This is a genomic window from Fodinibius saliphilus (assembly GCF_005869845.1).
GTDB classification, from domain to species: Bacteria; Bacteroidota; Rhodothermia; order Balneolales; family Balneolaceae; genus Fodinibius; species Fodinibius saliphilus.
In genome coordinates this window covers 115,344-173,014 of sequence record NZ_VAWF01000001.1, presented here as the reverse complement: position 1 = coordinate 173,014, position 57,671 = coordinate 115,344, and the positions used below count along the sequence as shown (strand labels likewise).

Sequence of the window (57,671 nt, the reverse complement as noted above, 5' to 3'; positions counted from 1 at the left end):
ATTTACAGACTTTGCCATTCCGAACTACTCAACTGAACGAATAAGCAAAATAATTCCCAACAAATTAAAAGAAACTCCTGAAAGAACAGGTCCCGAAACAACAAATGGGAAACTGCCTCAGATCCCACCTTTATTTCATTGTCAAAATGGAAGAATAGGTTTCAATGCCATACCAAATATTTCCGATTCTAATATTTTCATCCGGTGCATGCTGATTATTGTCATGATTCGCAATAGGCACAATAACTAGCGGCTGATTTAGAATTTCTGTGAAATGATACAATGGTAATGTACCGCCGTAAGTCGGATATAGAATCACCTCATCATCAGAAGCATCTGCTACAGCTCCAACGATCTGTTTTGCCATGGGATTGTCAACAGATGTACGGGTAGCACGGTAGCCTTTCTCTCGTGTTACTTTAGCAATCTTTTTATTGTTTAAGCGGGTTGCCATACTAGGATCCTCCCGAACAATATGATATCCCTGCTCACGGATATGGGCTTCAACAAGCTCCTGCATCGCTTCCGGGTTATTACCTTTAGCCAACCGTATTCCTAAACTGGCAGTCGCTTTCTTTGGTATCACATTGCGTGCTTTTTTACCCACATTCCCTGTCTTTATTCCCTTGATAGTCAGTGTCGGATACATATATCGTTCAATTAACGGTTGTCCATCAAATTCACTCCAGGTAATCCCCAGATCTTTGCGGATCTGATCATTATAGTCGGGAAGCGTTGCAAAAGCTTCGCGATCAGCTTCTGTAATAGGTGCCGTACTCTCGTAAAAACCGTCAATTAACACCTGTCCTGATTCTTTTTTCATACTGGATAAGAGTTCAGCCATCATCTGTCCTGCTACGGGAGCCCATCCACCATAATGCCCACTGTGCAGCGGCCTCCTGGGACCATAGACCGTTACTTCCAGCCCCGTTATTCCCCGCACTCCAAAAACCACCTGCGGGCGCCCGCTTTGATGCTTGGGCCCATCCAAAAATACCCAAAGATCTCCATCCTTAAATTTACTTTTGTATCGTTCAAGATACTGTCGAATATGCGGGGATCCTGCTTCTTCCTCCCCGTCAAAGAAAAATTTTATATTCGATGTGAGTGCAATATCCGAGGCTTCTAACGCATCCAGGGTCGCCAGTAGCGTGGGAACTGGGGCTTTATCATCAGATGCTGAACGCGCATAAATTCTCCACTCTGGATCTACCTGTTGGTTTAGCTGTGGGAATGCTATCGGCTTCCCCCCATCTTCCATTGACTTTGAATATAGCTTGGGCGACCATGGATTATGAGACCAGTTTGTCGGATCTACGGGCTGCCCGTCATAATGCACATATAAAACAAGCGTTCGCTCTGCATTGGGCACTGTTATCTCTCCATAAACCACCGGTGGTACATCCTTGCGGTCCGGCAGTTCCAATAACTCCATTTTAGCCCCGCGCTTCTCAAACTCGTCAACCAGATATTGAGCGTTACGTCGTATATTGGAAATGTCGGAGGCTACATTCGGTATCTTTAGATACTCCTTATAGTGATTAATGATATCAGCCCCATTACCTTGGTAATAATATCTTGCTGCTTCAACAGCCTCTGATTGGGCCATAACTGATTGAGTAGAAATAACGGAAAACAGTATTGCTCCCCCTATTGCAATAACTCTATATATTTTCTCCATAATCCTGATCTTAAAAATTAAAAGCCTATAACCCTATGTTTAGATGATCCATCTTACTATTTTCTGAAAACTATTTTAACAGTTTTTACTTTAAAAAATAAATGTTTCTTGCTAAGAAGAATAAGGTGTTGAATCTTTAGTTTAACTGGAACATAAAATTTCACGTTGACGCAAATACTATGGCTGTAAGAGAAATATTGCAATTGGGTAATCCTAAACTGTGGGAAACATGTGAAAAGGTAACTAAAGATGAACTTGAATCTCTGGTGCCGGTTGTCGAAGACCTACACGATACTATGATGGGTTTTCGAGAAAAGTATAACGCCGGTCGCGCTATTGCCGCTCCACAGATTGGAGTGATGAAGCGTCTGGTATATATGCATATCGATGAGCCTACGGTATTTATAAATCCAGTACTGGTTAACAAAAGTGAAAAGATGATGGAGTTGTGGGACGATTGCATGAGTTTTCCCAACCTGCTGGTCAAAGTAAAACGGCACTTCTCTTGTCGTATCAACTACCGTGACATGGATTGGAATAAGCACAGTCAAAAATTACAGGGAGATCTTTCTGAACTGCTCCAACATGAATGTGACCACCTTGATGGAGTACTTGCCGTACAGCGGGCTATTGATGATACTTCCTTTTCGCTTCGAAGTCAGGTGCAGGAATAGGAATGATAACTATATCTCCTCATCCCATAGTGTACTTTTTATTTATTTCATAAACGCTGATTTACAACTTATAGCAGGCAACTAAGATCATCTATCCCCCTTTTCCCGATTATCCCCGATACATCCATCTAATAAGAAAAGCCTGGAGCTAAGCCCGGGCTTTATATCAAGTGGCTATAATTACAAACTAATCGTCATCGAAATTACCGTCATCTACTTCAACCTCTTCTACACCGTTTTCAAACTCTGCTTCGAACTCCAGCAATTGCTGGTTTTCATCCCAATCGTACTGGCTGGAGCCATCGGATTGTTCAACCCATTTTGTCGGGTTAATCCGTACGGAAACCACTTGTTGTATATTATCCTCGGTAACTTCAAGCGGTAGATTAAACTCTCGCTCGATCTCAATCTCCGCTTTAGCAAAGACCTTAAAAGATTGTGTATCGCCGTCGGTAGCAGTAAAAGTTCCTACTATCACCATACTGGCTTCATTTGGCCAATCCGTAAATTCTGAGCGGATGGAGTCGACCAATGCCAGATATTCTTCATTTTCCCCCTCTTTCTCACCAAAGTCTAAATCCTCGACTTCAAACTCCAGCTCTTCATACAAGCCGGATTGAATCTGGTTGTTGGTCAACCCCAGGTTTTCTTCCCCGAGCGGGAGATCAACGAAAAAAGGTTCAGATTCGAATTCTTCAAGCTCAGTAGAATCATCGTCGGCATCGGATGGATCCAGCTCAAATTCTGCAACTATAAATCGAATGTCCTGAACCTGCAGCTTGCCACTCGTTCCCTCTATAAGCAACAAATCATGAGAAGAGGAAGTAGTATTACCCGAAGAAACAGCCTTGCCAGTGGTACTCCCAGAAACGGTTTTAAATTGTATTGCGACCTCTCCTTCTCCGGAAACAGAATTGGCATTCGTGGTATCACAGCCGGCAAGTACACTTATTAGAAATAACAGCGCTATAAAAGGGGAAAGAACCTTATGAAACTTCAAAACAGTAGATGATTGTCGAATATTAGAAATTAACCTGTATTGATTTCGCCGTATGACAACTCAATTCAGTGCTAGTTACAGGATTACTACCCACAGAGGGAGTTAGATGTTCCCCACTTAGTTTCTTACCTCCATTATCCATATTGTTAATACAAGACGGGCCGTATTATTACCGTATTTATTACCACAATATGGAATGGAACAAACAGGCAGGATTATGAAAGATGTCCTATCAGTGCGCCTGTAAATGTATCTCTCTGCTCTCTTTAGCTTTGATTTATACTGTAATTATAGATCGCCTAAAAATAACCCTGGACCTTTAAAAGTCCAGGGGGAAGAAGTGCCGCGATAGCTATTTGATTGTAAACTCCTTGACCATGTCTCGGTTACCATACATCTCTGATATCCATGCATACGTTCCGGGAGTCAACTCTACTGTCATATATCCGGTTTTTCCGGCCGCCATGTGTTCTACGCCCCCCAATGAGTAGGCGGGACCTGGGGCAGTGAACTGGTCTAACTCCATCCAATTCATCCACTTCACAATATCATCTACCGAAGTAGTATCATTCATTCGGAACAAGTTAATGTCATGCATCATAAAACCTTCAGGAGTATCCTCTGCACTCACAGCAATAGTGTTTGTTCCTTTTTTCAGCTCTCCACTCGTAGAAATATCGTAGTTTGTAAGTGTCATCTCATAGTTCGGTTTTGGAGGTTCCATGCCAGTGGAATCTTCGGAAGCAATCATCATCTTATACATGCCCATGGACGTGTGCCAGGTTCCATCAGGCATTTTCACATAGCATTCCATAATGTACTTTCCGGGATCCAGTTTCACAGTCGACTGAGCTGTTTCGCCAGGCTCTGTAAGTGCTACTCCTCCAGATGGAACAACTTCTGTAAAAAACCAAGGCGCTACTTCCTCACCCAGCATCTCCACAGTTTCCTGCTGGTTGATTTCGCCTGCAACATATTGATCCCACACCCTTTCAAAAGCAAGGGGAACCCCTTCCTCATACTCTGCTAAGGTTATTTCAGAGGGGATTTTATATAGGTACATGAAGTGTTCCTGCTTACCTTCGTTACTCAACTCAAATGTATTCCAACCAGACTTAATGGTATCGGGTGCCTCGAAACGAAAGTCAAGAGCTGTAACTTCCACAATCTCCGGCTTTTCTTTAGGCTCCTCTTCTGAACTACAGGCCAACAGCCCCACGGTAAGTACTGCACATAAACCTATTGCAAATATACGTTTCATAGTATTTGGTTTTTGATATTAATATTTTCAGTAAGTATGCATGGTTTTAAGGGTTTGTAGGAAAGGAGATGTATAGCACCCATTTTCTTTTTGATTGGGATATTATCTTGGATCTATATTTTACCATACCCTCCTAATACTCTCCTTTTAGTTTTTATTGTTTCCCGGTATCAGCTAAAAGTTTTTTGATAGTCCTGATCAAATATAACCTACATCTCTCAGTTTTATACCAAACTCTTAATGCTTCCTCTGATCCGATTTTTTTCAATCCCTTATAGAAATTATTATAACCATGAATAATTTGAGTTACAAATTAAACACCCCAATAGTCACATGAAATCTTAAAAATAGATATGGTAAACCCAAGTTAAGGTTCGATCTTCAGGAGCATATCTTTTTTATTGAATTGGTCTATACAAGCTATATCTCACCAAAACAAAAGAGACTGATGGGTTCCTGTAATAAAACACCTAGTGGCCAACTTGCCCGGCATGATCTCCCGCCAAACCTCCCTGGACGGTTTTGAAATCGAGGCTCTCATACTAAATAATAATTGTAGTTTATTTATTTTCAGTATATAACATATACATTCATGTCCCACAATATTCCATCACCAACTGAGTGATATCATCGCCCTGATGTGCCTTATTGATAAACTTGAATACATCCACTATAAGACATCGCAACAGCATTTCATCAGAAAGCGTGTGATTCGAGGTAACATAATGCATCAACCGGTCTTCCCCATAGAACTCCTCCCGCTCGTTCATCGCCTCTGTAAGTCCGTCGGTATAAAGCAAAAGTTTATCACCGGCCTCAAGTTGTATTTCTTTTGACTGAAAATTAACATAATCAATCTTGCCAAGCAGAAGCCCGTCAGTATTTTCAAGGTTTACCACCGTACCGTTTTTCTTTATCCAAAGCGGTAGATTGTGCCCACCGTTGCAGTAGGAAACTACGCCAGTTCGAACATTCAGAATACCATAAAATACCGTTACAAAAGTCGTGAGATCACTTTCGGGAATCAGCATACGATTCACAATTGACAGGCACTCCGCTGGATCCCCGGCTTGTGTTGCAATCGCTTTCAACATAGTCCGCGAAACGGCCATATAAATCGCAGCCGGCATTCCTTTTCCTGAAACGTCACCAATTAAAAAAGCCAGATGGTTATCGTCAAGCAGGAAATAGTCATAAAAATCTCCCCCTACTTCTTTGGCGCTGTGCATTTCAGCATACACACTAAATTCGTTTCTTTCCGGATAAGCCGGGAAATTATTAGGAAGAATATTCTGCTGTATGCGCGATGCCATATCCAGATCCTGCCGCATAGTGTGCAGGTACTGCTTCTGTTTTCTTGTTTCCATTTCGTGACCTATCTCTTCCAAGCAGCGCCTGATCGTACGATCAAGATCTTTAAAATCGATAGGTTTCGTTATAAAATCGAAAGCCCCGAGATTCATCGCCTTGCGGATATTTTTCATATCACCGTAAGCAGAAACGATAATGGTTTTAAGTGCATCGCTTTTGTTTTCCTGAAGCTTTTGCAGTAGCGTCAACCCATCCATTTCTGGCATATTAATATCAGAAAGAACGAGAGAAATACCCTTTTCTTTATTTAATAATTGTAAAGCTTCCACACCATTACCTGCAAAATGAAATTCGTAGTCATTGTTATAGATGTGGCTCCTAAATTTTTGGAGGATGAGCATCTGCAGATCAGGCTCATCATCCACAACCATTATTTTATGCGTTCTCATAACTGAACCTTTTTTTGAATATGTTGAAATAACTCCTTCTGGTCCCTGTATTATTTTTATCTTGTTTGAAAAGTTGTTTTTTGGCATATGTCATAGCTATATCTCCTCCGAATGCTGGCCCGGCAATGTTATGATAACTCGAGTGTAGATATTCAATTCACTCTCTATTTCTACATTTCCGCCATGAGCTTTTACAATATCATTTGTAATATACAGACCCAATCCTGTACCTTTGGTTCCCTTCTTAGTGGTGAAAAAAGGTTGCATTATTTTGTTTATTACCTTTGTATCAACGCCCGAACCGTTATCCTCAAACGTAATAATCACCTGACCGTCATTGTGCCGCGAAGTCACCTTCAATTCCGGCCTGAAACCAAAACTTTTTTCTGAAACATATTTCTCTTTCATGGCGTCAAAAGCATTCTTACAGAGATTTGTGATAACCCTACTGAAATCTTGGCTCCTCAATGGTATTGTCCCAATACTTTCATCTAGATCCATTGTGATGGATACATATATTGCATCCTCATTAGATCGCATACCGTGGTAGGCAAAATTCACAAATTCACGGATAATATTATTCAAATCAGTCGGTTGTATTTTGCCGTTTCCACCGCTCTGCTGAAGCATGGACCTGATAATGCCGTCTGCGCGCCTTCCGTGCTGGTTAATAATACTCAGGTTTTTACGAATGTTATTCAGCAAATCCCGCGTAGGCAGTACGTATCCATCCTCTTTTTTTTCGTCGGTTTCAAGTACTTTTCCCACTTGTGAATCTTCACTTTCCAATCGCTCCTGAATCTCATCAACCATCTCGATACTCAAATCGGAAAAATTGGTCACAAAATTCAGTGGGTTCTTTATTTCGTGGGCTATACCTGCAGTCAACTGTCCTAGTGATGCGAGCTTTTCCTGTTGCACGAGCTGCTCTTGCACGGCCTTAAGTTTCATCAGTGCTGTCTCCACATTACCCTTGGCATGTTCAAGCTTGTTAAAGTCATCATAGCGGGCATAAGCGATAGAAAAGGTTTCTGCCAGTGATTTGGATAAATCGATCTCTCCGGGAGTAAGGGACTCATGATTTCCTATATACAACATACCCTGCTTAAATGGAATTAGGTGTAAAAAGAGCGATTCTGGTATTGATTTTGCTCCCGGATACTCCTTTTCGTTTTGAATCTGCCCTTGTTGTGTCATCGATTTTGTCCACCTGATAAAGTCTTTACGATCCCAATGTTCCTTATACACCTTATCCTTTCGCCAGTGCTCAACCACATTGGCTGTAAAGGGATTTGCTCGATAGGATAAATTATATACGGCTAGCAGACGACCGTCAGAAGCTGACAAATAAATTACGATAGATGAATTTTCCTCATCTAATATCAATATCCCACATCTGAAAAATGGGATGTTCAGCACCGTTAATTCCCGCCAGATTACCGGTATAATTTGTTTTAAATCCTCTTTAGAACGCATGCTGGCAATTTCTCCGCGGACACGGTCGAGAGATGCCTGCCTTCTTTCTTCTCTGCCCTGCTTTTCGGCAATCTGTAAATCCATAAAACGGATATACGACTGCTCAAAAACCCGACCAAAGCGTCTAAGGATATCGTTCTCCTCTTTAGAAAAGGATGTACCCGTATTATTTATGATAAATATACTCGTATGTGAAGATACGGTCAGGGATCTTACATAACCTCCCGGCAGAGAAAGCATCTCCTTTTTCTTCGCTTCAGGCTCAGATAACCAAGGTTCATGCTTATACAAATGCTCAAAAAAGGTATCCTTTTCCTCTTTTGAATAATATTCGATGAGGAACTCCTTCCTCTCTTTGATAGCGCTTCTCAAGATTTTAAAGATAGGCTTGTCGAGGAAAGGTACTACTGCCTTCTTTACATAATCAGTAGCTCCACCCGCCCCCCAGATGGGCACATCTCGGTCAACTTCTTTATTGACCACGATGAAAACCCCTCCATTGATATTCATATTTATCTTCTGCATCTGCCGTGCTACGGTGTTAACCACCTTTTGCAATTCCGAGGTCCTACGCATTGCCACACTTGTGGAACGAACCTTTTCCAAGGCAGCTTCCACCTCCAGCTTTCGATATGCTTTTTTGATTTTCTTTGCCTGCTCTAGTTCTCGTTCACGGATTTTTTCACGCTCGTTTCTAATGGTTCGGGCTTTTTGAAAACGATGCACAGTGTATACCCCCCCACTAAAAACAAATATGTAAAAAAGCAGGGCCACCGTGGACCTGTACCATGGCGGTAGAATTTCAAAATGGTACATCAGGGGTTCACTCCACAAACCGTGAGGACCTTTCGCCTGGACCATAAAGGTATAAGCTCCCTCATAAATATTTCCAAAACTTGCGGTTCGCTTCTCTGACACTGGCGACCAGCTTTCATCCTCACCCTTCAATTTGTAGCGATAACGCACCATTTTCGGGCGCGCCGTTTCTATACCAATAAAATCGAAGCTGATATTGTTTCTGCTATACGGCAGCACTAGGTGTTGAGGGATAGAATAAAACGAACTTATACTGTCAAACGACACCCCCCTGAAGTATTGACCCATGCTATCACGTTCACTACTGGAGAGCAACCTACCAAACTTTAATAGTTCTTCGGCAACTATGGCATCTGAAATTTCAAAAACTCTGTTCAGGCTTTTTTCTCGCTTCTGCTCACCAGCCAGGGTATGCCAGCTCACCTGCTGATTATTAATTTCAATATCTTGCAGAATTAGTTTCGGTGCTTTCACCGGTTTTATCACCTTGCTGTAATCGAAGCGAACGAGCTTGTCTCCCGTACCCGTCCACAAGCCCCCCCGGCTGTCTTCATGCATACTGTAGATGTGGCTTACATCCTTTATAGGATAACCAGTTTTTTCATTGTAATTTTCTACACCTTCAGCAGCGAAAATTCCTGGATTATCACCGACACCGCCCTTGAGAATGGTAAAGCCATAACTGCTACCGATAATTAGATTTCCATCTCTATCCTCCACGATATTATAGACGACATCATTAGCAAGGCCATCAGCCGTTGAAAAATGTTCTATAATATTTGTGTCAATTTTTCCGGCATTTTCAGCAGAAAGCAGCGCTGCATATTCCTTTCTAATTATAGATACCCCGCCACCCCATCCGGCCGTTAGTATATTTCCTTTTCTGTCCTTTGTAATGGTAGACAGTTTATTATCCGGTAGCCCCTGCATGGTGGTAATATTTACGAAATGAGTCCCGTCAAACCGGCTTAATCCGCCCCGGGTTGCAATCCAGATAATACCTTCCTCATCCTCAAAGAAATTCCAAACTGTTTTATGAACAAGCCCCTGCGCGGTAGAAAAGTTGACAAAAGAATGTCCGTCAAATTTGCTGACCCCATTGTTGTATGTTCCGATCCAGAGTGTTCCAGCACTGTCAATAAACAAAGCCGTTATATAATTATCGGGTAGCCCCTGCTCAATGGTGTATTTATAAAACACCTCCCCGTCAAACATAGAAAGCCCCATTGCGGTACCAAACCACAAATTGCCATCTTTGTCCTCAACTGCATTATAGGCGGTATTATTCGACAAGCCGTGCTTTTCTGTGTAGTTTACAAAGGTTCCACTCAAAGGGTTGCTGGTGCTCCTGCGAAATTCCACGATTCCCCCATTAAGGGGTGCAAACCACAAGTTGCCCTTCCTGTCCTCAGTAATGGCGTATACCGCTTTACCGGGCAAGCCTTGATCTGCAGAAAATTCATACAGGCTTTCGCCATCGTACTTACTGATGCCTCCACCATACGTCCCAAACCAGAGGCTACCCGAATTGTCTTCGGTTATGCTTTCAACATGATTGTCGGCGAGCCCATGATCTGTCGTAAAATTCTGAAAGGTGTCACTTTCGTATCGGTATTTTGAAACCCCTCCTTTTGTTCCAAACCAGAGATTACCACGGCTGTCTTTAGCACTGATAAGGATATAATTGTTTTCTAATCCATTTTCGGTTGTATATTTGGTATAGGTTTCACTGGCAGCATCATACCTCGACAGTAGTTCCCGGCTGCCTAACCAGATCATGCCGCTGTCATCCTCAATTATGGTATTTACTATCTGACCCTGTACACCCATTCTTTCAGAATAATCCTCAAAATGCACACGGCCTGATGAACTGCCAGTATATCTGCTAACACCACCGGTGCCGGCAAACCAAAGGGTCCCTTTTCGGTCTTCAAGTATATACATTATACTGCCGCTGATTAAGCCGTCCGCTTCTCCATAATTGCTAAAGCGAGAATCCTCTGCCTCTACAGGTCTGGGATTATAGATACTTACCCCGCCAGCTGACGCTATCCATATTGTACCGTTCCTGTCCTCATGTATGTAACGGATGGTATTGTCGGGAAGTCCGTCTTCAAGCGTATAATTTTCAAAACTGTAGCCGTCATATTTACTAATACCTCCGTAGGTACCGAACCAGAAATTGCCCTTGGAATCCTGCGTTATAGACGTGATAAAATTGTGTATTAAACCGTGGGCAGAAGAATAATTGGTAAATGTGTCGCCATTGTATACACTTAGTCCGTTGCCCGAGGTTCCAAACCAGATATTTCCCTCTTTATCTTTATAAGAACAGATAAGACTGCTCAAGGCTAGCCCATGCTCGGTATTATAATTCTGCATAGTTGCGTAAAATCCCACTTTGGTCTCCGATGGTTGCGACCGCTCCGAAAGCACGGTCGATTCAGGGGGCTTCTGATTCCGCAAATAAAGTGTATCAAAACTGCCTGCTTTTATCACATTGGGTGGGGTAATTACCGGCGCTTCAACAATTGCAATATCCTCAGAATCCAAGTCTTTCTGGCAAGCCAACATCAACGCTGATCCTAAAACAATCAGCATAATTATAGCACTACGTAAATAGAGAATCATATTATTGGCATAGTTCATATTTACCCCCTCCTTATAAGTCGAATACAAACAATTGCTGGTAGTTACACAGACAGCAATTTTATAGTAAAAGTGCTTCCCTTTCCCAGCGTGGAATCGAATGTCAGTTTTCCATCAAGCGACTGCACAATATCATTTGCAATAGGAAGACCCAGGCCGGCCGATTCTCCACCCTCCCACCCTGAATAAAATGGTTTCATTACAGTTCCGACAGTTTCAGGAGATATTCCGGATCCATTATCAGATATCGAAATAGAAATATATTCCGGTGATCTATCGGTGGTTACCACTAGCTCTGGATGATATGCTGACCCTAATCTAACCTTAGCAATCTTCGCCCTCATAGCATTAAATGCGTTGTCACAGATATTCAAAATTACACGGCCCATACCAGCTGGAGCGATGGAAAACTCCTCAATAGAAGTATCAATATTTATTCTGATAGTAACGGGAATGGAACCTGTTCCAGCACGCATGGCGTGATATGATAAATGTACAAAATGCTGAACAAGTGAATTCAAATGTACTGACCTCTGGGTACTATCTTCACCACTACTCATCATTAGTACTTGCCTCATCGTATCCTCAATCTGGTGGCCGCATTCATTTATATTCACCAGCGCATCTTCAAGGTCGTCCAAGAGTTCATTGATGGAGGGATGAGCTGATAATGTACGGTACAGATCTTTTCTGAACTCTATAAGTCGTTCCAAACCAATTTCAGAAAAGGTATTCACATAATTCAGTGGAAGCTCAATTTCATGCATGGCTCCAGCAGACATCTTACCAGCTTCAGCTAGCCTGCTCATGCTGATCAGCTTCTGGCACATCTCTTCAAGGCTGCATAGAGCATGGGACGACGCTCCTTCGTTGTACTTCAAATTTGAAGTATATTCCCTTTTTGATTTCATTTCTCGATCGGATGCCTTCATCACAACTGAGATAAGTTGTTTCGAGTTTACAATGGGACTAACTAGTAATCCTGGCAAGCATCACAATAACCTACGTATGCCTTATACAAAGCCTTTAATTGGCTTTTTGTCTCTCCTGCAATACCCTACTCAATGAAAGTACTAATTAACAAATATTTAGGTCATATTAATATAACCTATTATAAATACATTCAAATTATTTTAACCAATACGGGATGATTATATAATAGTTTCACCCTTTAATACTAAATAACTTAAGTTTTTTTATACTATTTGGATCAGATCCTACTGCACCATTTTCACATAAATAATACACTGCCAAAACGATCAACTTGCCCATTATTGAGTAGATCAGCATCATCTCGACATCGTAGGCCTGACAATATTCCCACAGCCAGTAACATGAGCTTATACATTTGACAACTGCTTGGCTAGGTGCTTATATAAAACTAAAAAACTTGTGATCGCGTGGCTCTCAGAATAACAGCCGATTGCTACGGCAGAGCAATTTTACAAATTTAAAAAGGACTAATCGGCTTGCTGCCAATCAGTCTTTCCAATTTTGAGCTCCCCTCAAGTTACCACCTTTTTTATGACAAAATACCTCTCAGATCTGTTAATAAAGGTCCCAATAGAATTAAGTATCAAATCCACTATCAAAAATATCAGTTGTACTCATTCTTTTGAGTTCAATTAAAGTCTCTTATTCCTTTAGTTTCCACTTCCGAAACCAAGACTATGATGAAGGCAGTCACCGCATATTTTAGAATAAGGAATTTCATAGTCTGTTTCTTTAACTTACAATTTTTGCTTTGCTGCTCTCAAACTGTGCCAGCAGAGCCGGAATCACAATCATGTTAAGCAAGGTGGAGCTAATGAGTCCACCCAGAATAACTTGTGCCATCGGCGACTGTATTTCATTTCCCGGCTCACCGGCGGCCAATGCCAGCGGAATTAAAGCTAGCCCAGCAGTAAGCGCAGTCATTAAAATGGGATTGAGACGCTCCATCGCACCTTGTCGGATCGCGTCCATAAAGGAATTGCCCTCTTCCCAACGCAGATACTGGTAGTGGGAAACGATCAATATTCCGTTCCGGGTGGCAATTCCAAAAAGCGTAATAAATCCAACCAGGGAAGCAATAGATACAATACCGCTGGTAAACCATACGATAACAATCCCACCAATAAGGGCAAAGGGCAGATTTACCATCACCAGCAGCGCTGTTTTCAGGGAGCTGAACTCCAGATATAAAAGCAGATAAATAAGCAGGATAGCAACGATGCTTAATAGTGAAATAGTGCGGGTCGCCTGCGCCTGGCTCTCAAACTGACCGCCGTATTCCACAAAATAACCCTGCGGAAAGTTGACATTCTCGGAGACACTGGCACTTATGGCATTCACCGTACTGCGCAGATCGCGCCCGGCCACGTTGGCCGAGACGACAATTTTGCGTTGTACGTTTTCCCGACTAATAGTATTCGGTCCGCTGCGCGATTTGATGCTTGCCAGCTCCGAAAGCGGTACCACCGTCCCATTTTCAAGTGTTAATTCGGCATTTTTTACGGCCTGGATATTCCCCCTGTGCTCCTCATCATATCGGACCATCAAGTCAAATAACCGGTCACCTTCGATAATCTGTGAAACCGTTTCCCCCGCAAAAGCCACATCGACCTTCTCCGACAGGTCACCAATGTTCATCCCATAACGAGCCAGAGCTCGTCGGTCGGGCCGAATCTGTATTTGTGGTACGTTCTGCTGTTGTTCTACTGAAAGATCCACGACGCCTTCGACCCCTTCCATCTGTCCACGAACCTCTTCGGCCAGCGTTCGCAGACGATATAGGTCTGGGCCAAATATCTTCACGGCAATGTTGGCCCGAGTACCCGAGAGCATATGGTCAATGCGGTGGCCGAGGGGCTGACCAATCGTAATATTGGTTCCTGAAACCATACTCAAGTCGGACCGCAGCTCTTCCAATACCTGCTCCTTGCTCGTCCCTTTGTGGATGTCTAAATCGGCATTAATCTCCGAGGCGTTAACCCCTTGGGCGTGCTCGGACATTTCTGCCCGTCCTGTACGTCGTGCCGTACTTGTAACCGCCGGATGGTCCAGCAGGATGTTCTCAATCCGTTGGCCTATCTCATTGGATTTATCCAGTCCGGTACCGGGAATAGTAACGGCACTGATCACCAGCGTGCCTTCATTGAATTCCGGCAGAAAAGAGCTTCCCAGGAATGGTACCACAGCTAATGTACCTAAGAAAAGAACTAACGTACCGATCAGCACACTTTTCCTGTAGCGCAGGACGTTGTCCAGTACATGCTGGTAGCCCGACTTGAGTTTTTTGGTAAACCAGCTTTCTTGCAGCTTACCTTTGGCTGCTTGTCCCGGCAACAGGTAGTAACACAGTACAGGTGTTACGGTCATCGCTATAACCAAGGAGGCCCCAATGGATACGATATAGGAGAGTCCCAGCGGTTTCAGCATGCGTCCCTGCAGTCCACTCAAAAAGAAGAGCGGAATAAAGACAATCATGATGATCAGTGTGGCATTAATGATGGAAGTCCGTATTTCTTTGGACCCTTCAAACACCACCTGCATGGCTGACTTTTGCTCTGATTCCGGAAGTTTGGCATTCTCACGAAGCCGCCTGAACACGTTCTCGACATCGATAATGGCATCATCCACAATCACCCCGATGGCAATAGCCATCCCACCCAGAGTCATGGTGTTGATAGTGATATCAAAGAATTCGAGTACAAACACCGATGTAATGAGCGCCAGGGGTATGGCCGTGAGGGAAATCATCGTGGTACGGATATTTGCCAGGAAAAGCAGCAATATAATGACGACCAGTATAGCTCCATCCCGAAGGGCTTCAATCACGTTGTCAATGGCAAGGTCGATAAAATCGGCCTGTCGAAAAATATGGCTGTTGATCGTAAATCCTTCGGGCAGGTTTTGCTCAATCTGCGCCAGCGTTTCATCAACCCGTTCAGTTAGCTCAAGGGTATTGGTATCCGGCTGTTTCTTGATGGAGATAATCACCGCCTGATCTCCGTTGACGGAGGCATCCCCAATCTTTTGAGCAGCAGCTATTTCAACATTGGCAACATCGCCAATGGTGATCGGCTGGTTGTTGCGTTCAGCCACCACCGACCGTTTGATATCTTCCAGCGAATTAGCCCGACCAATACCGCGAATAGTGTACTGCTGGCTGTATTCCTGAAAGAACCCGCCAGAAAAGTTCTCGTTGGAGGATTCGGTCGCCTCCATTACTTGATCCAAAGTCACTTCGTAGGCTTTCAGCTTGTCGGTATCCACGCGGACCTGGTATTGTTTTACTCCCCCGCCAATAGGTACGACCTGGGCCACTCCGGGGATGGCCAGCAAACGTCGCCGAATCTCCCAGTCGGCAGCCGTGCGTATCTCTAGCTCCGAGTGCCGGTCACTTTCTACGCTCACCAGCATAATTTCACCCATGATGGAGGTAATGGGCGCCATCACCGGCGGGGGCACTTCTTCCGGCAGTTGACTGCTCACCATTGAAAGTTTTTCGTTGACGATCTGTCGGGCCTGGTAGATATCGGTGCCCCATTCAAACTCCACCCAGACGATGGAAAATCCTTTTGAAGTGGCCGAGCGCACCCGTCGCACGCCGCTTGCACCGTTGGTAGCTGTTTCAATGGGCAGGGTGACCAATTGCTCCACTTCCTCGGGGGCCATGCCGTGCGCTTCGGTCATCACTGTGACGGTGGGAGCTGTAAGATCAGGAAACACATCCACAGGCATTTTGATGACCACATACGCCCCGGCAAAGAATAACACAAGGGAAGTCACCACAACAACGAGTCGCTGCCTCAGTGATCCTTTAATAATTGCATCTAACATATCAGTACGATTTAACTAATTTTTTAAATTCAGAGCGTATTTAATGCGTGTGCCCATGGGATGGCGCCTCGGACGAAAGCGAAGCCAATTTCACCTGGTAGGCATTTTCGGTCACTACATGCTCTCCACCTTGCAGTCCTGAGGTAATCTCTACCCAACCGCGATGTTCAATACCCGTTGTAACGCGCTGCTTTCGGAAGGACTCTCCAGCGACATGGACATACACGTTGTAGTTACCTTCTTCCTCAATTAAAGCCGATTGCGGAATCGCCATTACATTTTCTTTGGTGTCAGTATTGATGTGCACGGTAGAGAACATCCCGAGAGGAAGCCCATTTTTCGTATTATCGAGCTCATAAATTAACGGAAGGGTTCGGCTCTGTGGATCAATACTGTTGGCACGGCTGATCAATCGTCCATCCAACTCACTCATTTCATACAAGCGGTCATCTCCCTGCACCCGAAAGGCGGCCTGTCCCGCGTTGGCAATGCGGCTTTGATGAGCAGCTGGAACGTTGGCTTTTAGCCATACCTTGGAGGCATCCGCTATGCGATACAATGGCTGACCGGCTTCAACCTGCATACCCGGCGTAAAGAATGATTCGACGATCGTACCATCAATGGGAGCGTTGAGCTCAAACCGATAGGATTTAGCGGATTCCCCGTAACCATGAATAGCAGTAGTGTCAATCTGGATTACTTCATTGATCGTCTGGTATCGCGTCAATGCCTGGCGGTACTTGATACGAGCTTTTTGAAGTTCCGTTTGTGGAATCGCCTCCTTTTTGTACAACCGCTTGGAGCGATCCAAATTCGTTTTAGCCAACTCCAATTCCGATTGTGCATTAATAAACTGCTGGGCATAATTGTTGCCACCACCTGATTGGATCGCGGGATTAAGTACGGCCATAGACGATCCTTTTGAAATCTGCTGGCCTACGACCGGCAGGTTACTATTTTGACTGGACAGGATGATACCTGAAAAAGGAGCTGAAACAACGGCCTGGCTATTTTTCGCCGCCATTATTTCCCCGGTGGCATCTACGGTTTGCGTAAGCGTTCGCTTTTGCACTTCTTGGGTAGCAAAAGGGATATCCCACTGCTGTTCCTTTAAAAAGGTAATCAGGTTGGGATCTTCCTCCGCATGGCCGTGGGGCACCTCATCAACCGAATTATAAACCGGGATTCCGTTGACTTGTAACGTATCATTCACCATTCCCTGAATGATGATCGTAAGGTCGTATCGTCCTGATCGATCAAAGATGACATCAGGACCATAAATTCCAGGAATTTGAACTTCCGTTTCGGTAAGGGAACCCTCATTGCCCCTCCCTGAGCTAAACACAAACTGCACTTCGGATTCAGAAATGGGTTGAAAATCCGACAATCGAGTCAGATGAACAGCGAAGGTAGCTTCCCGTCCAACAATCAATTCCGGGTATTCCATGAACAGTTCAGTCTTATCTGTCCACTGCGTAATGACACCGGCTCCTTCAAGATGAGGTTCTCCTTCCTGATGCTCGTGATTCGATTCACCATTGTGGGAGTGCCCATGATCTTCCTGGGTTTGCTCTGCGAGCTGCTCATGCGTATGATCACCTTCTTCACCATGCATATGGCTTTTTTCACTGGCGCCTCCGCACCCCGTCATCACCAAGGATGTACTAAATATGATTAACGTTATAAGTTGTTTCATTGCATCAAGTTTTGTTCCTAATAAGTTTTTAGATGGACAAGAGTTAATGACTGTGTTCCTCATCTCCATGTGAATGAGTATCCTCTTCATGGGTATGATCCCCATCTTCTCCATGACTGTGGTCACTTTCTTCATCATGGGTATGAGTGGAATCATGGTCTGCAGAATGGTCGTCACCTCCAATATGGACGGCGCCACTATCATTTGTAGTTGATTGTTGAGCCGGAGCTTCATGAGTGTGATCACCGTCTTCACCATGACTGTGTCCCGAATCATCTGAACCACATCCGGCTATCGTTAATCCTGTTACGATTGAACAAATAAGAAGTAAGCGTTTCATAGTATTAGTTGTTTTGTGAGTTAAAAATTCGTCCTGCGGACTGTACGTCCAATTCAAAAAGTGCCTGATTGTAATCGGCGATAGTTTCATAGGTCATAATCTGCCCATCGACGAAAGCCTGAGTGGCATCGAGCAGTTCAACCAGCGAATACCGTCCCTGTTGGTAGGCTGCCCGTGCCGCTTCCAGCATGGACCCGTCCATTACATTCTCTTTCATCGAGGACCACTGCTCCAATACAAGTTCCACTCGTTCGTAGGCCGTCGAAACCTGGTTGCGTACCACCTGCTGCTTTAAGGCCAGTTCGGTCTGTCGCGAACGGGTCTGAGCCTGGGTAATCGTTACATTGCCCCGATTTTGGTTAATCATTGGGAGCGTGATGGAACCACCGATGACAAATCCCTCGACCCCATCCGACTGTTCTTTGTATCCAATATTTAGATTAAGGTCGGGCAGGCGATCTCGTTTTTCAACTTTGTATTGCAGCTTAGAGGCATCAACCATCTGCTCCAAGGCTGCCAGATCAGCCCGATTTTCAAGCGCATATTGTATTAGAGCCTGCTCATGAAAATTAATGGGTTCGACCGTCAGGCTATCCGAAACCTGTATCTGGGTATCCAGCTCTTGTCCCGAAAACAAAAAGGTGGCCAGTCGATTGCTTATCTGGGTACGTTTAAGTTGAACCTCATCTCGTTGCTTCCGGTAGCGACTGAGCTCTATATTAAATCGCTGCACCTGAAGGCTGGAGAAACTACCTTCCACTCTTCGTGCCTTTGCAGCTGAACGGACTTTGCGAATAACCTCCAGTGCCCGATTATAGGTTTCCAGTTTTTGTGACAACTGCCAGTTTTCTACATATAGTGATTTTACCTGCCAGATCAGCTGGAGCCGGTCGTATTCGAATTGAAGCTCCGCTGCCTTTTGTGATTTGGAAGCACTTTGATTCCGCAAAAAGGGCTGCCCCAGCAACTCAATGGGCTGCGATAGCATGTAGGTCGTTTCCTGGTAATCGACCGTCCCAGCATTGAGTTGTTCGCGATTAATGCTGACTTCAGGATTGGGATACGTTTTGTACCGAATGGCTTCTCCCTGCTTACGCAACCGGTCATATCGCGCCAGTTCCTGTTGAAGGCTGTTCTGTTGAAAATGCTCGACGGCTTCATCAAGTGTGATAGATCTTGATTGTGCATGGACCATTACTGGAAATAACACCAGCAATAGTGTCCACCGAATATACCTTGTCATGGTGGTTGAATTGTAATTAATGGATACGGTTAGGAAAGGTAGTTCCTAAAAAGGAATAACTAAGCTAAAGGAGGGCCGCGTCGGGAAAAAGAACAGAAGTGATATTGATTACCTGCCGGCCTCGGCGGTGGTAGGTCAAATAGTGTCGGCGATTGCTGAAGAATTAAATTGGCGGCTTCAGATCCGGCATACAAACCAAGTGCTATAAATGATTGAACATCAGGACTCACCTGATATGAAGTGGTTAACGTCCCGATAATATCATCGGTTGTGTTCACCTCATGCTGGTGGGTATCATTTTCTTGGTTGTGATCAGCTTGGGTTTGCTCACTATGACTTTCATGAGCATGGACATGAGCATGGACATGAGCATGAACGTCAAGATGATTGCTGATGTGAATGTCTAAATCATGGAGATGAGCTCCTTGCCCAAATAAAATACAGAAAAAGCTTGCTGCTATAACCAGCAGACCAGTAGTAATTTTGACGGTATGTATAATGGATTTAAACAACCTTAAGGATAGTTAGAAAGGGTGATAATATCAAAGAAGATACACCCATACTCTCAACTTATCGTTTCACCGATATAACAGGGTTTCCAAATATGCTGAACAAACTAAAATGTAAGAAAGGACCCTTAACTTTCCATTGCGAGACTTTTAGGGTAGACGCTATCTGATAGGTGGCTATCGATGTTTTATTTATTCTAAACTTGCTATGTCAGCAAGGTGCTTTTTGCGTTCTGTTTGCGATGGTACTTGTCTATTGCTTCAAATGCCTTTCCTAGTGCTTCTTCTGTAAACATTCCAATAGTATGGATCGATTCTTCACCATTAGAGAAGATTACAGCCTTGCTTTTTGAGTTTCTAAGAAAGCGATTTTCCACTTTATAAAAACCTCGATAATTGCCACTCTGATAATACTTACGAAATTTTTTATTTAGTGTTGATTTCATAACTGTAGCCCTCTGCATTATTTTATTAAAACATACTTGCCTTGGCGTTATCTCGACAACAGACTCTTTTAGGTATTATGCAAATAGGTAGTAATAGCTTTCTATAGATGATATCCAACAAATATTACTGGCTTGTAAAGCTCTTTCCTACAAGTACGTCATTTTATTCATTAATGAAAATTAATGTTTGTAAAATAAACGGTAATAGGAATCTTTTAAATTCAAAAAACATTTTGTTGAAAATGTTGGCTACTATATTAAATTGCCTTAACAATATTAAACGTTGTGTTATAGGTAGCATATCCCATTAGCTCGTATACGTCAAAAAATTTACCTATCGATCGATACCCCTTTCCTGCGGTTATAATTGACGGTGACAATGATAAATGCAATGTTCTTGCTGCTAATGAATCCTTTATACATCTGCATGGGCTAACCAGCGCCAAGAACTATTACTACTACCAATACCTAAACGTACGTGGTTTTGAATGCGTAAAACACTAAAAATTATAAAGAGAACGCAAAAAACGTTCTCTTTATAGTCACATTTTTTATTTAAGAAGTCAGTTTTTTTATGAAATGATCATGTGAATATGATCTGAGCTCCTTCAGAAAGTTCATAAAATTTACCCACTGATATTACATCATCTACCTGAGGACAAAAATCATCCTTGGTCAGATGGAACATATCTACTGTCGCACGACAGGCATACATTTCAGCTCCCGTATCATGGATCATCTCAACAAATTCCCTAACGGGCGGAATATCGAGTTTTTCCATCTCATCCTTCATCTTTTTTGTAGCAAAGGCAGACATTCCGGGCAAACTGCCAAGTAATGTGGGAATATGCATGGCCGGATTACCAACCGTAGGCACTTTAAGATTATCCATTTTGTCATCTATAACAGCCTCAAGCCCAAAGAAAGTAAAAAAGACCGTTACCTCTATTCCCTCCATGCGAGCACCGTTGGCCATGATAAGCCCAGGATAAACCCCGTCAAGAGATCCGCGAGAAATTATAATTGATACTTTTTCAATGGGCTGCGACTTAATTTGAGGTACTCCGTTACCCTGTGTTTGTGTGTTTAAGTTTTCCATAATAAGACCTCATTAAATTATAATTAGATACATCCGGTCGGTTTCGGGATTCCTGCAATTTTAGCAGCTTTTTTAGCCGGTCCTTTTGGAAACAGTTTATACAGTTCCTTAGTAGGTACTCCGCTTTCTTTCGTCAGTTTTCGAATTGAAGGTCCATCCCCCTTCTCCTCATATTCTTTTCTCATGAATTCAATAACGATCCAGTGTCGATCAGTTAATTCCCCGATCCCTTCTTGCATCGCCAGTTCTCGGGCGATCTCTTTATTCCACTGAGTGTGATCTTGCATGAATCCTTCTTGGTCAATTTCGATCGTTTGGTTAGCTACAGTTGCAACAGACATAATATGCCTCACTTATTTGGTTTTAATTATTGATTGATAAGTTCTTTGGGTTTTTTCTTTCCAGTCATCGACATATGAGAATCAATAGGGAGTTCTCTGCCTTTGACTAGGGCATTCCAGTAAATCCATTTGAATATTAACTTTCCCCAATGGTTGATTGCTGTCTCTTCTAACAAGGAAAATGGTCCAATACCTGGAAGAGGAAACTTTCCGGGAAGGGGTTCTGTATCGTAATTAAAATCAATTAGAAATCCTTTACCATCTCCCGATTCAATAAAGCAGTTGGCATGCCCATCAAAGCTTGCAGACGGCTCTCCCCCATTGATTACATCCATGAAGTTTTCAAACAAAATATCTCCCTCAAAGTGGGCAACTGAACCTGCCTTGGATGCCGGAAGGTCTGTAGCATCACCGATTACGAAGATATTGTCCCAATTCTTGGATTGCAGCGTATGCTTATCTGTTGGGATGTAATTAAACTCATCACCCATTCCACTACGCTTAATAGCTTCGGACCCCATATTTGTCGGTATCGTAACCAAAAGATCAAAGGGGATTTCTCGCTCGTCCCAAGAAACTATTTTCTTTTCTTCGTTATTGACCTCACCGATGGCAAAATCTGCCTCCACATTTATATTTCTTTTCCTCAGGGAATCTCCGAGAATGGAGGATGCCACAGGTTTGGTAAAAGCACCTGGCAAAGGTGTTGCCAAGGTAATATCAACTTTATCACGTATTCCCTTTTTCTTGAAGTAATCATCTGCCAGAAACAGAAACTCCAATGGCGCAACTGGACATTTGATAGGCATTTCAGCTATGTTGAGTACAAGCCTACCTCCCTCCCAGTCATCAAGAAACTCCGCTAATGCAGTCGATCCTTCAAGCGTGTAAAAATCAAATATGGATTTATGCCATAATGGTCCGGTCATCCCTTCCACCTCATCTGGACGAATATCCGTGCCCGTAGCAACGATCAGATAATCATACGCTATTTCTTTATCGCCTTTCAGTAGAACCTTGTTTTGTTCGGGCTCAATTCTGTCGATTTCCGCAAATACTACCTCTACCCCTTTTGGAAAGAAGTTTCTCTTTGGCTTAACAACATCATCTTCACTGTAAGCACCAAAGGGTATAAAAAGAAATCCCGGCTGATAATAGTGTACTGGTTCTTTGTCTACAAGAGTAATATTCCAGTCCTTTTTCGAAAGAGCTTTACGCAATTTATTCGCCATCATTGTTCCGGCTGTTCCACCGCCCAGTATTACTAACCGCTTCATAACAAACCTCCTTACACTTGTTATTACATGTTACTACGTTTACTTAAGGTATCACAATTTGCGTGCCAAACTTCGTCATTGCGTCTTCTCTGTTCTAACACAGTTTAGAGCTCTAGAACAGCTCTGAAAGATTGCTACGGCTTAAGCGTTGAAAACAGCTATTGCATTCCTGCAATGCCCACAACAATAATTTCGCAAAAATGCAATTTATACTTGTATGCAATCATATTAGACTTAAAATTGAAGAAAAAATTGTTATGGATTTTAGATATTTTTGTCCATAATTTATTGGATTATCAATTTGCTATAAATACTCTAAAGATAGAATTGATAGTAGATTTCTGAGTCCTAACTTTACACCTTTTTTTGAATATAATCTGTAACCAAAAATACCTATATGTTCTCAACCTCTTGTGATTATGGATTGCAAGCAATGCTGTTTTTGGCATTGCATTATCATGAAGAAGAAAATATTGATCTAACAACCATTTCAAAGAAGCTAGATATACCCAAACACTTCCTCAGCAAAGTCCTTCAGTTGCTTGTTAAACATAAACTACTAGTATCTATGAAAGGGCCTACTGGTGGCTTTCGCCTTAATCGTACCCCCTCAGACATCACTCTTATTGAAATTATTGAAGCAATCGATGGACTAGATATTTTTAATGAATGTGGGATTGGGTTTAAGAAATGTAACGATGATAATCCTTGCCCTATTCATAACGAATATAAAGAGGTAAGAAACAATGTTCAGGATCTCTTTGAAACCAAAACACTGAAGGAACTCACGGAAGACGTAAAAAGAGGTGAAAGCATAGTTTCTCTCGGACATAAAATCAGTTCCTCCTAAAACTCATTATTTTTCAAAAAAAATTAATCACATTTTCTCAATTTTTATTTTGGAGTTTTATGTCTAAAAATCCTATTATGCTTTAGAGCCTCTTTTAAAGGACGGTTATTTACTGTCTCAATACCTAAAGCGGAGATGTAAAATGGCCTTACTAATAACTGATAACTGTATCAATTGTGGGTACTGCTTAGTAGAATGCCCTAACCAGGCAATTTATGAACCTGATACAAAATGGAACTTAGCTGAGGGTACTAATTTAAGAGGAAAGGTGAAGCTTGGAAACGGACAAAAAATCGATACCGAGACATTCCATTCCCCACTTTCGAGGGAGTTTTATTTTATAGTACCAGACAAATGTTCGGAATGTAAAGGCGCATATGATGTGCCACAATGTGTGGTAGTGTGTCCCAATCCAGATAGCTTTTGTGAAGTAAAAAACAATGAAAAAATTATCGATCTGCTACAAAAGCAGTTTTATATAAATCCTGACGTAACCGAGTGATAGTGACATTTTACCAGTTTATTCTATAAATAAACAGTAATTGCTCAACCATAATTTATTCTACTATGAACATTGGTATCGAAAATCAAAAAAGAGAAGCTGTAGCTGAAAATCTTCAACAGCTCCTTGCTGATGAAATGCTAATTTATGTTAAGACCCGTAACTATCACTGGAATATAGAGGCAATTAATTTTTCTGAGCTTCATAGCTTTTATGAGGAACAGTACATTGAGCTCGAGCAGATTATAGATGAGGTAGCCGAAAGGATAAGAATGCTAGGGCACATGAGCATTGGTACGATGAAAGACTTTCTAAGTTATACCCATTTGTCAGAACAGGAATACACAACCGACGCCCAAGAGCAACTGAACCAACTTATCAATGATCAAGAAGCCATCATACGTTTTCTGCGCAAATGCGGGCGAATTTTTGATGAAGAATATGATGATCTAGGAAGCAGTGATTTTGTAATAGCCCTGATGGAGCAACATGAAAAAATGCGCTGGATGTTAGCGTCCCATCAGGCCTGAGACCATCAAAATTTGCCCTAAATACAATATCAATAAATAGGGAACAATGTTTTCAGCGTCTTGCCACTACGGCCTGCAAGCCATGTTTTATATTGCTTTGCATTCAACAGAGAAAAATAATGTTGATCTCAGTGAAATTGCTGCGGAACAGAGCATTCCTAAACATTTTCTTAGTAAGATATTGCAGCTTTTGGTAAAACATAAACTACTGGTATCAAGAAAAGGACCTAATGGAGGCTATAACTTGAACAGACCGGCAGATGAAATATCACTGCTGCAAATAGTTGAAGCCATTGACGGTCTCGACATTTTTGACCAGTGCGGAATTGGATTTAGAAAATGCAATCCGGAAAAACCATGCCCCATCCATAACGACTATAAAAAAATTCGCGACCGCGTGTACAAACTCTTTGAAGAGAAAACCCTGGTTACGCTAAACGAAGAAATAAAAAATGGAGAAAGCATGGGAGAAATTGTAAAACCATCTGAAAAATAATTTGAACGTGATATAAGGAGGAGTAATCGTGCCAAATAAACAAGTAACCATTGATGCCAATGAAGCAGCGGCTTACGTTGCCCATAATCTAAGTGAAATTGTTGCCATCTATCCCATTACACCAGCCTCACCAATGGGCGAATGGGCGGACGAATGGAGCATGAAGGGAAAGGAAAACATCTGGGGAACCGTTCCTGATGTTGTAGAACTGCAAAGTGAAGGTGGAGCAGCGGGTGCCATGCACGGCGCACTGCAAACAGGTGCGATCACAGCCACCTTTACTGCTTCGCAGGGCCTTCTGTTGATGCTTCCCAATCTCTATAAAATAGCGGGAGAATTAACACCGGCCGTTGTTCACGTTGCCTCACGGGCGGTAGCCACCCATGCTCTCTCCATTTTCGGCGATCACAGTGATTCGATGACTGCAAGACTTGCCGGAATGGGTATGCTGAGTTCCAATAGCGTGCAAGAAGCCATGGACATGTCCATGATCGCTCACGCGGCAACGCTCGAATCACGCATTCCTTTTGTTCACTTTTTTGATGGATTTCGAACTTCCCACGAGGTACAGAAAGTGCAACAGATCCCAACGGATGTAATGGCACAGATGATTGATGAGCAATGGATTATCGATCATAGAAACCGCGCACTTACTCCGGATGCCCCCGTACTAAGAGGTACGGCCCAGAACCCCGACGTATTCTTTCAGGCTCGTGAAACCGTAAACCAATTTTATGATGCCTGCCCTGCCATTGTTCAAAAAACGATGGATACATTCGCAGAACTTACAGGACGCGAATATCAGCTCTTCCAATATTATGGTCCCAACGATGCCGAACGCATAATAATTTTGATGGGATCCGGTGCGGAAACAGCCCACGAAACCGTAGATAAATTGAATAGTGACGGCGAAAAAGTTGGAATCGTCAAAGTACGCCTGTTCCGTCCGTTTAGCATGAATTACCTAATTCAATCTTTACCCAAAACTGTTAAAGGTATTGCGGTAATGGATCGAACCAAAGAACCAGGAAGCCCTGGTGAACCGCTATATAATGATGTATTAGCCAGTCTGTATGAGAACAGAATCGAAAACTGGAAATCATTTGATACCGAACCCAGAGTAATAAATGGACGGTACGGACTCTCTTCCAAGGAATTTACACCTTCCATGGTCAAGCGTATTTTTGACGAATTGGAGGAAGACAAACCGAAAAATCACTTTACCATTGGTATTCATGATGATATAACCCAAACCAGCCTCGAATGGGAGAAAAACGGCCTCAAAACTGATGAAGAACGATTTGAGGGACTGTTCTATGGACTGGGATCCGATGGTACAGTAAGCGCCAACAAGAATTCCATCAAAATTATCGGTGACAATACTGATAATTTTGCACAGGGCTATTTTGTTTACGATTCCAAAAAATCAGGTGCTACAACAGTCTCTCACCTGAGATTTGGTCCGAATCCAATCCGTTCTGCCTATTTGATTGATAAAGCGGATTTTGTGGCTTGTCACCAGTCGCAATTCCTTGATAGATTGGATATGCTCGACAAAGCTCGCGATGGTGCCACCTTCCTGCTCAATGCTCCGCATGAACCAGATCAGGTTTGGAAAAACCTTCCTGAAAAGGTGCAGCAACAGATTATTGACAAGAACCTTGACTTCTATAGCATCGACGCCTACGAAGTGGCGCGAGAAAATGGTATGGGAACACGCATCAACACAGTGATGCAGACCTGCTTCTTCGCCATTTCTGAAATTCTTCCTCGAGAAGAAGCTATCCTCTTAATTAAAGATGGTATCAAAAAAGCATACGGAAGCAAAGGCGAAAAAGTGCTGCAAAGCAACTACGCGGCTGTGGATAATTCCATTGAAAACCTACATCACATCGAGGTACCCGAAAAAGCTACCTCCGATATTGAAATGCGACCTGCGGTTCCTAAAGAAGCGCCGGAATACGTACAGAAAGTAATTGGAGAAATTATTGCGGGTAACGGTGATGATCTGCCCTCAAGTGTATTCGAGCCGGATGGGACCTTCCCTACCGGAACTACAAAATGGGAAAAGCGAAATATTGCCCAGGAAATTCCCGTACTGGATCCGGACATCTGTATTCAATGTGGCAAATGTGCCCTGGTCTGTCCGCATGCCGTTATTAGAATGAAAGCTTTCGATAGTGATCTGCTCGCCGATGCTCCTGAAACATTTAAATCTATGGACGCGAAAGGCCGCGAGTGGCCCGATAATACTAAAGTTAGTATTCAGGTATCCCCCGAGGATTGTACGGGGTGTGAGCTTTGCGTGGAAGTCTGTCCTGTCAAAGATCGCAAGCAGGTTGGCCGCAAAGCGATCAACATGGAGCCCATTCAACCGCTGCTAGAACAGGAAAGCGAAAACTGGGACTTCTTTGTAGATCTCCCGGAATACGACCGATCGGAAATCAAACAGGAAACAGTAAAAGGAGCCCAATTCCTTGAGCCGCTGTTTGAATTCTCAGGTGCGTGTGCAGGCTGTGGTGAAACACCTTACATCAAACTGATTACACAACTTTACGGAGACCGCATGGTCATCGCAAATGCAACGGGGTGTTCCTCTATATATGGCGGAAACCTGCCGGCTACTCCCTACACAACGAATGCTCAGGGACTTGGCCCTGCATGGTCGAACTCCCTCTTTGAGGATAACGCTGAATTCGGTCTCGGCTTCCGACTCACAATAGACAAACAGGAAGCCCAGGCTCGCGAACTGCTGCAATCTCTAAACGGAGATATAGACCCCAAACTGAAGGAAGAACTCCTAAATGCGGATCAATCCACAGAACCGGGCATCTTTGAACAACGTAATAGAATTGCTCTTCTTAAAGATCAGCTCGAAGAATCAGACCAAAAAAATGCTAAGCTACTCCGCAGTATCGCCGATTATCTCGCTAAAAAGAGTGTTTGGATCTTCGGTGGTGATGGCTGGGCTTATGATATTGGTTATGGAGGACTTGATCATGTACTTGCTAGCGGACGGGATGTAAATATCCTGGTGATGGACACAGAAGTGTATTCCAACACTGGAGGTCAGTGTTCCAAAGCCACACCTCTTGGAGCTGTTGCGAAATTTGCCGCTTCTGGAAAGCGAACATCCAAAAAAGATCTCGGTTTGATGTCTGTATCTACCGGAGGAGCCTATGTTGCTAGAATTGCCCTGGGTGCCAATGACAGACAAACGATGAAAGCAATCATGGAAGCCGAAAGCTACCCAGGACCATCCCTAATTATCGCATATAGCCACTGTATAGCCCACGGTTATGACATGAAATATGGTCTTAATCAGCAGAAGTTAGCCGTTGACTCCGGTTACTGGCCACTTTTCCGTTTTGATCCACGGAAACTGGATGAAGGTGGAAATCCATTCCAGCTAGACTCTAAAGCACCTAAAATTCAATTGGAAGAGTACGCATACAATGAAATGCGATATCTGATGCTGGCTAAATCAAGACCTAAAATTGCTAAAGAACTAATGAAGCAAGCTCAAAAAGAAGTAAACGAGCAGTGGAATGTATACGAAAAGATGGTTTCAGTATATGAACAGAATGGCGAAGCGAAAAAAGAACATAAATAGTCTTATTTCGAGCTGAATTATTTAAACACTTGAACAGTAACATATTCTAAATCGATGAACCTAGAAACTGAATATCTTGGACTTAAATTAAAAAACCCCTTGGTGCCTTCCGCATCTCCCCTTTCAAATGACGTTGATGCGGTAAAAAAAATGGAAGACTCAGGTGCTGCCGCTGTAGTGATGTATTCCCTTTTCGAAGAACAAATAAATCAGGAAAATCAGGCGCTGGATCATGTTTTAACCAAGTCCAGCGAAGGCCACGCTGAGGCTCTCAGCTATTTTCCCGACCCCGGTGTTTACCATAATTTGCATGCTGAAGACTACCTGGAACACATACAGCAGTTAAAAGATGCAGTCAATATTCCAATAGTTGCAAGCCTGAACGGAGTATCAGAAGGCGGCTGGATGTCATACGCCCAAAAAATGGAGCAGGCCGGAGCTGATGCACTAGAACTTAATATTTACTATGTAGCAACTAATCCGTTACTCAATTCTGCAGAAGTTGAGCAAAAATATATAGACGATATTAAGACCGTAAAACAGAATATTGAAATCCCGGTAGCAGTAAAACTGTCTCCATACTTTAGCTCTTTTGCTAACATGGCTGTTCGCCTTGAAGAAGCGGGAGCTGACGGTCTAGTCTTGTTCAACCGATTCTATCAACCCGATATTGATTTAGAAACCTTGGAAGTACTTCCTAGCCTAGAACTAAGTAGTAGTTTTGAAAAAAGAATTCCCCTTCGATGGATTGCTATTCTTCGCTCCCATATCTCAGGTAGTTTGGCAGCTACAACAGGAATCCATACTGCAGAAGATGTCATTAAAATGTTGCTTGCTGGTGCGGACGTCACTATGATGGCTTCGATATTGCTAAAGGAAGGAATCGATACACTTGAAAATATACTGAAAGGATTAATTGAATTCATGGAGGAAAAAGAGTACGAATCAATATCTCAAATGAAAGGAGCAATGAGTTCTGCTTCAGTCGCCGAACCTGCAGCCTTTGAAAGAGCCAATTATATAAAAACCCTGCAGGGGTTTAATATTGATGACATTTAATAGAATTGTATCCTTTTAACAGGAATTCGTTGTTATTATTCAAAAACTATTAGCAATTGGACTCCAGTTTTTAGAAAGTGAAGTTGTAAGAGAATCTGAAATTTACTACATTATTTTAGAGTTTCTTGTCTAAATATCTACAATTAAATCGAAACCATCATTTATACTTAATTATTTAACGCCTACAACCTTAAAACGCACAAAACTATGGCACTTTCGATAACTGAAACCTGTATTAACTGCGCCGCCTGTGAACCGGAATGTCCTAATCAAGCCATTTATGAACCTGGAATGGAATGGTCTATGGCAGAAGGCACAGACCTCGAAGGAACAGTAACCCTCTTAAATGGTGAAGAAGTAGATGCTGACGAAATTATGGAGCCACTTTCCGACGATTTCTATTTCATCGTACCAGATAAATGCACTGAATGCACGGGTTTTCATGACGAAGAGCAATGTATAGCCTTTTGTCCAGTACCCGATTGTATTATTGTCCATCCAGACTTCGAAGAATCTGAAGATAAATTAATGGAGCGCCACGATTTTCTACATGAAGATTAAATGCTAATAGCATACAAACTGAGAATTGAATCATAAAAGCTTGAAACTATGCCTAATACCAAATCAAAAATGAAAATGAGAAAGGCAGTTGTTCGATTTTCGGGTGATTCCGGAGATGGCATGCAACTGACTGGTGAAATATTTTCACAATCATCTGGATCTGCAGGAAATGACCTTACAACGATTCCCGATTTTCCAGCTGAGATTAGGGCCCCTCAGGGCAGTATAGGCGGGGTTTCAAGTTTCCAAATTCAAATTGGCGGCACAGAGATTTATACTCCCGGCGACGAGGTAGACGTATTGGTTGCCTTAAACCCGGCTGCGCTTTCCGCCAATATAAAGTTCTTGAAACCCGGCGGCACCATTATTGCTGACAGAGATAACTTCAACAAGAAGTATCTCAAGAAAGCGGGTTACAATGAAAACCCCCTCGATGACGGTTCCCTGCATGATTATCAAGTAGTACCAGCGCCGGCATCTTCTCTAACGAAAGATGCTCTGAAAGACTTAGGACTCGATATGCAATCGGTATCCCGAAGCAAAAATATGTTTGCTCTCGGAATCGTATATCATCTGTTCAATCGCCCCATGGAACCAACCATCGATTTCTTTGAGAAGAAATTTAAAGGCAAGCCCAAGATAATACAGGCAAATATGCGTGCCCTCAAGGCGGGTTATTATTATGCTGAAACAACAGACGTTCTCCCCGCCTCTATTGTGATTCCTCCGGCTGATCTGCCGAAAGGAACCTATAGAAATATCGACGGTAACACAGCGATAGCCTGGGGGGCTTTGGCAGCGGCGAAGAAAAGTAACAAAAAACTATCGCTTTCCTCTTACCCTATTACACCGGCTTCCGAGATTCTTCACGAGATTGCCGCCCGAAAAGACCAGGGAGCAATCGTATTGCAAGCCGAAGATGAGATTGCCGCAATTAGTGCTGCTATTGGCGCTTCTTATGCCGGCAACCTTTCCATCACAAGTACTTCTGGCCCCGGTGTTTCGCTTAAAACCGAAGCCATGGGGCTCGCGGTAATCGCAGAACTTCCACTTGTAGTTATCAACGTGCAGCGATCCGGGCCTTCTACCGGTCTCCCTACCAAGACGGAACAGGGTGACCTCTCTCAGGCACTTTACGGACGCCACGGAGAAGCTCCAATGATAGTTATAGCAGCGAGCTCTCCCGATGATTGCTTCTTCTACGGATACCAGGCCTGCCGACTAGCTATGGAGCATATGACACCCGTTGTACTGCTGTCTGATTCTTATCTCGCCAGCGGTAAAAGCCCATGGCGTATTCCATCACTTGATGAACTACCAGATATTAATATATCTGAATTTAACGGTAATCTCGAGGATTGGGGGCCTTACCTTCGAGAACAGAAATTCTTGAATCGATACTGGAAAAAACCTGGAGAGCCCGGCTTCGAACACCGTATCGGTGGACTTGAAAAAGAAGATATCAGCGGACATTTGACCTATGATCCCGAAAACCATGAAAAGATGGTCCAAATGCGGCAGGATAAAGTTAATCGTGTTGCCAAAAAACTTCCGAATCAGGAAGTAACGGGAGCACAATCCGGCGATCTGCTTGTTGTAGGATGGGGAAGCTCATATGGGGCGATAAATGCTGCCATTATGGAACTTATAGAAGAAGGACATCATAATGTAGGATTTACCAACTTCAACTACATTTCTCCCCTTCCGAAAAATACGGCTGATATATTTGATCGCTTCGAACAAATTCTGGTGTGTGAACTCAATAAAGGTCAATTCGCAAATTATTTACGAACGCAACTACCACAGTTTGCGTACGACCAGTTCAATAAAAATCAGGCGCAACCATTCTTTACGTCCGAAATTAAATCCGAGATTCTTAAGATACTAGAGGCTTAATTATGAAAACCGAAACGAAGAAAAAGAACGGAAAGCCCTTGTCCATCAAGGATTTTAAAAGCGACAGGAACGTGAAGTGGTGTCCCGGCTGCGGAGATTACATGATCCTTTCCATGATGCAGAAGACCTTTACGCAGCTAGATCACCCCAAAGAAGATATAGTCTGTATTTCGGGGATCGGATGCTCTTCTCGCCTCCCCTATTATCTGGATACTTACGGAATTCATTCGCTTCACGGCCGCGCGCCTGCAGTTTCGACCGGCCTAAAGCTCGCCAATCCGGATCTGAGCGTCTGGGTTGTTACCGGTGATGGTGACAGTATGGCCATTGGTGGCAATCACTTTATACATGCTTGTCGCAGAAATCTTGATATCAATATTATCATATTCAATAACAAGATTTATGGCATGACCAAGGGCCAATCCTCGCCCACGACCCCTTTAGGGATGAAGACGAAAACAGCTCCTTATGGAAGTTATGAGCCTCCATTTAATATTGGAGAACTCGCAATCAGCGCAGGCGCTACCTTTTTCGCCCGCGTACCGGATAAGAGTCCCCAACTACTCGGCGATGTAATGATGGAAGCCTATAAACATAAGGGAACTTCTATAATCGAGGTTCTGCAAAACTGTGTAATATTTACGGATGGAATTCATGAAAAGCTTACTGACAAAGAAACTAAGGATGAAAACCAGCTGGAACTGAAAGCCGGTGAGCCTATGGTATTTGGTAAGGATGACGAATATGGCATCCAGATTGACGGCATGAAACTCAAAAAAGTGCGTCTTGATGACGATAATAACACTAATACGTTAATACACGATCCATCAGAAAAAGAAACGCAGCAACATGTGGCCCTGGCAAAATTACAATTGCCTGATTTCCCTGTAGCAATGGGAATCATCAGAAATACCGAATCAACCAGTTTCGATGAGCAATTGCACCATATTATTGACGATTCTCAGAAAAACAGTAAATACAAGAATCTTGAAGACCTCTTCCACAGCGGTAATACTTGGGAAGTAAAATAATAGGGTGCGGTGCGTTAATAAGAAATGTGAACTATAATTTATTTACGAATATGTCCGAAGAAAAAAAAGTTACGCTCGATTTTGATGGAGAAACCCATCAATTGCCACTTGTAGTTGGATCGGAAAATGAAAAAGCGATCGATATCTCCAGCCTAAGAGGAGATACCGGCTATATAACACTGGATACCGGCTTTAAAAATACCGGATCAACAAAAAGTGCCATAACATACCTTGATGGTGAAAACGGAATATTGCGCTATCGTGGCTACCCTATCGAACAGCTGGCCGAACAGTCTACCTTTCTGGAAGTAGCCTATCTTTTAATCTATGATGAGCTCCCTACTAAGGAAGAGCTGAATGATTTCATTTCTAAGATAACCCAGCATACGCTCATTCATGAGGACATGAAGAAATTTTATGAGGGATATCCCTCCAAAGCCCACCCAATGGGCGTACTTGCTTCCATGATAAGCGCACTCTCTACTTTCTATCCGGAATCCCAAAAGTCCGAATTAAATCCCAAGGAAGTTGAACTTACGATTATCCGACTTATTGCCAAGATATCAACAATTGCGGCCTGGTCGTATAAGAAATCGATGGGCTTCCCTATCATGTATCCGCAAAACAAACTTAGCTATACAGCTAACTTCCTGCATATGATGTTTGCGCAGCCTACGGAAAACTTTGAAGTAAATCCGGTAGTAGCCAATGCGCTGGATACGTTGCTAATACTACACGCCGATCATGAGCAAAACTGCTCTGCTTCTACTGTTCGGATGGCGGGTTCTTCTCATGCGAGTCTGTATGCTGCTATTTCTGCAGGTGTTTGCGCCCTTTGGGGACCCCTCCATGGAGGAGCCAACCAGCAGGTTATCGAAATGCTGAAGCAAATTCACGAAGCTGACGAAAGCGTTGAAAAGATGGTCGAAAAGGCCAAAGACAAAAGCAGTGATTTCCGCCTGATGGGATTTGGTCACCGCGTCTACAAGAATTTCGACCCCAGAGCCAAAATTATTAAAAAAGTATGTGATGAAGTGCTTGACGAGCTCGGAATTGATGATCCCCTGCTCGATATTGCTAAATCTCTTGAGGAGGTTGCCTTGTCCGACAGTTACTTTGTAGATCGTAAATTGTATCCCAATGTAGACTTCTACTCGGGAATACTTTACAGAGCCATGAACATCCCTACTGAGATGTTTACTGTGATGTTCGCTCTCGGAAGATTGCCGGGATGGATTGCTCAGTGGAAAGAGATGCGAGACAATAAGGATCCTATTTCTCGTCCACGACAAATTTATGTGGGTCCTAACGAACGGAATTATATTGATATTAAAAACCGGTAGAATCCAACCGGTGATCTTTAATCAGATGTTGATAACGTTAAATTAATGAGTTCAATAATTCAGAAAATTTAGGTAGGTCGCGGATTCTCCAAGACAATTTTTTCCATGATGGAGAGTCCGCCGATCCCAGAAAACTTTTACTTTATTTTAGATATTTAGGTATAAAAATATATAATTGGAATCTTAATAACCTTTTAAGATATGATCGCTGAATTTGGCAATGTATTCCTCTTTCTATTACTGGGGGTTCTATTTGTGGCTGTAAGCCTTACAGCAGCCAAGCTTTTGCGCCCCAATCGTCCAAATGCGGAAAAGCTTGCTACCTATGAATGTGGTGAAACACCCTTTGGATCTGCCCGCGTGCAGTTTAACAACCGGTTTTACATTATCGGGTTGATGTTTCTCATCTTCGAAGTAGAAATTCTTTTGCTATTCCCTTGGGTAATGGTATTCCAGGAAATCGGTTGGTTTGCATTTTTTGCCATGCTCGTTTTTGTGTTTCTCATCTTTATTGGATTTGCCTACGAACTAGGCAAGGGCCATTTACAGTGGGATATCCCCAAACCCCTAGTTCCACGATATGTAGAGGGAGTGGGTGTTGTGGAGGAAGAACCTGAGGAAGAATCACTGGTAGAGCCGGTAATGGAAACAGAATTGAAGCCTTAACGCTATTTGCAATAAACCGTATATCGTATGGGACTGCTAGACAAAAAATATCACGACAGCAATATCATTATCGTATCATTGGAAAGTGCCTTGAATTGGGCGAGAAAATCCTCGCTCTGGTATGAACAGTTTGGGCTTGCCTGTTGCGCCATTGAGATGATGGCTACGGCCGCCTCGGATTACGATTTCGACCGCTTCGGGGTCATCCCTCGCTCCTCTCCCAGGCAAGCTGACGTAATGATCGTTGCCGGTACCGTAACTATGAAAATGGCTTCCCGAATCGAACGCCTGTATGAGCAGATGTCGGAGCCAAGATATGTAATTAGTATGGGTTCTTGCTCAAACAGCGGTGGGCCTTACTGGGAGCATGGGTATCATGTACTCAAAGGGGTTGATAAGGTAATACCCGTTGATGTGTATGTGCCGGGCTGTCCTCCCAGACCGGAAGCTTTGCTCGAAGGATTCTTGAAGCTTCAAGACCGAATCACAAACGAAAGCATTATCGAACCGAAAGTTTCGGAAGAGTCCGAAAAGAAAACCACTGGAAAAGAACCGGTAGGGGCCGAATAAAAATGATGATGACGACTGAAGAAATTACAAAATATCTAAATCAGCGATTCGAAGGCAAAATAGAATTTATCGAAGCCGAGGTGGGCGAATCATGGATAACGGTCTCCCCTTCAATTCTCCGGGAACTCGCAAAGACCCTTAGAGATGATGAGAAGCTCCGCTTCAATAATCTAATGTGCCTAAGTGGAGTCCACTACCAGAAAGAAAATGAACTGGGAGTAACCTATCACTTAGATTCTACCATTCACAGGCATAAGCTGGTAATGAAAGTCCGTGTGCCCGAAGAAAAACCTGTGGTTCCATCCGTAGAATCTCTCTGGAAAACAGCCAACTGGCATGAACGCGAGGCCTACGATTTGATAGGTGTAACATTTCGGGGACATCCCGATCTACGACGCATTCTTACGCCTCAAGACTGGGAAGGCCATCCGTTGCGAAAAGATTATGAGCAGCAGGAAACATATCACAATGTAACAACAGGAATTTAATTGAAACCGAAGTCATCATGGCAAGAATAACGTCACCCCAACCGGCCGAATTGCAAAAAAAGACGATGACCATCAACATGGGACCTCAGCATCCGTCCACACACGGAGTGCTACGAATCGAAGTAACAGTTGATGGAGAGGTAGTAAAGAAGGCTAAACCTGATATCGGTTATCTGCATCGCTGTTTTGAAAAATATGCAGAATCTCTGGGGGATTTTGCCAAAGTGGTGCCTTATACCGACCGAATCGATTACGTTTCCGCCCTGCATCAGGAAATGGGCTACGTAATAGCGGTGGAAAAACTGCTGGAAATTGAAGTCCCAGAACGCGTGGAATATATGCGTGTAATTCTTGCAGAGCTTCAGCGAATTGCGAGTCACTTGCTGGGTATCGGAACATTCGGGCTTGATCTCGGCGCCTTTACTCCTTTCCTATACTGCTTTATCGAACGGGAAAAGATACTACGAATCCTGGAGAAAGTGAGTGGAGCCAGACTGCTTTATAATTACATATGCGTTGGCGGTTTGATGCGCGACATTCCCGAAGATTTCAAAAGTGATACCTGGGAATTCATAAACGGATTTCGCCCGAAGATCAAGGAATTGAACGACCTTCTTACCACTAACAGTATCTTCATCGAACGAACGGCCAATATTGGAGTACTGCCCGCCGAAGTTGCTCTGAATTATAGCGCTTCAGGCCCAATGCTTCGAGGATCGGGTGTTTCCTGGGATATTCGCAAAAACGACTCCTATTCCATTTACGATCGCTTTGATTTTGACATTCCGGTTGGTAAAGGGGAAGTGGGAACTGTTGGGGATTGCTGGGACCGATATATCGTCCGGGTCCGCGAAATGGAAGAAAGCCTCAAAATTATAGAACAGGCACTGGACCAGATGCCTGACGAAGGTGACGTTCAAGAGGCCGTACCACGAAGAATTCGCTCAAAAGAGGGCGAAATCTATGTACGTACTGAAACGCCCCGTGGCGAACTGGGCTATTATATCATCAGTGAAAAGTCCGGCCCCTATCGCATTAAGGCACGAACACCAAGTTTCGTGAACCTTAGTATTCTGCCCGCCATATCTAAAGGAGCTCTTGTAGCCGACTTGGTAGCAATTGTGGGTAGTATTGACATTGTACTGGGAGGAGTTGACCGATAATCTGAAATTGAAATGGTTGAAAATCACTTATGTTGAGTTTACTTGAACAAATCATCCCTTCATCCACGGTGGCACTGATCATATTCGCCACCCTACCTCTTGCATTAATTGCAGTCTATGCTCTGTTCGCCATTTGGCTTGAGCGTAAAGTTTCCGCCCATATCCAGGATCGACTCGGCCCCATGCGAGTCGGTGGCTGGCACGGGTGGGCACAAACTATTGCTGACATGCTCAAATTGATACAGAAAGAAGATATTATTCCGACCAATGCCAGTCGGTTTTTGTTTAAAATGGCGCCTTTCGTGCTTTTTGCAGCCTCATATGCCGCTTTTTCGGTTATCCCCTTTAGCAGCGCATACATAGGCAGCTCAATTAATATCGGTGTTTTCTATCTACTGGCTGTAACCTCATTACTTACGCTAAGCGTTTTAATGGGATCATGGGCATCCAACAACAAATGGTCTCTGCTTGGCGGGATGCGTACCGCAGCTCAGATGGTGAGCTATGAAGTACCTACAATTATGTCTGTTCTTTCTGTTCTTGTAGTCGCTGGGTCCCTGAATTTGATGACAGTAACTGAAATGCAGGCCGGAAATGATGTTATGGGCTTTCTACCCAACTGGCTAATCTTTCAGAACCCGTTCCTCTTAGTCGCATTTGTGATCTTCTTTATTTCGATTGTAGCCGAATCGCACCGGGTGCCTTTTGACCTCCCGGAATCCGAATCGGAACTGGTGGCCGGATTCCAGACGGAATATTCTGGCATGCGCTGGGGAATCTTTATGCTCGCAGAATATGCAGACATGCTTCTACTCTCTCTACTTGGAGCGGTACTATTTTTCGGTGGATGGGCAAGCCCGTTTGGCGAATTCCTTTCCGGCCCCATCTGGGGATTCATCTGGATAATGCTCAAGGGTATGTTGTTTGTTTTTGTGATGATGTGGATGCGGTGGACATTACCACGTTACCGCGTTGATCAACTTATGGAGATTTGCTGGAGCTTTTTGATCCCGATCTCTTTCGTAAACTTTGTGCTAATTGCACTGTGGGAAATGATCTTTTAAAACCTAGAGAAGCGAACCTATGGTACATGTTCTAAAAAAAAGCTGGACGACCTTCAAAACTATTTTTACGGGGATGGGAGTGACCATGCGTCACCTTTTTAAACCGGCCGTAACCTTGCGATATCCGGAAGAGCGGGATGAGCTTCCTGCTGGAGCAAGAAGCAAGCTATATGTAAATATTGGCGACTGCATTGGCTGTAAACTATGTGAAAGAGCCTGCCCGGTTAACTGTATCGAAATAGAAACAGTTCAGGCCACAAAAGATGTAGATCTGGGAAAAACCTCTACCGGTAATCCCAAGAGATTCTTTCTTACCGATTTTGTTATTGACATGTCTAAATGCATGTACTGCGACATGTGTGTGCCTCCCTGCCCTACGGAATGTATCAAAATGGTACCGGAATATGAATATTCCGACTATGATCGAAACAATCTCCTATTTCAATTTAGCGAAATGAGTGAGAACGAAGTAACTGAAGTGAAGGAAAAAGCTGCCAAAGAGAAAGAAGAAAAACGTAAAAAAAAGAAAGAAGCAGCCAAGAAGAAAAAAGCGAAAAAGTCTGCCAAAGCTTCAAAATCCAAACAGAATAAATCAGAAGATTAAACAGATGGACCTAACTGCTATAGTTTTTTATCTATTTGCGATTGTAACCGTGGGAGCCGCGGGTATTATGGTATTCTCCAAGAATATCGTGCATTCTGCCTTCGCACTAATGTTTTCTCTGGCCGGTGTCGCTGTACTTTATGTATTGCTTTATGCAGATTTTATCGCCGCCACGCAGCTTCTCGTATATGTAGGCGGCATCCTCATTCTCATTCTTTTCGGGATGATGCTCACCGAACAGGGCTTTACCCAGGAATTCAAAGCCGTCACGGTAAATATATTGCCTGCATCCCTACTTGCAGCGGTTGCGGCGGTATTACTTGTCTACTCTTATGTCACAACATCTTGGCAGATGATTACACCGGAAGAACGTAGTGAAACGGTATACGATCTCGGCATACTGCTCATGAGCGACTACATTCTGCCATTTATTATTGCAGGTGTGCTGCTCCTCATCGCCATTATAGGGGCCATTCTTATGTCTACCCGATTAACAGCAATTAAAAACCAAGAACAGTAGAAATATGGAACTGATGATAATGCAATGGCTTGCGGAACCGGGGCTGGTTCACTTTTTAGTGGTAAGTGCCTTGCTACTTTCCCTTGGAATTATGGCAGTGCTTACCAGAAGAAATGTAATTATGGTACTGATGGGCGTGGAACTGATTCTTAACTCAGCTAATATCAACCTAATCGCATTTAGCCGCTACACCTCGCTATCTCTCGAGGGACAGATGATCGGTCTTTTTGTGATCATTATTGCTGCCGCAGAAGCTGCCGTTGCGTTGGCAATCGTATTAAATATGTATAACAGGTTTAATACAGTTAACCTCGATGAAATTGATTCTCTAAAAGGGTAAATCGAAAGAAAAGAAACTAATTTAACCGGATATAACGCATGTTTACTCAACTACCTCTTGTAATACTGGTTCTGCCCCTGCTGGGTTTCATTCTGCTCATATTTTTCGGCAAACGCTTGCCTAGAAAAGGAGACTGGCTCGCTTCCGGCTTTCTGATAACGGCTTTTGTACTTTCTCTTACTCTTTTGATATCAAAACTTACCGCCCATCAGGAAGAATCGTTTATTCAAACATATGAATGGCTGGTAATCGGCTCCCAATCCATAAATTTCGGGATAGCCATCGATAATCTGGCGGCCGTAATGCTGGTTGTGGTAACGCTTGTCAGTTCGCTCGTGCACCTTTTCTCCATCGGCTATATGAAAGGTGATCCCCGGTATTCTCGCTATTATGGTTATCTGGGGCTGTTCTCCTTCTCGATGCTTGGCATCGTTCTTACCAGCAATCTACTGTTCATGTATATCTTCTGGGAGCTCGTAGGTATTAGCTCCTATCTGCTTATTGGTTTCTGGTACGAAAAGAAATCGGCTTCCAAAGCTGCAAACAAAGCGTTTATCGTAAACCGTGTGGGTGATTTCGGGATGTTTCTCGGAATTATGATTCTATTTGTAAACTTTGCCACATTCTCTTTCCAAGAAATTTTCGGCTTGATTGAAGCAGGACAACTCCCCTATGGTAGCACGGGATGGCTGACCGCTTCCGGACTGCTCATTTTCTGTGGCGCCATCGGTAAATCTGCACAGTTTCCCTTGCAGGTCTGGCTGCCCGATGCCATGGAAGGTCCTACACCGGTTAGTGCCCTGATCCACGCGGCAACAATGGTTGCGGCCGGTGTCTATCTTGTTGCCCGCATCTTTCCCATGCTTACGGCAGATGCCCTGCTCGTAATTGCCTACATCGGTGCAATAACAGCATTTATAGCAGCATCTATCGCACTTACGCAGTACGACATCAAACGTGTTCTTGCGTTCTCCACCATCAGTCAGCTGGGATATATGATTCTGGCCCTTGGCGTCGGCGCTTATACAGCCGGATTCATGCATCTGGTTACGCACGCCGCCTTTAAAGCTGGCCTCTTTCTTGGAGCGGGCAGCGTGATTTTTGCCATGCACAAGGTTCTGCACGACCAGAATGATCATCATACCGATGCACAGGATGTGCGAAATATGGGTGGACTCAAATCAAGGATGCCCATCACCTATTATACATTCCTGATATTCACTCTCGCAATATCGGGCATCCCACTTACTTCAGGATTTTTAAGCAAAGATGAGATTCTTGCAGGTACACTCGCATACAGCACGTTGAACGGTCACTGGCTGCTGCCCATACTAGGATTTGTTGTAGCCGGAATGACGGCCTTCTATATGTTCCGTCTGTTGATTCTCACCTTCCACGGCAAGCCATCGGATGAGAAGCGCATATCCAAGATCAAGGAATCTTCCCTAGTAATGACAATTCCGCTTGTTGTGCTTGCTACTGTTTCAACGTTTGTATTCTACAGTTTTAATCCATTCGGAGCAGCAGACGGCTGGTTTTACCAAACTATCGAACGCCCTCTGAGCATGGTTCCTGAAATGCTGCAACCTGCTGCAGCTGTAGTATTCAATGATGCAGTACATCATATACATGGAACCGCGATGGTACTCTCCATTCTCTTTGCATTGGGAGGTATAGCGCTTGCTTTTGGTATGTATTACTGGAAAAAAATCAAACCGGAAAGCCTGGTCGAAAAAGCGAAGGCGGCATATAAATTTTCTTTCAACGGCTGGTATTTCGATGAATTGTATGACCGCGTTTTTGTAAGCGGACTGTTTCTGCTAACCCGAATATCAAAATGGTTTGACGAGAATATCATTGACGCTATAGTGAACGGTTCGGCCTGGGTTACCCGAGGCATATCAAACATGAGCGGACTGTTTGACGATAACATCGTAGACGGACTTGTAAACGCTACCGCCGCATCGGCAGATCGCGCCGGAAGCATGCTAAGTAAAATACAGACCGGTAAGATTCAAACATACCTGGTCTACGTGATATTCAGTTTCCTTGTACTCTTTATCCTTTTTATCTAAACGAAATTTCAACAATCAATAAAAATCGAACGCTGAACTTATGGAATTTCAATTTTTGGGCCTAGGTATACTTACCTGGATTGTTTTTTTACCAATCGCAGGTATGATAATAGTACTCCTTATTCCTGATAAAAATCACAATGCCATTCGTTGGACCGCGGCAGCTGTTACCGGAATCCAGGTGCTGCTGGCCGGAATTATCTATTCGGTATTCGACCAGGCAAAAACTGGCATCAACAACATGGAAAGTTTCCAGTTTGTAGAAAAGTACGACTGGATTACGGTTGATGCCGTGCCCTGGGTGGGAAAAATTAATATTGATTACTTCTTCGGTCTCGACGGGTTGAGCGTTCTGATGGTGATTCTCACCGCACTGATCGCATTCGTAGGAGTTATCTCATCCTGGAATATCAAAAAAATGGTCAAGGGATATTTTGCCCTCTACCTCCTTTTGATAACAGGAATTATGGGCGTATTTGTAGCCCTTGATTTCTTTTTATTCTTCATCTTCTGGGAAGTAATGCTGTTGCCGATGTACTTTCTGATCGGAATCTGGGGCGGCAAGCGCCGGGAATATGCGGCTATCAAGTTCTTCCTCTACACTTTCGTAGGTGGTATTCTGATGCTGCTAACCATGCTCGCCCTCTATTTCAGCGTTGCCGTTCCCGATCCCGCTACCGGGGAGATGGTGCATACATTTAACATTCTGGAGATGATGAACCCCGATAACTTTGTAGATGGCGCTCTGCTGGGCGGCGTTGATACCACCTGGCGCTATGTTGCCTGGATGGCCCTTTTTATCAATTTCGCGATCAAGATTCCGATTTTCCCATTCCACACCTGGCTGCCGGATGCACACGTTCAGGCTCCCACGCCCATAAGTGTAATTTTGGCCGGTGTTCTGCTGAAACTCGGTGCATACGGATTGCTGAGAATCAACTTCCCGATCCTGCCCGATGCTACCCTTTATTTCGGATATTTTATGGCGGTTCTCGGGATGATAAGTATTATTTACGGAGCCCTTTGCGCCATGGCACAGGAAGACTTCAAGAAACTGATCGCCTACTCCTCTATCAGTCATATGGGTATCGTGATTCTCGGTATTGCCGCTCTCAATACCCAAGGTATGGTAGGTGGTGTTCTGCAGATGTTTAACCACGGTATCATCACCGCAGTACTCTTCCTCTCAGTTGGCGTGCTCTACGACCGAACGCATACCCGTGGCCTATACGATTTTGGAGGCATGGCAAATCAGATGCCAAAATATACGGGAATAGCAATGGTGGGTATGTTTGCCGCCCTGGGACTGCCCGGACTCAACGGATTTGTAAGTGAGCTGTTCTCGTTTCTGGGTGCTTTTGAAAGCTATCGCTGGCTAACCATAATATCTGTAACCGGTATTATTATTACAGCGGGATACATTCTTTGGACCGTTCAGAGAATATTTCTTGGTGAGACACCGCAACGCTGGGAGGAACTCAAGGATCTGACGTTGAGAGAATATATCAGCTTTGTACCGCTCATTATTCTCATTGTTCTTCTGGGAATCTATCCATCCTTAGCAATTGATCTCATCAACAGCTCACTGAGTGGACTTGTAGAATTTGTAACGGGTGGTGGAGGTCTATAGAATGGAAACCAATGTTAAAACACATATTACTCTTATTATGACCATTCCAGAATACAAACATATAAGATTTAGAATTATTAGCTGATTATGGTTGAACAGACATTACATAGTATTGGCCAGTTTTACCCCGAGATAATTGTCGTGCTTACGCTGTGCGCAATTATTATAGGTGACCTCTTCACTAAAGAGAAAAACCATTCCGCCGGGGGGATTATGCTTGGCGGTCTGATACTCGCCGGAATAGCCACCATTTTTCAAATTGGTACCAATGAAGCGATTTTCTATGAAATACTGGCAGTTGATCCTTTCGCGGTATTTTTTAAAATCCTCATTATTCTAGCCGCGATTTTCGTTGTGCTTTTCTCTATGAGAAGCACAGAACTGGAAAATTATGAATCACGCATAGGCGAATTCTATATGCTGCTTTCCGGTATGGTGCTAGGAATGCTGCTTATGGTAAGCGCCACGAATCTGTTATTAATGTATCTTGCATTTGAGATCACCAGTATCAGCTCATATGTGCTGGTAGGCTTTACCAAGAGATCACAGCGATCATCCGAATCATCGGTGAAATACATCATATTCGGTGCGGTATCATCAGGAATCATGCTCTACGGACTCTCGCTCCTGATTGGTGTAACAGGAGCAACTGATATCTTTGCCGTTAATGAGGCGTTAAATGCAGGTATTCCACAGCCTGTTATTTTCAACCTCTCCATTGCCATGATTCTGGTAGGGCTCGGCTTCAAGGTTGCCGTTGTCCCCTTCCATTTCTGGGCTCCCGACGTTTATGAAGGGGCAACTTTCTCAATTGCCGCCATACTTGCTGTTGCATCAAAAATTGCAGCTCTCGGATTGCTACTTAGACTTTTTACCGTATCGTTCATAGATATCGGTACATTTAGTGAAAACGGTGTCTGGCAAACAATATTCACGAACGACATTCCGTGGGATGTAGTAATCGGAACTATGGCCGCACTTGCCATGATTGTGGGGAATTTCACCGCCCTGATGCAGGACAATATTAAGCGGATGCTCGCCTATTCCAGTATTGCTCACGCAGGTTATATTCTGATGGGCGTAGTTATATTTTCCGAACAGGGAATCTCATCCATCCTGGTCTATGTGTTTATCTACCTGTTTATGAACCTCGGAGCCTTTTATATCGCAATGCTTTTCTCTAACTCCTTCGATACGGAGTCCATCGAAATGTACAAAGGACTCGGGCACCGCGCGCCAATGGAAGGCGTTGCCATGACCATCTTCCTGGTATCCCTGACAGGACTACCCCCTACCGGCGGATTTGTTGCAAAGCTGTACATTTTCGGAGCGGCTGTTAGCGCAGGTTGGATATGGCTGGTAGCTATTGCGGGTATTACTACCGTAATTTCCCTTTATTATTACATACGCGTTGTGCGTAATATGTTTTTATACAATCCAGAAGAAGGCGCGAGCAAACCAAAATTTGATATCCGATCCAAAGTGATTCTCGGGGCCTTGTTAATTCCTACGCTATTACTGGGCGTTTACTTCACCCCACTCGTTGAATTCGCCAAACAGTCAATCAAAATATTCGGCCTAAACTAATTATGGAAAGACCATAGAAGTATCCAACAATCACCAAACAACCTAGTGCTATGAGTGAAAAAAGAGAAAGAGTAGAAAAACTGTATAAGAAGGCAGACAGCTTATTATCGCAAGCTAACGAAGAGCTCTACAAACCAAAAGAAGATGTAGTAACCTATTCCGCATGTATATCAGCCAGAAGTTCTCTTTACCATTTTTTAGGAACATTTTATGTTCATAAATCTAATTCAGAGGTTGATAAATCTCTTGAACAGGGAAAAATGACAATAGATGAGCTCATCGAATTTGCCGAAGAACATATTAGCGATATCGGTGATATAGACTTTTCTCCCATGCGGTGCACCTGTAAAGATGTGAAGGAGATCGTAAACAATGAAGAGATCTATTTTTGCAACAGTGTTGACATAGTAAAAGAATGCACTGACTTAGCGATAAAAGTAAAGGATATACTAATTGATGAAGCGTTTGAAGGTAAGGCCCCCAAATCAGAGCCAGCAGCCTAACAAATTGCTAATCCGTTTCATTGAGTCGCAAATTGATATTAAGATTTACCAGGGCACATTATAAATTTTGATGCTCATAGCATTTCTGCATAAAAGCACTTCCATCACTTATTTACATATATAATATCAGAGTTGGCACACGCCCGGCTGCTGATCCTTTAGGCTAATTTCTGGTAGATTAAGAAATGATATTATTAAGTAAGAACTGTTTATATGAGGAATTATAAATCGATGATTTAATATTCACTACATACCTGCCTGAAATTCCTTTCGGATATATTTATTGATTCTTCCGTTTGACCACCTAATAATTTACTCGCTGAATGGAAGAATGGAGACAACAAGAAGCGTGAACACATTGTAAAAACGTTAATTCATTCTGTTAACGCCAATGTAGACGAGAATGGCACCGGTATGATCAAAATACAGTATATAGCCGATAAACAGCTGGAAAAAGACTGGCATAAAATAAGAAAGTGCGAACCTGGAAAAGACCAAGTTCGCACTTTAGCTTCGATCGGCTCCCCGGGTAGGATTCGAACCTACGACCCATCGGTTAACAGCCGATTGCTCTGCCGCTGAGCTACCGAGGAATGTAACTCTTTCAAACAAGTTATAAACCCGTTTCGAGAGAGCACAAATATAATATAATTAACCAATTCGTGTCAAGAACTTTTTGAACTTTTTTTATATTCTACTTTTTCCAGTATCAGACCTTTTGCAGCAGCTCCATGGCCATTCTTCATTTTACTGGGATTATCGATCATATCGAAAAAATCATCAACTGTTCGTTTGCCCTTTCCCACCTGAATCATCGTACCTACCAGGCGTCTAACCAAATGCCGCACAAAACGATTTGCTTCTATTCGATAAGTCAATATACCCTCTACCGAATTAAATTCAGACTGCATTACTTCACAGGTAGAATCCGGGTTTTCATTATCCGGTTTTGTAAAGCTGTCAAAGTTATGAATACCCAATATTTTCTGTGCACATCCCTTCATTGCTGCAATATCCAGATCATCTAAGACCATTTCAGAGATATCTTTAAGAAGTGGTTTCGGGCGGCGAGCAATTTGGTAACGATATTGCCGACTAGAGGCATCAAAACGGGCATGGAATTGAGGATCGACCTCTTCCATATCCCAAACCCCAATATCGTGCGGCAGAACCCCCAGTAATGCATATAGCAAACGATTGTTATCAAGGGTTTCAGGAAAGTCAAAATGCGCCACCTGTCCCTCTGCATGTACACCACTGTCGGTACGGCCCTGCCCAATAATATCCACCGGTTGGCGCAAAATCCGCTGCAACGCCGACTCAATACACCCCTCTACCGTATCCCCATTGGGCTGCTTTTGCCAGCCGTTATAGCGACTGCCTTTAAACTCTATTAAAATCTTATATCTTGGCATCAGAAACGGATATTCAAATTGGCAACGATGCCTTGGTTCATTCGATAGGGAGCAACTGAAATATCAGTTGCCAAAGAAGTGTTTTCTTCACGCTTTTTTGCACGATTATACGCGCTAATACCACTGATTAATCTGTTGAGAACCATCATTCCCAACAGGGCCGGCAGCTGTTGATCAATCTGTTCGAAATCTGTTCTCAAATCTCTGTATTCGGCTCTCTTCTTCTTGCTATCCCATTGCCACCGGTTTTCGGGCTTATCCTCCAGCAACTTATCCCAATTTCTACTTCGCTCCTGGTAATTATTGTAAGCAGAAAGATTATTGAAGTCACCTACCGCCAGCTGAAATTCTCTGCTTCGACCCTTTATCGTCACACCAGCCTGCGAACGACCATAGGTATACCAATGCTGTTGAATATTATTAGAATGTATCGAAAGACCGACATATCCCAACACCAATACTATCTCGGCCCCCAAGTGATACTTACCGCGTTCCCAGCTGGATTTGTCGACATAGTGATGTCCCCAACCAGGTACAGCTACCGATTTCAAGAAAGCTATTTTAGGGCTAGGAGTATTCCTATCCTGCGAATGACCCATCTGGGCCATTCCCAAAAACAGAAATAGAAGTACCAGTAAAAAAAATTTATGAGGCATGTCAAGCAGATTTTTTTCGTTCCCTACCCCAATGTCGGAAAATGGAAACGCTAAATCCAGCCATTAACAAAAAGGTACCAAGCCATACAACCGATATAAACGGTTTCTCTTCGGCCACGAGTAATACCCACTCCTCTTCTACTTTCTCATCTATACCGCGAATAGTAAGCTCGATATCTCCATCTGTAGGATCTACGCGACTAAACTGAATAGAAGCCTCCTTTTCGCCGGGTATCTTCACCGGAGGAGCGTATGTCCAGTTTTCACCATCTTTACTGTATACCGAGAATATCGGTGATAAAGGTGCAGAGCTATCACTACCTCGCGGTGATATTTCAAGATTAGCACGCACTGCTACCATCGTGCTGTCTTGCAGCTTTTTATTTTGAATTTCTCCGTAACTATTAAAGGTGAGATCATAACTTCCTACCGCAACAGTTTGGCCTTTGCCCAGCGTTATCTTCTGTTTTCTAAGCGAATCTTTCTGTGTGGAAGACACCGGCTGGTTTCTTTGTTTCGCTTGCTCCTTAGCTTGCTCATTACGACGTTCTACATAGGCACTGCCCGATACATACAGGTAAATATCACTAAGCCACCCGGTTCTTACGTCGGGACTTACCGACCACTGAATATTACCCATTGAAGAGGAAGATAACATTGGGTATACCTTAGGCTTCAAAGTAAACTGTTGGCCACTCCCATCAGCCGGCTCAAATTGAATAATATACTGCTGCTGACCAGGGCGCTCCTGGTTACGAAGTGTATATCCTTTGTAGGTTACTTTGTATTTATCATCAACAATTTTTGGTTGATTCAGTTTGAGTTCCAAAAAGTTCACTTTTTGCGTCTTCAGAAATCCCTGCTCATCCGTCACTTCACCACGTTCAATAGCCGCGTTATAATTTTTCATCGACTGGTCCAGTAGATTTTTATTGTAGGCCGAAGAGGCTAGTATCCCCAATAAAAGCACACCAAAACCAATATGACTCAAAACCCCGCCAATAAGCATTGGATTCTTACGTATAAGGCGTAACATTATCACGCTGTTACCGACTACCGTGAACCATGCTGTTAATAAATAAAACATATAGTAGATATTACGTACGTTACCCAGTATTATAGAAGCAAGGGTTAGTACACAAGCTATGGCTACCGGCCATAACAGATCATTGGTCAATGATTCGGCATCTTGCCTTTTCCAGAACAGATATTGGCCCAACACGGTAAATATTGCTGCAATCATTGCCAGTGGCATCGTCCACTCATTGTAAAAACTTACCTCCGGCGGTGTGGGGTTATCTACAAAAAGCCGCCCAATAATTGGGGAACTGGTTCCCAGGATAATCACTAATCCTATTAGGAAAAGAATCATTGCCCCGGCAAAGGTCATGAATTCACGGCTCAAAAACTTCGACTCTTTTTGCTGTGATGGAAGCTCCTTGTAGCGGTAAAAAAAGAGTCCCAGTCCAACGAGGGTAACTACAGCCATAAAAAGGACAAGCTGGTTATACAGCCCCAAATCAACAAAACTGTGTACCGAGGAGTCTGATAATACCCCGGACCGGGTCAAGAAGGTTTCATATACTATGGCTACATACGCTAAAATGGCAAAGAGTAAAGAGGCTTTCTGGGAGGTCGAACTTTTACGCTGAATAATCATCGTATGAATGCCCGCTGTGCCCAAAAGCCATGGTACAAAAGAAGCATTTTCTACGGGATCCCACGCCCAGTACCCACCAAATGAGAGAGTCACATACGCCCAATACCCGCCCAAGAAAATGGCTGTAAGTAAAGCAACATTAGCACCAAGTGTCCACGGAAGTGCCGGCCCTACCCATTCGTTGTATTTTCGTTTCCAGAGAGCTGCCATAGCAAAACAATACGGGATCGTCATCATGGCAAAACCTACAAATAAAATCGGGGGATGAATCATCATCCAAGGACTTTTGAGCAGGTCGTTTAACCCCTTACCGTCTTGAGGCACAAAATCAGGATTTGATTGAAGAAAGGGCGCATTAGGCATCGCCTCTGCCAGCGTACGAAATGGAGAAGCACCAATAGTGAAATCTCCTATGGGCAACCCAACGACCATAGATAACAGAAACACCTGTGTTAGGGTCAAAAAGAAGAGAACAGGACCGCGAAACGGTTTGCGGGTCCATTTCATCAAGCCAAACCCGAGTAGCGTTGATACCAGGATCCAAAGCATAAAGCTACCTTCTTGGCCTCCCCAGAAAGCAGATATCAAATACTTGAGCTGCAGATCACTGCTGGTATAGTTATATACATAGTAGAAGTTAAACTGGTGCGTCAAGATTATATACATTAGGAATCCAGAAGCAACGGCCAGGAAAAGCCCCTGGAAGCCAAACAACCAGTTTGAAACTTTGAAATATTGATTGTTATCCTTTCTTGAATACAGAAAATAACCGACAGCAGCCAAGATAGAACACAAAAATGCTGCATTAATAGATAGCTTACCTAAAAAACCAATCATTCTTTACGAGCTCTTTGACGCTTTTTGGAATTGTGAACCGTCGTTATTGTTATACTTGGAAGGGCATTTCATCAACATTTCATTGGCATAAAACACCCCATTTTCCATCTTGCCGATAACAACAAGCTTATCAGCCTCTTCAAAGTTGTTAGGTTTGGTTTTCGGATAGATTACGCGCCGTACATTACCATCTTCATCCTTCATGTAAAACGATAACTGCTTATTTTTCATTGAAAACCCATAATCTTTGGATTTATCAAGGGTTCCAACAACATGCGCCCCCTCCATGCCTGAAGCTTGTTCAAAGTTCACATAAGTGCTAATGCTGTTTCCAAAATTGTACATCAGCAATGAAGTAAAACCAACGATGGCAACGATGCCAATAATAAGTTTTGGTTTCATATTTAATCTGTATTTGAATTATTAAGTTTCTTTTCGAGCTGCCCTACTTTTTTATCCGTACGAATAATGAAGAACAATAACACCAGCCATATAATCAGGCTAACACCCAACACGATAAAAATAAGATCATTCGAAGCCATAGCCTGCATCACAGGTCCCGCTTCTTCAAGCCCTGCCGAGGCCTCCCATTTTGAGGAATATGACTTCGACAGTGTATCAACGACCGCAGCCGTATCTTCTTGTACTTGTATTAATGGAAAACTCATAGAGGTTGTTCTATTTGGTGCTTAATTTTTTTATATCGATTTAAGATATCAATTAGCCAAATGGCTAAGGCGATAAATCCAACGACCGCCGGATAAAATATATATCTCAATTCCGGTGCTGTAATTTCACTAAAAGCAGGATTCCCGTCTGCACCAGGGTGCAGGCTTGGTAACTGCCGCGGAATAATATAAAGTAAAAAAGGTATCGTCGTTGCTGCAAAAACATTAAACACGGCAGCAATTTTTGCTCGTTTTTCGGGATTATCAAAAGCGGTACGCAATACAAAATATGCGACATAAATCATCATCCCCAAAGCCGATAAATTCATCCTTGGCTCTGAGAATGTCCACCAGGTTCCCCATGTGAATCGCGCCCATAATGCTCCTGTTAACAAACCACAGATCCCAAAAAGCAACCCAATCTGTGTAGCTGTCTCGGCCTTTCTATCAACGGCCAGATCAGGATCATTCAGATATTTTATGCTGTAAAACAGGCCCAAGGCAAAACAAACCGCCATTGTAAACCACATGGGCACGTGCAGAAATAAATTCCTAGCTGATTCTTCCAGTACCGGGATTTCGGGGATCGGGATTAAAAAGCCACAAACAATCACTGCGGTCATCCACAGCGCTACAAGATATTTCCAAGGTTTTAACGTCATATATTAATTCGTACTCTTCTTATGGCTAAATCAATTTTACACGAGAGCCCCACAATATACGAAATCTGTTTGGGAAAACTTAGTCATTTACCCTTTGTATTTACCGAATTTTACCTAAATTTATAGTGTTACATTTATGCTCTTCAAATTGAGATCTTTTTCTTATGGTTGACCAACCAAAATTAAAAACGATATCCCTTTCAACGAGCTGGAAAAACCATATTTTGGGTTACATTTTTTCAGTTTTGCTCATTCCTGTTTTTGGTGTCGGACTGGCACTCCTTTATTGGATTAAGCAAAAACACAAAAAGTATAGGTACCAATTTACTGACACTCAGATAACTTCACGAGATGATAAATACCAACGTAATATTGACCTGGTAAATATTGAAAAGGTCGAAGTAGAACAAGATTGGATCCAAGAGAAAATGGGTGTAGGTAATATCACACTATATACTTCAGCTTTTTCAATGACCCTCCGGGGATTGGAAACCCCCTATAAGTTGAAAGACCTGCTAGAAAAAGCAATCTATGATCAAAAAGAACGGTTAAAACAGAAAGAAGATAACAAACCGAAAAAGCCAGATCATAAACCCGGTACCAAAGAACGTATGGACTACCTCACGGGACTATGGCAACAGGGACTTGTTTCTGACGAAGATTATGAAAAAGAGCGAAAACATTTTGAGTAATAGAAGACTTTGATAATCCTCTACCATCTAATTGATAGATCAATATTCTAAAAGGGGCACATAGAAGAAGGCCCTATTCATCATATAATCCCGGTTTTCCAAGTCCTACTCTGCTTGAGAAAACTGCCACAGCCTATAACTAAATCTATACCAATGAAGAAAATTCTATTAACAGTTTTCCTATTTATATTTTCAGCTACTGCTTTTGCTCAAATCGATTCGCATATGCAAGCGGTCAATGAGCTTATGGAAGTGATGCATATGAAAGAGCAGATTACAGAATCTGCCGACCGTATGTTAAAGCTGCAAGTTCAAGCCTCACCTCAGATGGCGCAACATCAAGATATCATGTCAGATTTCTTCCATAAATATATTAATTGGAAAAACATTGGAGATGATATAAAAAAGGTATACAAAGAGACCTTTACGGAAGATGAAATTCGGGAACTAACGGCTTTTTACAACAGTGATATCGGTCAGAAGTATGCTCGCCTTACGCCAACGATTACTGAAGAAACGGCAAAAATAACACAAGGGGTGATCAAGGATCACCAGATGGAGCTGCAGCAAAAAATCATGCGGAATATGCAAGGGAATTAGTCTGCCATCCAAATATTTAAGAATCCTTGTAATTAATAAGTTCCCGGTTTTCTCTAAGACTGGGAACTTATCTATTTTGGGCCGTACTGAGTTCAGAAGATTGTTCACTTTGATAGACCTGCTCCTTTTTAGCAATAGTATAGTGCCATACTATCCCTATCACGCTTAAAGCGAGAGCAAAGGCTACCATTGCTTGCTGTATGGTGAACCACCTGTTTTCAAGCACCCATGAAGCAATTAAAACAGAAGCAGACTGGGCAAGGGTAAAAAGCAACCATTCGGTACTAAAAACACGTCCCCTGAACGTATCGGGTGTGCGCCGTTGTAATAACACCGTACTCATCACCCAATTTGCCCCTGAGGCAGCGTGGGCAATAAAAACAAAAATTAGCATCACCGTTAAACTGGTGGTAAGCCCTACTATCGAATACATTACCCCCCCAAAGATCATGCAAAAACCCATTGCACGCACCCAATCTTTCTCTTGACTAAAAATCCTGCGACCTATGATGGGCCCAATCCCCGTGCCCACCCCACGAGCTGAGTATAAGAGCCCAATTCCGATACTTCCCATTAACAGTACATCTTCGGAAATAAGTATGAGCATATAGGTTAGTGCCCCCAGAAACATGGTATAACTAGCTTTTGCCAATGTAGGCCGCATGATCTGCTTATTCTTCCACAGATACTGAAATCCTTCTACAATACCGGTAATGGGATTTCGGGTACGTTTTAGCTCTGCTTCAGACATCCTTTTTTGTGGTATTGTGGCCTTATATATGAACCAAGCCGACAGCAGATAAGTACAAGCATCAATAATGAATACCAAGTCGGTTCCCAACCATGCCGTTGCCAGTCCTCCAAATCCCATTCCCAGTGTGAAGATGATGCTCCAGCTTGCAGCTGAAAGTACATTTGCATCTACCAGCTCTTCTTCGGTTGTCACGTTGGGAATTGAAGATGTTTTGGCCGGTTCAAATACCGCCGATAGCATCATCTGCAAAGCAGTAAGTACATAGGCAAGCCATAATGTGTCATATGAGACGACCAGTAATAAACCGGCGACAATAATGGCCCTCAGCATATCACACATTATCATAATACGACGCCTGTTAAAACGGTCTGTCAGATAACCTGCGAAGGGAGAAAAGCTGGCCAGACTCATCATTTTAACCACAATGATTAGTCCCAATAGAAATTCAGAATCCGAGTAGCGTGTGATAAGTGCATATACCGCAAGGATCCCAAACCAATCTCCAAAATTTGACACTACCTGGCTCAGCCATAGTCGGCGATAGGCCTGATTATTAGAAACCAGGTTTATGTAAGGGCGGATTCTATCGAACAAAGTTGTTAGCTATGCTTTTGAATATTTTTGATATTTATATTACTGCCTATTACTTAATACCAGTACTACCAAAACCGCCTTCCCCGCGATCAGTATCAGCCAATATTTCCACCTCATCAATATCTGCCTGCAACACAGGAGCAATAATCATTTGGGCTACCCGATCGCCATGAGTAATCTCAAAGGGTTCTTCCCCAAGGTTTACAGCTAATACTTTTATCTCACCGCGATAATCGGCATCAATTGTTCCCGGAGTATTAAGCATAGTTATTCCATTACGGTAGGCCAAACCACTGCGCGGGCGAATTTGAGCTTCATACCCTTGGGGTATTGCCATCTTCAAACCGGTAGAGATAAGTGTTCGCTTTCCCGGTGCTAATACGATAGGGGCTTCCAATGCAGCCCGGATATCCATCCCCGCCGCACTCGCTGATTCGTAAGATGGCAAAGGTAAATCTTTAGCGTGAGCTAGTTTTTTAAACTGAATTTTCATGAATCTCTTCGTTCTTTTTTATAGTCAATTAACTTTACTTTCACATTGCCTAACCAGACCTTGGCCCGGGCTTCTGCAGGTACACGAAGTTTATCAGCAATATACCAAGCTTCATATTTGCCGGTAAACCCAAAGGGGCCATCGATATCAGCATCCCCTTGGCTATAGTACGTTTTTACTGCTTTATCAAACGCTTTGTATTCCCGCATTTCAATTTCTGTAGAGTTCACCCCGTTGATATATCCTTTTTCACCTTTCAAATAAACCGGTAACCGGTAACTCCTGTTGGTACCTGCTAACAACCTGGAGTAATAAAAAATAAGCTGTCCGGAACTGGAGGGTTCGCTCAAAGCCAACGTATCAACTGGTTCTCCATCTTTTGAGAAATAAACCTTTTCTTCATTATAATCATATAGATATTGTTCAGCTCTAAATTGCTCCTCATCTACATTGTCGCGCCAATACAGCTGTGTATATGGCAAACTATCGGTCTCTACCATAAATGTATTGTAGTGGTTTTCCTCTTTGCCGACGAAAGGAATACCAGGATTTGATGTAATAATAGTTCGTAACCACCACACTTTTTTCCCATTATATGTAGTATCTGTTACAATCGTCGTTTGTACTTCTCCCAGTTTGAAAAAACTGTAACGAACTTCATATGTAAATACTTCTTTCCACTCAAGCAATTCACTCATTTTGGGAGGATCATCTGCATGCTCAAAACTCATTAGTGAATCTTGAGCATGCGCTGTCACAGCCAGTCCAAATACGAAAAGTAACAGTCCAATTGTTATATATCTCTTAGGAGACATCAAGCCTGGAATAGTTTTTTATTAGCGAGCTCTTCAAAAATCTGCTAAACCTATGGCCGGCATATTCTGTTTCCCAATGCCAAAACGGGTTATAGATCTCATGAATAAAGGCCCGACCTCATTTTTGTATTGTATTTTAAAGCGTCAAAGTTAATAAATAACCCGCCCCATTCCTTATTTTATTTAGATAGAAATCATTTTATTGATAACATCGATATATAAATTTCAGCTTTTGGTTTTACTTCATTATCATCAAATAACAGCTAAGTAATAAGCAATTATCACTTATTTCTACCGTTTTAATTCACTGAGATCAATATAAAATAGAATATCATACCAAGACCAATAAACGTGCACTCAACAATCTCTATCTCTACAATCCTTTGTGCTTTACTCATTCTTATTAACTGCTCAAAAAGTGATGACCAAAGAAAGTTCGAAGACAAGGCTTTGGCTACCCCTGACGGTATTACCCATACCAATACGAGCGGCAAAGTTGTAGGCAGTGTTGATGACCGTGATTGGAATATTAGCCCCATGTACGGTGGACTATTACAAATAAAATCTAATATTACAGACTATCCTCATCCTAATCCCCTGGGATATAATCAAAATTTAACATTACAAATCAAGTCTAATGCTTCTGATGTCATAGATGGTATCAAAATCTATAAATTCCGCTTTCCCGGTAACTCAAACTATCCTTTGATTAAAGAACTCAGCAATAACGATTTGAGCAGCGCCGTGACTACAGTTTCTATTGATGGCGCACTTATTGCCGAGAACTCAAGCTCAGATGCTAGAACAACCTATCGCTTAATGATTTATGATAACAACGAAAACCTTATTAGCTATGGAGATATTCAAATAGATTAGGTTGTGAAATAGGTACAGGGCTCCTATTTTCAGTCTTTCAAAAATGTTAGATATTTATGGGCAACAGAAAAGTTACAAAAACAGAAAAGTGCGTACTGGAAAAGCTCATTTTCCCGGAAAAGTTCCAGGTTATTCAAGAAGAAACACAGCTACTGCATGGTGAATTACGGGATGATCTTATTAACCTGTTAAGTTTCGGGTTTATAGAAGCCTATGAGCGTACCGGTAATAAAATGGCTCTTACCAGTTTTTATGATACCGATAATCTGCAAGATTTCACCTTTCAAGCCACAAGCAAAGGACTCGAAGAAATTAAATCACGATAACTATGAAGTTTGAAGCCATCATTGACGACCAAACAAGGGAACTGGAATTGCTGGAAGAGTCCGGTGAAGTGGCATTTGAAGATGAAATACGCTCTTACAACTTTTCTCAACAAGAAAACGGGCGATACCTTTTACGAATGGGAACAAAACTTTATCAAATTGATAATGTCGAGTACGATAAACACACCGTTTCTTTTACCCTAAATGGCAACTGGCACACTGTGGATGTTCGCAATGAACAAGACCTTCTACTAGATCGGCTTGGCTTTAAAAGGGCCGGTGAAATTGGAGAAGGTGAACTCAATGCCCCTATGCCAGGCAAAATTCTTGAAGTACTGGTTAACGAAGGCGATGAAGTAGAACTAGGCTCACCCGTTGCTATTCTTGAGGCTATGAAAATGGAAAACGAACTCAAAGCTCCTATTGACGGCGTAATATCA

Annotated in this window: 52 protein-coding genes, 1 tRNA gene and 1 pseudogene (1 of these 54 only partly in view); 29 read left to right on the top strand and 25 right to left on the bottom strand. The window is 43.0% G+C overall.

Annotated features, from left to right (window positions below; translation table 11 throughout):
* Nucleotides 1-130 precede the first annotated feature (130 nt).
* Nucleotides 131-1,681 carry a M20/M25/M40 family metallo-hydrolase gene (locus FCN14_RS00780; RefSeq protein ID WP_138429183.1) on the bottom strand — a complete coding sequence of 517 codons (1,551 nt, stop codon included), beginning with the start codon at nt 1,679-1,681 and terminating at the stop codon, nt 131-133.
* Between the two features lie 179 nt (nt 1,682-1,860).
* On the opposite strand from FCN14_RS00780, the gene FCN14_RS00775 reads away from it, so the two are divergent.
* Nucleotides 1,861-2,355: a peptide deformylase gene (locus tag FCN14_RS00775; RefSeq protein ID WP_138429182.1), complete on the top strand. Its 495-nt coding sequence runs from the start codon at nt 1,861-1,863 to the stop codon at nt 2,353-2,355.
* 187 nt (nt 2,356-2,542) lie between these two features.
* Here the strand turns inward: FCN14_RS00775 and FCN14_RS00770 are convergent, their stop codons facing one another.
* The 14 genes from FCN14_RS00770 to sqr all read right to left on the bottom strand — a co-directional run bounded on the left by FCN14_RS00770 (nt 2,543) and on the right by sqr (nt 23,092).
* The gene (locus FCN14_RS00770) at nt 2,543-3,355 is read right to left on the bottom strand and encodes a hypothetical protein (protein ID WP_138429181.1); all 813 of its coding nucleotides are present in this window, start codon (nt 3,353-3,355) and stop codon (nt 2,543-2,545) included.
* A gap of 352 nt (nt 3,356-3,707) precedes the next feature.
* Nucleotides 3,708-4,616, bottom strand: coding sequence for a UbiD family decarboxylase (locus FCN14_RS00765; protein ID WP_138429180.1), 909 nt, complete (start codon nt 4,614-4,616; stop codon nt 3,708-3,710).
* A gap of 590 nt (nt 4,617-5,206) precedes the next feature.
* A complete protein-coding gene (locus FCN14_RS00760; protein WP_138429179.1) occupies nt 5,207-6,376 on the bottom strand; it encodes a PP2C family protein-serine/threonine phosphatase in 1,170 nt (389 codons plus the stop codon).
* A gap of 96 nt (nt 6,377-6,472) precedes the next feature.
* Nucleotides 6,473-11,317: a two-component regulator propeller domain-containing protein gene (locus tag FCN14_RS00755; RefSeq protein ID WP_171032758.1), complete on the bottom strand. Its 4,845-nt coding sequence runs from the start codon at nt 11,315-11,317 to the stop codon at nt 6,473-6,475.
* A 44-nt stretch (nt 11,318-11,361) separates the two neighbouring features.
* Entirely contained in the window at nt 11,362-12,249 is an 888-nt protein-coding gene (locus FCN14_RS00750) for a sensor histidine kinase (protein WP_138429177.1), read from the bottom strand.
* A gap of 793 nt (nt 12,250-13,042) precedes the next feature.
* Nucleotides 13,043-16,141 carry an efflux RND transporter permease subunit gene (locus tag FCN14_RS00745; protein ID WP_138429176.1) on the bottom strand — a complete coding sequence of 1,033 codons (3,099 nt, stop codon included), beginning with the start codon at nt 16,139-16,141 and terminating at the stop codon, nt 13,043-13,045.
* Nucleotides 16,142-16,181: 40 nt separating this feature from the next.
* Nucleotides 16,182-17,837 carry an efflux RND transporter periplasmic adaptor subunit gene (locus FCN14_RS00740; protein WP_171032757.1) on the bottom strand — a complete coding sequence of 552 codons (1,656 nt, stop codon included), beginning with the start codon at nt 17,835-17,837 and terminating at the stop codon, nt 16,182-16,184.
* Nucleotides 17,838-17,880: 43 nt separating this feature from the next.
* Nucleotides 17,881-18,177: a hypothetical protein gene (locus tag FCN14_RS15645; RefSeq protein WP_171032756.1), complete on the bottom strand. Its 297-nt coding sequence runs from the start codon at nt 18,175-18,177 to the stop codon at nt 17,881-17,883.
* A gap of 4 nt (nt 18,178-18,181) precedes the next feature.
* A complete protein-coding gene (locus FCN14_RS00735; protein WP_138429174.1) occupies nt 18,182-19,420 on the bottom strand; it encodes a TolC family protein in 1,239 nt (412 codons plus the stop codon).
* 59 nt (nt 19,421-19,479) lie between these two features.
* Nucleotides 19,480-19,932: a hypothetical protein gene (locus FCN14_RS00730; protein WP_138429173.1), complete on the bottom strand. Its 453-nt coding sequence runs from the start codon at nt 19,930-19,932 to the stop codon at nt 19,480-19,482.
* Between the two features lie 203 nt (nt 19,933-20,135).
* A complete protein-coding gene (locus tag FCN14_RS00725) occupies nt 20,136-20,375 on the bottom strand; it encodes a hypothetical protein (protein WP_138429172.1) in 240 nt (79 codons plus the stop codon).
* A gap of 583 nt (nt 20,376-20,958) precedes the next feature.
* Nucleotides 20,959-21,474: a DsrE/DsrF/DrsH-like family protein gene (locus tag FCN14_RS00720; RefSeq protein ID WP_138429171.1), complete on the bottom strand. Its 516-nt coding sequence runs from the start codon at nt 21,472-21,474 to the stop codon at nt 20,959-20,961.
* Nucleotides 21,475-21,497: 23 nt separating this feature from the next.
* A complete protein-coding gene (locus tag FCN14_RS00715) occupies nt 21,498-21,815 on the bottom strand; it encodes a TusE/DsrC/DsvC family sulfur relay protein (RefSeq protein ID WP_138429170.1) in 318 nt (105 codons plus the stop codon).
* 26 nt (nt 21,816-21,841) lie between these two features.
* Nucleotides 21,842-23,092 carry a type III sulfide quinone reductase, selenoprotein subtype gene (sqr, locus tag FCN14_RS00710; RefSeq protein ID WP_138429169.1) on the bottom strand — a complete coding sequence of 417 codons (1,251 nt, stop codon included), beginning with the start codon at nt 23,090-23,092 and terminating at the stop codon, nt 21,842-21,844.
* Between the two features lie 397 nt (nt 23,093-23,489).
* On the opposite strand from sqr, the gene FCN14_RS00705 reads away from it, so the two are divergent.
* The 23 genes and pseudogenes from FCN14_RS00705 (at nt 23,490) to FCN14_RS00600 (ending at nt 46,183) form a co-directional block, all read left to right on the top strand.
* Nucleotides 23,490-23,942: an RrF2 family transcriptional regulator gene (locus tag FCN14_RS00705; RefSeq protein ID WP_138429168.1), complete on the top strand. Its 453-nt coding sequence runs from the start codon at nt 23,490-23,492 to the stop codon at nt 23,940-23,942.
* A 142-nt stretch (nt 23,943-24,084) separates the two neighbouring features.
* Complete coding sequence (locus tag FCN14_RS00700; RefSeq protein ID WP_138429167.1) at nt 24,085-24,444, top strand: 4Fe-4S dicluster domain-containing protein; 360 nt, start codon at nt 24,085-24,087, stop codon at nt 24,442-24,444.
* A gap of 65 nt (nt 24,445-24,509) precedes the next feature.
* Complete coding sequence (locus FCN14_RS00695; RefSeq protein WP_138429166.1) at nt 24,510-24,974, top strand: Dps family protein; 465 nt, start codon at nt 24,510-24,512, stop codon at nt 24,972-24,974.
* A 46-nt stretch (nt 24,975-25,020) separates the two neighbouring features.
* Nucleotides 25,021-25,470, top strand: a complete 450-nt coding sequence (locus FCN14_RS00690; protein ID WP_138429165.1) for an RrF2 family transcriptional regulator — start codon at nt 25,021-25,023, stop codon at nt 25,468-25,470.
* A 28-nt stretch (nt 25,471-25,498) separates the two neighbouring features.
* Entirely contained in the window at nt 25,499-29,083 is a 3,585-nt protein-coding gene (gene nifJ, locus FCN14_RS00685; RefSeq protein ID WP_138429164.1) for a pyruvate:ferredoxin (flavodoxin) oxidoreductase, read from the top strand.
* 54 nt (nt 29,084-29,137) lie between these two features.
* Nucleotides 29,138-30,142 (top strand): dihydroorotate dehydrogenase-like protein, encoded by a 1,005-nt coding sequence (locus tag FCN14_RS00680; protein ID WP_138429163.1) that lies wholly within the window; start codon nt 29,138-29,140, stop codon nt 30,140-30,142.
* A 207-nt stretch (nt 30,143-30,349) separates the two neighbouring features.
* Nucleotides 30,350-30,421: pseudogene (locus FCN14_RS16045) on the top strand (4Fe-4S binding protein); the annotation flags it as partial.
* 24 nt (nt 30,422-30,445) lie between these two features.
* Nucleotides 30,446-30,703 carry a 4Fe-4S dicluster domain-containing protein gene (locus tag FCN14_RS00675; protein WP_350354173.1) on the top strand — a complete coding sequence of 86 codons (258 nt, stop codon included), beginning with the start codon at nt 30,446-30,448 and terminating at the stop codon, nt 30,701-30,703.
* Between the two features lie 48 nt (nt 30,704-30,751).
* On the top strand, nt 30,752-32,599 hold the full coding sequence (locus FCN14_RS00670) for a 2-oxoacid:acceptor oxidoreductase subunit alpha (RefSeq protein ID WP_138429161.1): 1,848 nt from the start codon (nt 30,752-30,754) through the stop codon (nt 32,597-32,599).
* Nucleotides 32,600-32,601: 2 nt separating this feature from the next.
* Entirely contained in the window at nt 32,602-33,630 is a 1,029-nt protein-coding gene (locus FCN14_RS00665) for a 2-oxoacid:ferredoxin oxidoreductase subunit beta (RefSeq protein WP_138429160.1), read from the top strand.
* A 50-nt stretch (nt 33,631-33,680) separates the two neighbouring features.
* A complete protein-coding gene (locus FCN14_RS00660; RefSeq protein WP_138429159.1) occupies nt 33,681-34,973 on the top strand; it encodes a citrate synthase in 1,293 nt (430 codons plus the stop codon).
* A 201-nt stretch (nt 34,974-35,174) separates the two neighbouring features.
* Entirely contained in the window at nt 35,175-35,639 is a 465-nt protein-coding gene (locus tag FCN14_RS00655; RefSeq protein ID WP_138429158.1) for an NADH-quinone oxidoreductase subunit A, read from the top strand.
* A gap of 27 nt (nt 35,640-35,666) precedes the next feature.
* Nucleotides 35,667-36,209, top strand: coding sequence for an NADH-quinone oxidoreductase subunit B (locus FCN14_RS00650; RefSeq protein ID WP_138429157.1), 543 nt, complete (start codon nt 35,667-35,669; stop codon nt 36,207-36,209).
* Between the two features lie 2 nt (nt 36,210-36,211).
* Complete coding sequence (locus tag FCN14_RS00645; protein WP_246043070.1) at nt 36,212-36,697, top strand: NADH-quinone oxidoreductase subunit C; 486 nt, start codon at nt 36,212-36,214, stop codon at nt 36,695-36,697.
* 17 nt (nt 36,698-36,714) lie between these two features.
* Nucleotides 36,715-37,860 carry an NADH-quinone oxidoreductase subunit D gene (locus FCN14_RS00640; protein WP_138429156.1) on the top strand — a complete coding sequence of 382 codons (1,146 nt, stop codon included), beginning with the start codon at nt 36,715-36,717 and terminating at the stop codon, nt 37,858-37,860.
* Nucleotides 37,861-37,889: 29 nt separating this feature from the next.
* Nucleotides 37,890-38,924: an NADH-quinone oxidoreductase subunit NuoH gene (gene nuoH / locus FCN14_RS00635; protein ID WP_138429155.1), complete on the top strand. Its 1,035-nt coding sequence runs from the start codon at nt 37,890-37,892 to the stop codon at nt 38,922-38,924.
* A gap of 19 nt (nt 38,925-38,943) precedes the next feature.
* Nucleotides 38,944-39,528, top strand: coding sequence for a NuoI/complex I 23 kDa subunit family protein (locus tag FCN14_RS00630; protein WP_138429154.1), 585 nt, complete (start codon nt 38,944-38,946; stop codon nt 39,526-39,528).
* Nucleotides 39,529-39,532: 4 nt separating this feature from the next.
* Nucleotides 39,533-40,048: an NADH-quinone oxidoreductase subunit J family protein gene (locus FCN14_RS00625; protein ID WP_138429153.1), complete on the top strand. Its 516-nt coding sequence runs from the start codon at nt 39,533-39,535 to the stop codon at nt 40,046-40,048.
* Nucleotides 40,049-40,052: 4 nt separating this feature from the next.
* A complete protein-coding gene (gene nuoK, locus FCN14_RS00620) occupies nt 40,053-40,388 on the top strand; it encodes an NADH-quinone oxidoreductase subunit NuoK (RefSeq protein WP_212747538.1) in 336 nt (111 codons plus the stop codon).
* A gap of 38 nt (nt 40,389-40,426) precedes the next feature.
* A complete protein-coding gene (gene nuoL, locus FCN14_RS00615) occupies nt 40,427-42,463 on the top strand; it encodes an NADH-quinone oxidoreductase subunit L (RefSeq protein WP_138429152.1) in 2,037 nt (678 codons plus the stop codon).
* A gap of 40 nt (nt 42,464-42,503) precedes the next feature.
* Entirely contained in the window at nt 42,504-44,093 is a 1,590-nt protein-coding gene (locus FCN14_RS00610) for a complex I subunit 4 family protein (protein ID WP_212747537.1), read from the top strand.
* An 87-nt stretch (nt 44,094-44,180) separates the two neighbouring features.
* Entirely contained in the window at nt 44,181-45,680 is a 1,500-nt protein-coding gene (locus tag FCN14_RS00605; protein WP_138429151.1) for an NADH-quinone oxidoreductase subunit N, read from the top strand.
* Between the two features lie 50 nt (nt 45,681-45,730).
* Nucleotides 45,731-46,183 carry a hypothetical protein gene (locus tag FCN14_RS00600; protein ID WP_138429150.1) on the top strand — a complete coding sequence of 151 codons (453 nt, stop codon included), beginning with the start codon at nt 45,731-45,733 and terminating at the stop codon, nt 46,181-46,183.
* Nucleotides 46,184-46,704: 521 nt separating this feature from the next.
* Here the strand turns inward: FCN14_RS00600 and FCN14_RS00595 are convergent.
* The 7 genes from FCN14_RS00595 to ccsA form a co-directional block, all read right to left on the bottom strand.
* Nucleotides 46,705-46,776 (bottom strand) — tRNA-Asn (locus tag FCN14_RS00595).
* Nucleotides 46,777-46,848: 72 nt separating this feature from the next.
* Nucleotides 46,849-47,598, bottom strand: coding sequence for a tRNA pseudouridine(38-40) synthase TruA (gene truA, locus FCN14_RS00590; protein ID WP_138429149.1), 750 nt, complete (start codon nt 47,596-47,598; stop codon nt 46,849-46,851).
* The gene (locus FCN14_RS00585) at nt 47,598-48,254 is read right to left on the bottom strand and encodes a hypothetical protein (protein WP_138429148.1); all 657 of its coding nucleotides are present in this window, start codon (nt 48,252-48,254) and stop codon (nt 47,598-47,600) included. The genes truA and FCN14_RS00585 overlap by 1 nt, the downstream gene beginning before the upstream one ends.
* Nucleotide 48,255: 1 nt before the next feature.
* Nucleotides 48,256-50,751: a heme lyase CcmF/NrfE family subunit gene (locus FCN14_RS00580; protein ID WP_138429147.1), complete on the bottom strand. Its 2,496-nt coding sequence runs from the start codon at nt 50,749-50,751 to the stop codon at nt 48,256-48,258.
* A gap of 3 nt (nt 50,752-50,754) precedes the next feature.
* Nucleotides 50,755-51,153, bottom strand: a complete 399-nt coding sequence (locus FCN14_RS00575) for a cytochrome c maturation protein CcmE domain-containing protein (RefSeq protein WP_138429146.1) — start codon at nt 51,151-51,153, stop codon at nt 50,755-50,757.
* 2 nt (nt 51,154-51,155) lie between these two features.
* Nucleotides 51,156-51,419, bottom strand: a complete 264-nt coding sequence (locus FCN14_RS00570; protein WP_138429145.1) for a CcmD family protein — start codon at nt 51,417-51,419, stop codon at nt 51,156-51,158.
* Nucleotides 51,416-52,081, bottom strand: a complete 666-nt coding sequence (ccsA, locus tag FCN14_RS00565) for a cytochrome c biogenesis protein CcsA (protein ID WP_246043069.1) — start codon at nt 52,079-52,081, stop codon at nt 51,416-51,418. Before ccsA ends, FCN14_RS00570 begins: the two co-directional genes overlap by 4 nt.
* A gap of 164 nt (nt 52,082-52,245) precedes the next feature.
* Here ccsA and FCN14_RS00560 point away from each other — a divergent pair, with 164 nt between their 5' ends.
* Both FCN14_RS00560 and FCN14_RS00555 read left to right on the top strand, forming a co-directional pair.
* Nucleotides 52,246-52,773 carry a PH domain-containing protein gene (locus tag FCN14_RS00560; RefSeq protein WP_138429144.1) on the top strand — a complete coding sequence of 176 codons (528 nt, stop codon included), beginning with the start codon at nt 52,246-52,248 and terminating at the stop codon, nt 52,771-52,773.
* A 153-nt stretch (nt 52,774-52,926) separates the two neighbouring features.
* Nucleotides 52,927-53,373, top strand: a complete 447-nt coding sequence (locus tag FCN14_RS00555; RefSeq protein WP_138429143.1) for a DUF2059 domain-containing protein — start codon at nt 52,927-52,929, stop codon at nt 53,371-53,373.
* A gap of 67 nt (nt 53,374-53,440) precedes the next feature.
* Here the strand turns inward: FCN14_RS00555 and FCN14_RS00550 are convergent, their stop codons facing one another.
* The 3 genes from FCN14_RS00550 to FCN14_RS00540 are packed head-to-tail and all read right to left on the bottom strand — an operon-like array spanning nt 53,441 to nt 56,029.
* Nucleotides 53,441-54,721 carry an MFS transporter gene (locus FCN14_RS00550; RefSeq protein ID WP_138429142.1) on the bottom strand — a complete coding sequence of 427 codons (1,281 nt, stop codon included), beginning with the start codon at nt 54,719-54,721 and terminating at the stop codon, nt 53,441-53,443.
* 49 nt (nt 54,722-54,770) lie between these two features.
* Complete coding sequence (dut, locus tag FCN14_RS00545; protein ID WP_138429141.1) at nt 54,771-55,214, bottom strand: dUTP diphosphatase; 444 nt, start codon at nt 55,212-55,214, stop codon at nt 54,771-54,773.
* Entirely contained in the window at nt 55,211-56,029 is an 819-nt protein-coding gene (locus FCN14_RS00540; RefSeq protein WP_138429140.1) for a DUF3108 domain-containing protein, read from the bottom strand. Before FCN14_RS00540 ends, dut begins: the two co-directional genes overlap by 4 nt.
* A 351-nt stretch (nt 56,030-56,380) precedes the next feature.
* Here FCN14_RS00540 and FCN14_RS00535 point away from each other — a divergent pair, with 351 nt between their 5' ends.
* The 3 genes in view from FCN14_RS00535 to FCN14_RS00525 are tightly spaced (at most 56 nt apart) and all read left to right on the top strand, a layout consistent with a single transcriptional unit that may run on beyond the window.
* Nucleotides 56,381-56,905, top strand: coding sequence for a hypothetical protein (locus tag FCN14_RS00535; RefSeq protein ID WP_138429139.1), 525 nt, complete (start codon nt 56,381-56,383; stop codon nt 56,903-56,905).
* A gap of 56 nt (nt 56,906-56,961) precedes the next feature.
* Complete coding sequence (locus tag FCN14_RS00530) at nt 56,962-57,231, top strand: hypothetical protein (RefSeq protein ID WP_138429138.1); 270 nt, start codon at nt 56,962-56,964, stop codon at nt 57,229-57,231.
* Between the two features lie 2 nt (nt 57,232-57,233).
* Nucleotides 57,234-57,671 carry the 5' portion of an acyl-CoA carboxylase biotin carboxyl carrier protein subunit gene (locus FCN14_RS00525; RefSeq protein WP_138429137.1) on the top strand. It continues 72 nt past the right edge of the window, so 438 of the gene's 510 nt are visible here — the first part of the coding sequence; it begins with the start codon at nt 57,234-57,236; the stop codon falls past the right edge of the window.

Coding starts and splice junctions, on each gene's coding strand:
- FCN14_RS00745 (WP_138429176.1), bottom strand. CDS start 16,141: ATGTTAGATGCAATTATTAAAGGATCACTGAGGCAGCGACTCGTTGTT.
- FCN14_RS00610 (WP_212747537.1), top strand. CDS start 42,504: ATGGAATTTCAATTTTTGGGCCTAGGTATACTTACCTGGATTGTTTTT.
- FCN14_RS00725 (WP_138429172.1), bottom strand. CDS start 20,375: ATGAAATCAACACTAAATAAAAAATTTCGTAAGTATTATCAGAGTGGC.
- FCN14_RS00530 (WP_138429138.1), top strand. CDS start 56,962: ATGGGCAACAGAAAAGTTACAAAAACAGAAAAGTGCGTACTGGAAAAG.
- FCN14_RS00755 (WP_171032758.1), bottom strand. CDS start 11,317: ATGAACTATGCCAATAATATGATTCTCTATTTACGTAGTGCTATAATT.
- FCN14_RS00760 (WP_138429179.1), bottom strand. CDS start 6,376: ATGAGAACGCATAAAATAATGGTTGTGGATGATGAGCCTGATCTGCAG.
- FCN14_RS00630 (WP_138429154.1), top strand. CDS start 38,944: ATGGTACATGTTCTAAAAAAAAGCTGGACGACCTTCAAAACTATTTTT.
- FCN14_RS00735 (WP_138429174.1), bottom strand. CDS start 19,420: ATGACAAGGTATATTCGGTGGACACTATTGCTGGTGTTATTTCCAGTA.
- FCN14_RS00780 (WP_138429183.1), bottom strand. CDS start 1,681: ATGGAGAAAATATATAGAGTTATTGCAATAGGGGGAGCAATACTGTTT.
- FCN14_RS00555 (WP_138429143.1), top strand. CDS start 52,927: ATGAAGAAAATTCTATTAACAGTTTTCCTATTTATATTTTCAGCTACT.
- FCN14_RS00675 (WP_350354173.1), top strand. CDS start 30,446: ATGGCAGAAGGCACAGACCTCGAAGGAACAGTAACCCTCTTAAATGGT.
- FCN14_RS00775 (WP_138429182.1), top strand. CDS start 1,861: ATGGCTGTAAGAGAAATATTGCAATTGGGTAATCCTAAACTGTGGGAA.
- truA (WP_138429149.1), bottom strand. CDS start 47,598: ATGCCAAGATATAAGATTTTAATAGAGTTTAAAGGCAGTCGCTATAAC.
- FCN14_RS00650 (WP_138429157.1), top strand. CDS start 35,667: ATGGGACTGCTAGACAAAAAATATCACGACAGCAATATCATTATCGTA.
- FCN14_RS00695 (WP_138429166.1), top strand. CDS start 24,510: ATGAACATTGGTATCGAAAATCAAAAAAGAGAAGCTGTAGCTGAAAAT.
- nuoH (WP_138429155.1), top strand. CDS start 37,890: ATGTTGAGTTTACTTGAACAAATCATCCCTTCATCCACGGTGGCACTG.
- FCN14_RS15645 (WP_171032756.1), bottom strand. CDS start 18,177: ATGAAACGCTTACTTCTTATTTGTTCAATCGTAACAGGATTAACGATA.
- FCN14_RS00645 (WP_246043070.1), top strand. CDS start 36,212: ATGATGATGACGACTGAAGAAATTACAAAATATCTAAATCAGCGATTC.
- FCN14_RS00700 (WP_138429167.1), top strand. CDS start 24,085: ATGGCCTTACTAATAACTGATAACTGTATCAATTGTGGGTACTGCTTA.
- sqr (WP_138429169.1), bottom strand. CDS start 23,092: ATGAAGCGGTTAGTAATACTGGGCGGTGGAACAGCCGGAACAATGATG.
- FCN14_RS00765 (WP_138429180.1), bottom strand. CDS start 4,616: ATGAAACGTATATTTGCAATAGGTTTATGTGCAGTACTTACCGTGGGG.
- FCN14_RS00585 (WP_138429148.1), bottom strand. CDS start 48,254: ATGCCTCATAAATTTTTTTTACTGGTACTTCTATTTCTGTTTTTGGGA.
- nuoL (WP_138429152.1), top strand. CDS start 40,427: ATGTTTACTCAACTACCTCTTGTAATACTGGTTCTGCCCCTGCTGGGT.
- FCN14_RS00640 (WP_138429156.1), top strand. CDS start 36,715: ATGGCAAGAATAACGTCACCCCAACCGGCCGAATTGCAAAAAAAGACG.
- nuoK (WP_212747538.1), top strand. CDS start 40,053: ATGGAACTGATGATAATGCAATGGCTTGCGGAACCGGGGCTGGTTCAC.
- ccsA (WP_246043069.1), bottom strand. CDS start 52,081: ATGACGTTAAAACCTTGGAAATATCTTGTAGCGCTGTGGATGACCGCA.
- FCN14_RS00655 (WP_138429158.1), top strand. CDS start 35,175: ATGATCGCTGAATTTGGCAATGTATTCCTCTTTCTATTACTGGGGGTT.
- FCN14_RS00605 (WP_138429151.1), top strand. CDS start 44,181: ATGGTTGAACAGACATTACATAGTATTGGCCAGTTTTACCCCGAGATA.
- FCN14_RS00680 (WP_138429163.1), top strand. CDS start 29,138: ATGAACCTAGAAACTGAATATCTTGGACTTAAATTAAAAAACCCCTTG.
- dut (WP_138429141.1), bottom strand. CDS start 55,214: ATGAAAATTCAGTTTAAAAAACTAGCTCACGCTAAAGATTTACCTTTG.
- FCN14_RS00715 (WP_138429170.1), bottom strand. CDS start 21,815: ATGTCTGTTGCAACTGTAGCTAACCAAACGATCGAAATTGACCAAGAA.
- FCN14_RS00570 (WP_138429145.1), bottom strand. CDS start 51,419: ATGAGTTTTCCATTAATACAAGTACAAGAAGATACGGCTGCGGTCGTT.
- FCN14_RS00580 (WP_138429147.1), bottom strand. CDS start 50,751: ATGATTGGTTTTTTAGGTAAGCTATCTATTAATGCAGCATTTTTGTGT.
- FCN14_RS00560 (WP_138429144.1), top strand. CDS start 52,246: ATGGTTGACCAACCAAAATTAAAAACGATATCCCTTTCAACGAGCTGG.
- FCN14_RS00600 (WP_138429150.1), top strand. CDS start 45,731: ATGAGTGAAAAAAGAGAAAGAGTAGAAAAACTGTATAAGAAGGCAGAC.
- FCN14_RS00720 (WP_138429171.1), bottom strand. CDS start 21,474: ATGGAAAACTTAAACACACAAACACAGGGTAACGGAGTACCTCAAATT.
- FCN14_RS00625 (WP_138429153.1), top strand. CDS start 39,533: ATGGACCTAACTGCTATAGTTTTTTATCTATTTGCGATTGTAACCGTG.
- FCN14_RS00660 (WP_138429159.1), top strand. CDS start 33,681: ATGTCCGAAGAAAAAAAAGTTACGCTCGATTTTGATGGAGAAACCCAT.
- FCN14_RS00750 (WP_138429177.1), bottom strand. CDS start 12,249: ATGAAGGCATCCGATCGAGAAATGAAATCAAAAAGGGAATATACTTCA.
- FCN14_RS00665 (WP_138429160.1), top strand. CDS start 32,602: ATGAAAACCGAAACGAAGAAAAAGAACGGAAAGCCCTTGTCCATCAAG.
- FCN14_RS00690 (WP_138429165.1), top strand. CDS start 25,021: ATGTTTTCAGCGTCTTGCCACTACGGCCTGCAAGCCATGTTTTATATT.
- FCN14_RS00670 (WP_138429161.1), top strand. CDS start 30,752: ATGCCTAATACCAAATCAAAAATGAAAATGAGAAAGGCAGTTGTTCGA.
- FCN14_RS00705 (WP_138429168.1), top strand. CDS start 23,490: ATGTTCTCAACCTCTTGTGATTATGGATTGCAAGCAATGCTGTTTTTG.
- FCN14_RS00740 (WP_171032757.1), bottom strand. CDS start 17,837: ATGAAACAACTTATAACGTTAATCATATTTAGTACATCCTTGGTGATG.
- FCN14_RS00575 (WP_138429146.1), bottom strand. CDS start 51,153: ATGAAACCAAAACTTATTATTGGCATCGTTGCCATCGTTGGTTTTACT.
- FCN14_RS00540 (WP_138429140.1), bottom strand. CDS start 56,029: ATGTCTCCTAAGAGATATATAACAATTGGACTGTTACTTTTCGTATTT.